Here is a 57,671-nt window from a genome sequence, read left to right as displayed (position 1 = left end):
GCGGGATTTCGGCAGGCCGGCGACGATGACCTTCTCGACGGCTTTGTTCTTGAACAGGTTGACCGCCAGTTGGCCGATGGCCTGGCGGGATGAGCGTTCGCCCATGCCGATCAACACCACGCCGTTGCCGATCGGCATCACGTCGCCGCCTTCGAGGGTGGAACTGCCGTGGTCCTTGTCCGGGTCGCCATACCAGATTTCGAATTCGGCGTTGGTGAACTGCGGATGGAATTTGTAGATGGCGGTGGTCAACAGGGTTTCCTGGCGACGCGCCGGCCAGTACATAGGGTTGAGGGTGACGCCACCGTAGATCCAGCAGGTGGTGTCGCGGGTGAACTGGGTGTTGGGCAGCGGCGGCAGGATGAAGCTGGAGTGGCCGAGGAATTCACGGAACATCTGGATGGTCTTGCCGCCGAAACTGTCCGGCAGGTCATCGGCAGAGACCCCGCCAATCAGGAACTCGGCGATCTTGCGCGGCTCCAGGCTGCGCAGCCATGAACTCGTTTCATTGATCAAGCCCAGGCCCACCGAATCGGCGGTGATCTTGCGTTGCAGAATCCAGTCCAGGGCTTCGGGGATGGCGACGATGTCGGTCAACAAGTTGTGCATTTCCAGCACATCGACATTGCGCTCACGCATCTTGGTGACGAAATCGAAATGGTCGCGCTTGGCCTGAGCCACCCACAGTACGTCGTCGAACAGCAGTTCGTCGCAGTTGTTCGGGGTCAAACGCTGGTGGGCAAGCCCGGGGGAGCAAACCATGACTTTGCGCAATTTGCCGGCTTCGGAATGGACGCCGTACTTAACTTTTTCCGTGGTCATTTCAGTGATCCTCCAGCTACAAATTACAGGGTCAGAAAGCCGTCATAGAGACCGTAGGCCGCTACCAGCGCGCCCACGACCACCGCGGCGAAAATCAGTTTCTCGACGTTGGTGAACACCGGTTTGTCGAGTTCCAGCTTGGCCTTGGCGAACAGGATGGCGCCGGGTGCGTAGAGCAGGGCCGAGAGCAGCAGGTACTTGATACCGCCGGCATAGAGCAGCCAGACCGCGTAAATCAACGCGATGGCGCCGATGATCAGATCCTTCTGCCGTTCACCCGCCGCGCCTTCATAGGTTTCGCCGCGTACCGCCAACAGCAGGGCATAGGCGGCCGACCACAGGTATGGCACCAGAATCATCGAGGTGGCGAGGTAGATCAGCGACAGGTAAGTGCTGGCCGAGAACAGTGTGATGATCAGGAACACCTGAACCATGGCGTTGGTCAGCCACAGCGCATTGACCGGCACTTGGTTGGCGTTTTCCTTGCGCAGGAAGGCCGGCATGGTGTGGTCCTTCGCGGCGGCGAACATGATCTCCGCACACAGCAGCACCCATGACAACAGCGCACCAAGCAGGGAAATGATCAGGCCGACACTGATCAGTACCGCCCCCCATTTACCCACCACATGCTCGAGCACGGCGGCCATCGACGGGTTCTGCAGCTTGGCCAGTTCCGGTTGAGTCAGGATGCCCAGCGACAGCACGTTCACCAGCACCAGAATGAGCAGCACGGAAATAAAGCCGATCACCGTGGCCTTACCCACATCACTGCGTTTTTCCGCACGCGCCGAGAAAATGCTCGCACCTTCAATGCCGATGAACACCCAGACGGTGACCAGCATCATGTTGCGCACCTGATCCATCACGCTGCCCAGGTCAGGGTTTTTCAGGCCCCAGATGTCGGCGGTGAAGATGTCCAGTTTGAACGCGAACACGGCAATCAGGATGAACAGCACCAGCGGCACAATCTTGGCTACGGTGGTGACCAGGTTGATGAAGGCGGCTTCCTTGATCCCGCGCAGCACCAGCAGATGGACGGCCCAGAGCAGGACAGAGGCGCCAATCACTGCAGCCACCGTGTTGCCCTCACCGAAGACCGGGAAGAAGTAACCCAGGGTGCTGAACAGCAGGACGAAATAGCCGACGTTGCCCAGCCAGGCGCTGATCCAGTAGCCCCAGGCGGAAGAAAAGCCCATGTAGTCGCCGAAGCCGGCCTTGGCATAGGCGTAGACACCACCGTCGAGGTCAGGCTTGCGGTTGGCCAGGGTCTGGAACACAAAAGCGAGCGTCAGCATACCCACGGCGGTGATGGCCCAGCCAATCAGAATGGCGCCGACGTCAGCACTGGCGGCCATGTTCTGTGGCAAAGAAAAAATCCCTCCACCTATCATTGAACCAACTACCAGGGCAACCAGTGCTCCCAGTCGAAGTTTTCCAGGGGTTTCAGACATTGCATGACTCCATTGCAAATGAAGAGGGTTAACAGCTTGGTTCTGTTTACAACTCAATCAGCTGACATGGATCAGTGCATGCTCACATTGTGGATAAAAGCTCACCAAATATTCGCAGGCACAAGTCAGCATTCTGAAAAGCCTGTCCTAGACGCGTCGTGTTTTAAGTATTTAACGGATCGTGTTGCTGCTTTATGACGCTAGTTCGTTTTTAGGCGGACGCAAACTTTGCGGAGGTAATTTCAGTAGCAAATAGTTTTATTGAGGGGCACGCTTAAAGCGAATCGCTATAAAAAAGGGTGAATCTATAAGCGCTCAGTAAGAGTCGTAAATTGGCGTTAACGAATAAAGGTTATTACGCTCTACCCAATTAGATAATAAGAAGATAACCCGGTATTTTCCGAGCCATTGGAGGCGCAACAATGTCGCAAACCCAGCAAAAGCTTCGCCTGAGCGCGCTGATCGCTCTGGTCGTGGGCTCGATGATTGGCGGTGGAATATTTTCCTTGCCGCAGAACATGGCCGCCAAAGCCGATGCCGGTGCGATATTGATTGGTTGGGCAATCACCGCCGTCGGCATGCTGACCCTGGCGTTTGTGTTCCAGACCCTGGCCAATCGCAAACCGGAGCTGGACTCGGGGGTGTACGCCTACGCCAAGGCCGGCTTTGGCGATTACATGGGGTTTTCCTCGGCATGGGGTTACTGGATCAGCGCCTGGCTGGGCAACGTCGGCTACTTCGTTTTGCTCTTCAGCACGCTGGGGTTTTTCTTTCCGGTTTTCGGCGAGGGCAATACGCCGATTGCCATTGCCTGTGCCTCGGTGCTGTTGTGGACGGTGCATTTTGTGGTGATGCGCGGAATCAAAGAGGCGGCGTTCATCAACCTGCTGACCACGGTGGCCAAGATCGTGCCGTTGATCCTGTTCATCGTGATTGCTGCGGTGGCGTTCAAGGCCGATGTGTTTACCCGTGACATCTGGGGGCGCAGCAACCCGAGTTTCGGGAGCGTGATGGACCAGGTGCGCAACATGATGCTGGTCACTGTCTTTGTGTTCATCGGTATCGAAGGCGCCAGTGTCTATTCGGCGCGGGCGGAGAAACGTTCGGATGTGGGGCGGGCCACGGTCATTGGTTTTCTCGGTGTGTTGGCGTTACTGGTGCTGGTCAACGTGTTGTCGCTGGGCATCATGAGCCAACCGGAGTTGGCCACCTTGCAGAACCCGTCGCTGGCGTCGGTGCTGGAGCATATCGTCGGCCCGTGGGGCGCGTTGCTGATCAGCGTGGGTCTGGCGATTTCACTGCTGGGCGCGTTGCTCTCGTGGGCGCTGCTGTGTGCCGAGATCCTGTTCGCCACGGCGAAAGACAAGACCATGCCGGCGTTCCTGACCAAGGAAAACGCCAATCATGTGCCGGTCAATGCGCTATGGCTGACCAACGTGATGATTCAGCTGTTCCTGCTGATCACGCTGTTTTCCGCCGGCACCTACACCAGCCTGATTTACCTGGCCTCGTCGATGATTCTGGTGCCGTATCTGTGGTCGGCGGCCTATGCGGTGTTGTTGAGCGGGCGCGGTGAAACCTATGAGCACGCTTCGGCAGAACGGACCAAGGATCTGTTGATCGGCGGCGTCGCCCTGAGTTACGCGGTGTGGTTGTTGTACGCCGGTGGTTTGAAGTATTTGCTGCTCTCGGCCTTGCTGTATGCGCCGGGCGTGATCCTGTTCGCCAAGGCCAGGCGTGAACAGGGTAAACCGCTGTTCACACCGGTCGAGAAGGGCATATTTACCTGCGTCATCTGCGGCGCCGGGTTGGCAGCCTATGGGCTGTACAGCGGGGTGTTGAGGTTGTGAGCACTCCTGCATGGAATGCATCAACCTGCGGGAGTGAGCCCGCTCGCATCGAAGGGCTTGCCAAACGAGAGGCCGAGCATAGATAGATGAAAACCCCATGCAGGAGCTGAGCTTGCTCGCGATGGCGGCGTGACAGTCAGCTATGCAGTGTCTGACCCTGCGCTATCGCGAGCAAGCTTTGCTCCTGCCGGGTGCGTTTTCAAACGCGGAACTGATCCATCAACTTCATTTGCTGGGTCGTCAGGCTGTTGAGTTGGCTGCTGATGTGCGCCGATTCGGTAGCCTGGCCGGTCAGGGTTTCGGTGACGGTGCGGATCGCCGAGACGTTGCGGTTGACCTCTTCGGCTACGGCGCTTTGCTGTTCCGCGGCGCTGGCGATTTGCAGGTTCATGTCGCTGATCACGGTGACTGCGTCGCTGATTTTGCTCAAGGCCTGCACCGCTTGCTGGATTTGCCCGGCGTTGCTGTGGGCCTGGGTCTGGCTTGAATGCATGGTGGCAACCACGCCGCGTGTGCCGCTCTGGATACGTTCGATCACCAGGCGAATTTCTTCCACCGAGTCCTGGGTGCGTTTGGCCAGGTTGCGCACTTCGTCAGCCACCACCGCAAAACCACGACCACTCTCGCCGGCACGCGCGGCTTCGATCGCCGCGTTGAGCGCCAGCAGGTTGGTTTGCTCGGCGATGCTGCGGATTACCTCCAGCACCGAACCGATCTGCTCGCTGTTGACCGCCAGTGCCTCGACCTCGGTCACGGCCTTGCTGACTTCATCGGCCAGTTGATTGATGTCGCGGGTGCTGCGCTCGATGATCTGCATGCCATCGCGGGCCGATTGATCGGCGCCTTTGGCGGCGCTTGCCGCATTCGACGCACTGTTGGCGACGTCGTGGGCGGTGGCGCTCATCTCATTGGAAGCGGTGGCGACCTGGTCGATTTCGCGGAACTGCACCTGCATGCCTTCGCTGGTTTGACGGGCGATTTCCGAAGACTGGTCAGCGGTGCCGCGTGCGTCGGTGATGCTTTGCTTGATCTGCGCGATGGTCGGTTGCAGTTTGTCGAGGAACCGGTTGAACCAACTGACCAGCTCGCCCAATTCATCCTTCTTGCTGTAGTGCAGGCGCTGGGTCAGGTCGCCGTCGCCACTGGCGATCGCCTTGAGCATGTCGGCCACGCTGTTGATCGGCCGGGTCACGCCCGAAGCGGTGAGCCACATCAGCAGCAAGCCGATCAGGCCGGCAATGATCGCCACCACAATGGCTTTGATCGTGCCAGTTTGCTGGGCGTCGTCGAGCACTGATTGCAGCTTCACCGAATCCGCCAGCAGCACTTGCCTGGGCAGGTCGATGACCACGCCCCAGGCTTTGGAATCGGCAATCGGGCTGACCGGGTACACCGCGCGGATCAGGTCACCCTGCTGGAGAATTTTCGCGGTGCCGGCGCCGAGCAGTTGCAAGACATCCTTGCCATCAGCGCCGAGGGTATCGCCGATGCTTTTGCCGACTTTGCTGGCGTCGACGCTGTAGGCGGCCATGACGCCCGTGCCGGAGACAATCAGCATGTGTCCGGCGCTGTTGAACAGTTCACGCTGGGAATCGACCGCCGCAGCTTGCAGGGCGTCGAGCGCGATGTCGATACCGACCACGCCGATGGATTTGCCCTCCACCAGCAGCGGAACGGAAATGGTGGTCATCAACACTTCCTTGCCACCGACCGTATCGGCGTACGGGTCGAGCAGGCAGGTGCGCTTGCTGTCCCGCGGGCAGGTGTACCAGATGTTGTAGGGCGTGCCGCTGAGGTTAAGCGTGGTCTTGGTCATGTCCTCTTCGACCATGATGGTATTGAGCGCTTCACCCCCGGCGCGGCTCCAGTACGTAGCGAAGCGACCCGCCTCGTTGGACTGACGGGCGGCATCATTGGCGAACTCGCTGTCCTTGTCGTCGAGGCCGTTGGGTTCGAACGCCAGCCAGATCCCCAGCACTTTGCTGTTGCGCTCGAATGCGGTCTTCAAGCTCTGGTTCAACTCTTCGCGCAGGGCACCGGGCTCGAGCGAGCGCTTGGCGGCGAGGTTGCGCATGTCGTTGATCTGATCCGCCAACGCGGTCACTACCGTCAGGGTTTCACCGAACGTCTTCTGCACCCGAACCGCTTGCTCGGCGGCCTTGGCCTGCAGCAAGTCCTGCACGCTGGCGGTGAGCATTCTGCTGCTGGAGTCGCTGACCAGTTCATCGTTCTGATTGGTCTGATAGAAGTTCATGCCCACGATCAACGCGACGACGCCGAGCAGGCAGAGGCCGGAGAGCAGGACAATTTTCAGGCGGATGGACAGTGAGTCGAACATGGGGCGAGCTCGCGAATGGATGAATAGTTGGCTGTGAGCCGGAGCGGCTCGATCCGCCAAATCCATTTAGCGCCATTCCATCCACATCGGCGCGAAGCCGAGATTGCATGAGCAGCATGCCGACGAACGGTCATGGTTGAACGTTTGCGCGGGAAAATGTGCCGAAAGCAGGCTCAAAAACAGGAAAAATCGCGGTGCATTCAGGTGCGTCGCGTCGGCGATTCAGGCCGCGACCAGATCCACAGATTGCCCAGCCCCATCCCGACGATCGCCAGATAAATCGGCCAGCCATGGTCGAGCATTACCAGCATGAGACCGGCACATAACAGCATGCTGACCGTGGCGCTGACTTTGGCCCGGCGCGCGATGATTCTGCCGTTGCGCCAATTGCTGAGGATGGGACCGAACAATCGATGACTTTCCAGCCAGGCACTCAGGCGTGGCGAACTTTTAGTGGCGGCCCAGGCGGCCAGCAGGATGAATTCGGTGGTCGGCAGGCCGGGAATGACGATGGCGATCAGGCCGATACCCAGGCTGACGTAGGCCAGCAGGCCGAAGAGAACGCGGGTTAGTTTTGAGGAGGCGGGCATGGGCTCAAGGCAGGTATCGAGGCTAGATCAGGATCTGGGGAAGTTGCTCGGTCCCTGTGGGAGCGGGCTCGCCCGCGATAGCATTTTCCAATTCAGCATCTCTAATGGATGTGAAGCCGCCATCGCGGGCAAGCCCGCTCCCACAGGATTTTTAAACCGTCAGGCGATTTCCGGGGTGGTGGAGTAAGCCTGTTCCAGCAACACCGTGAACCGATTGAACGCATCGATGGCGCCTTTATCCAGTTCGGCTTCTTCCTCTGCGCTGAGCGACAGTCCATCGAGGGTTTTGACGAAGCTCTTCCAGCCTTGCGCACGACCACCGGCCGGCTCGCCCAAGTGCCGTGCACCAAAGGTTTCGCTCAAACCCAGGCCCACGGCACGCTTGATCAGGAACGCCGCACCCAGCTTCGAGCCTTCGGAAACGAACAGCCAGCCCAGCGCTTGGGCCTTGCCTGGGTTGTTCACCGCACCGGCGACCGGTGCCGGAACGTCGGTGTCCAGGTCCGCCAGGTCGGCCTTGGCCGCTTCGGCGCGGCAGCGAGCGCAGAGGTCCGGGACGATGGCGATCAGTTGAGCATCGTTGTACAGCGACACCAGCTCCGACTGGAACAGGTACTGCGCCACCACGAAGCGGGCGAAGCTGGCCCGGGATTCAAAAGGCGCGTGGGCTTTGACCAGGGCATCGAGTCTGGTGTGGGGCTCGTGGGTGATCTGGTTCAGGCGTTGGGAACGCAGGCTCGGGGATTGAACGGTGTCCTGAGTGGTCATGACAAATCCTTTGGAAGAAAAAGAAACGCTTGTTAACGAGACGAATCAGCTCGGGCCAGGCAGTAAAAAAACCTCACTGCGCAGCCCTGTGAAGCCGCGCAGAGAGGTGAGGCCGGTCAGATATCCCAGATCAGGTTGATGGCGAAATTGCGACCCGGCTGGGTCAGGCGATCAAGGTTGGCCGGTTGGGTCACCGAGGCTTCGCCGACGCTGTCGTAGCCGCGCACGTCATCCCACAGCCAGTACTTCTTGTCGGTCAGGTTGTAGATGCCGCCGCTGAGGGTGACGTCGTTGGTCACCTTGTAGAACCCGGTCAGGTCGAGGATGCCGAAGCCCGGCGTCTTGAACTGGCTGCTGACGCCGTCCGGCGACTTGAAGTTGCTGTCGTCGACGCGGTCCTTCTTTTTCACCAGGGTCCAGCTGAGCAAGCTGCCGTAGTTGTCCTGGTCGTAACCCAGACCAAACACGCCGGTCAGCGGGTTGACGCTGTTGATCGGCTCGCCATTGTCGTTGTTGCGACCGTAGGCGTAGGCCACCGAGCCCTGGGTATAGAGACCTTGTGGTGCACCCAAGGTATCGAGGTTCAGGCGACCCTTGATTTCCGCGCCCTTGATGGTGGCGTGCTTGATGTTGGCGCTCTGGAAGGTCGGTTGGTCATAACCCGGAGTGACAGCGTCTTCGTTGATGAAGTCGCGGTACTTGTTGTAGAACACCGCCATTTCGAATGAGCCCTGCTCGAAGTTGCCCCGCAGGCCCGTCTCGTAGCTTTGGCTTTTTTCCGGTTCCAGGTCCGGGTTGGGTTCCACGCTGTAACCCGCCGCGGTGTTATCGAAACGCCCGTACAAAGCCTTCGCGGTCGGGGTGCGGAAGCCTTCGGCGTACTGGCCGTACCAGGTGTAGTTATCGGTCAGGGCGTAGGTCAGGCCGAACTTGGGCGAGACTTTGTGCCAGGTCTTGTTTTCGTCGCTGACGGTGCCGCGACCGTCAGCCGAAACGGTGTTGAGGAATTCGTCGGTGATATCCGGCTTGAGTTCGGTGTAGTCGTAGCGCAAGCCCGGCAGGAAGGTCCACTTGTTCCAGCTGATCTGATCCTGGGCGAACACGCTGTAGGTGTTGATGGTCGGGTCCGGGAAATCCGAGGATTTTTTCAGCACGTCCGCCGGGCTGCTGGCGCCAATGGCAGTGCAGCCGCGACCGACCGCCAGGCAGGTGCCGTTACCGCTGCGCGAGCCGGTGACTTTCTGTTGCTTGAGGGTGGTGCCGTAAGTCAGCAAGTGCTCGGTGTCGGCAATGCTGAAAGATTTATCCAGCTGCAAATCGAACACCCACTGCTTTTCTTCGTAGAGAGTGTCGCGGGTTCGCAGTACCTGGCGAGTGATCGGGAAATAGAACTCGTCGGTGCTCTGGTCAGTCTTGGCAATCTGATGGTTCAGGCTCCACTTGATATTGTCCGTCAGCAGGCTGTCCAGGGCGAAGCTGTGTTCCAGGCCAAAACGCTCGCGGGTGATCGTGTCGTTACCGGTGCGCCACTGGTACATGCCACCAGGCAAAATGCTCGCCGGGATGGTGGGGGCGCCCTCGAAGAACGGGCCGCCATAGGCACTTTTCTGGTCGCTATCGCGATCGTCCTTGTACTTCTCGTAGGTCAGGCCAAGGCGTGCGTCGTCCTGGTAATTCCAGCCGACCTTGGCCAGGACGTTGCTGGTGCGTACGTCCTCCGGGTTGGCCGCCGTGCGGCTCAGACCGGTACCGTTGTTGTTGCCATAGGATTCGGTTTCGTGACCGTCGCGCTGGCTGTAATGCAGCAGGCCGTCGAATTGATCGGCACGACCGGCCACGGTGGCGGATTTCAGCCAGCTCTCGTCAGCGGAGCTGTAGCCGGTCTTCAAGCGTGCGCCAACATCCTGGCCGGGCTTGATGATGTCGTCCGGATCGAGGGTGAAGTAGCTGACCGCGCCGCCGATGGCGTTGCTGCCGTAGAGCACCGAAGCGGGGCCGCGGAGGATCTCGACGCGTTTGACGATTTCCGGGTCGACGTAGTTGCGCTGGGTCTTGGCATAGGGGCCGTTGAAGAAACCGTTGGGGACTTCGACCCCGTCAATCTGGGTCAGAACCCGGTTACCGTCGATGCCGCGGATGTTGAAGCCGCTGATCCCGCCGCGGGTGCCGGCACCGCCCACCGAAACGCCCGGCTCGTAGCGCACCAGATCCTTGATGGTATTGACGTTGTTGCGGTCCAGTTCTTCGCGCGTGTGGACAGTGACCGTGCTGGGCACGCTGTCCACCGATTGCTCCTGGCGGGTGGCGCTGATGGTCGTCTGTTGCAGATTGAGCGCGCTGCCGGTGGTGCTACGCTCCAGCACGATGTTGTTGTCACCCAGTTTGCGATAACTCAGGTTGGTCCCCACCAACAGGCGATCCAAGGCTTTGTCCGCAGGCAACGACCCGCGCACACCCGGCGAAGCGACCCCTTGCGCGAGCTCGGCCGGCAAGCCTACCTGCCAGCCTGTCACGGCGGTAAAGGCATTGAGTGCCGAGACCAGTGATTGCGGCGCGATGGTGAATGCGTAGTCGCCCATTTTGCGGGTCTGCTGTTCGGTAGCAGTAGCCGCCATCAGCGGGGCGCTGCCGGCCATCAGGATGGCGGCGGTCAGCAGCGACAGCACACGGGAAGGTGAAGGGGATTGGCGGGTAAGGCGAGAGGACATCGATAGCGCTCCGTGTCGCACGAATCTTTATAGGTGCTGATTGGCAGGTTTAGATGCGAATCAATTGCATTGGCTATAACGAGACGTACGGGGAACGGCTATCGAGTAAAAATAATTCTCATTCAGTTCAAGATCACCAGCGCCGGGTATTCCTTCAGTTGCGCGGAAGTGATGTGGGCCAGCGAGCGAACCACGTCCAGCGGCTGATCGAGACGATAATTTCCCGTCACGGCAACCGCGGCCAACTGCTCGTTGTTGTTGATGATCCAGCCCGGATAGTAACGACGCAGCTCAGCGAGCACCTGGTTCAGCGGGCAGTTTTCAAACACCAGGCGTCCCTGGACCCACGCCAGGTCGGTGGCTGCATCCAGCTTGGCCGGGCGGTCGAAGCCGTTGGGGCCGATGCGGATGCTCTCTCCGGCGGTCAGGCGAACCCGTGCGTCGTCATGGGTGGCGCGCAAGTCGACATCACCGCGCTGCACGCGAACCTGGGTCACGCCGTCAAGGTAGCGCACGGCAAATGCCGTATCGCGCACGCTGGCGGTAACCAGGCCCGCGTTGATTTCCAGTGGCCGATCACGATGGGGCTGAACCTCGAAAAATGCCTCGCCTTGAAACAGACGTGCCTGGCGTTGCTGGTCGTTGATGGTGCTGGAAAACGCCGAGTTGGTGTTTAGCAGGACTTTCGAGCCGTCCTCCAGTTGCAGGCGCTGGCGCTCGCCAACTACGGTCAAATGATCGGCCTGCAGGCGCATGGGCAGATTGCTGAAGCTGAACAGACCGAGGATCAGCACGGCCGCCGTGGCCAAGGGTTTCCAGTGCGGGCGCAAGCGAGCCAAAAGCGTGACCTTGGTCGGGCGGGCAGCCAGGCTTTGTGCGCATTGCGTGACTTGCGGGCCGTTCCAGATCGCCTGGGCCTTGGCGAACGCGTCGGCATGCGCCGCGTCTGCCGCGAGCCATGCATGGAACTGGCGCGTCTGCTCTTCGCTCGGGCTGTCCAGCACGATCAGCCAGTCCAGGGCCTGGTCCATCGCGTCTGCAGTAGCCTGCGCCGGTGAGGGCGAAGGGGAGCGGTGGGTGTCCGTCACGGTGTTTCCTCGGCAGTGTCTGTGCACGGCTGTTTTTGTAGTGAAACTGAAAAGAGCGGCAAGGGTAGCCCTGATGACCAGACCCGTCGAGCCGCAGCCGGTTCAGTGGCCGCTTGACCGTTCGGCGACGCCGATACAGATCGTCATGATCAGTTTCAGCTCCTTCTGCACGGTGCTGAGCGAAACGCCGAGTTTTTCAGCAATCTCCAGATAACTGTGACCGTGCAGGCGGCTGAGGATGAAAATCTGTTGCTGACGGGGGCTGAGTTGACTGAGGCGTACGTTCAGACGCTCGAGCAATTGTTCGGCATGGGCGGCGTCTTCGGCGCTGCTGGCGGGGGCGGCAACACTTTGCACCACGTCCACGGGCACGTCCTCGACCATGGTCCGAGAATGGATGCGTCGCGCACGCAAATGGTCCAGTGCCAGATTGCGGGCAGTCTGGAAGACAAACGGTTCAAGATGATCGATGGCCCGCTCACTGAGAGCGCGGGTCACTCGCAGGTAGGTCTCCTGCAACAGGTCTTCGGCGGTGCTGTGATTGTTGACCATTCGCTCCAGCGTGCGTAGCAGGGAGACTCGCTGGGTAATGAAGACGTCGTTGAAGCGCGATTGACTCACGGGAAGACCTGATCCATTTTGAGTGAATGATAATGCTTATCATCCACGCGCATGGTCAAGTCTTGATTTTGTTGATGATTACGCGCGGCCCTGCAAATAGGTCGCGTAATCCGGAATCCGATGCGAGTGTTGTTGATCCATCATCGGGCTGCTGAGCAAATAATCGGCGCTGCATTCATTGCACGCTACCGGAATGTTCCAGACCGCCGCGACCCGCAGCAACGCCTTGATGTCCGGGTCGTGTGGTTGCGGTTCGAATGGGTCCCAGAAGAACACCAGCATGTCGACCCGTTGCTCGGCGATTCGCGCGCCAAGCTGCTGGTCGCCACCCAGTGGGCCGCTGATCATGCTTTCCACTGGCAGATCGAGGCGTTGTTGCAACAACAATCCCGTGGTGCCGGTGGCGACCAGTTCATGCTGGGCGAGACGGTCTTTCTGTCGTGCGGCCCAATCGAGCAGAAATACCTTGCAGTGGTCATGGGCCACCAGGGCGATACGCTTGCGCGCCGCCATGGTTTTTTGCGTGAAGCTGATACCGATCATGGGGTTTTCCACAGGGCGATTTGCGAGGGGGCTGAGGACGCCATCGCCTGCCTGTATGAGCGAGGCTTGCCCGCGAACCCGACACCGCGGTTATTCATTGGTACCGCGTTATCGTTCTTCGCCGGCAAGCCTGGCTCCTGCAGGATCGGATAAGGCGCAACAGGCGAAGGTTATTCGGCGTTGCACAGCGCCAGGCAGTTATCGAGCATGCGGTTGGAGAAGCCCCATTCGTTGTCGTACCAGGCCAGTACCTTGAGCAGCTTGCCGCTGGACTTGGTGTGGTTGGCGTCGAAAATCGACGACAGCGGGTTGTGGTTGAAGTCGCTGGAAACCAGCGGCAAGGTGTTGTAGCCGAGAATCTTCGAATGCTGGCTGGCGTGCTTGAGCAGGGCGTTGACTTCTTCCGCGCTGGCTTCTTTTTTCAGCTGCACGGTCAGGTCCACCAGCGATACGTTGATCACCGGTACACGCACCGCCATGCCGGTCAGTTTGCCCGCCAGTTCCGGCAGCACCAGGCCGACCGCTTCAGCGGCGCCAGTCTTGCTCGGGATCATGTTCTGGGTGGCCGAGCGCGCACGGTACGGGTCGCTGTGGTAAACGTCGGTCAGGTTCTGGTCGTTGGTGTAAGCGTGGATGGTGGTCATCAAACCGCTTTCGATGCCCAACTCGCGGTGCAGCACCTGGGCCACCGGGGCCAGGCAGTTGGTGGTGCACGAGGCGTTGGAAATGATCTGGTGCGATTGGCGCAGAATGTCGTGGTTGACCCCGTAGACCACGGTGGCGTCGGCGCCTTTGGCTGGCGCCGAGATGATCACTTTGCGTGCGCCGGCCGTAATATGCGCGGCAGCCTTGGCGCGGTCGGTGAACAGGCCGGTGCATTCGAACACCACATCAATTTTTTCCGCGGCCCAGGGCAGGTCGGCCGGGTTGCGAATGGCGCTAACGGCAATACGGTCGCCATTGACGGTCAGGCTTTCCTGATCGTGCTGGACATCCGCGTCGAATGTGCCGTGAACGGTGTCGTATTTGAGCAGGTGCGCATTGATAGCGCTGTCTCCGAGATCGTTGATGGCAACGATCTGCAGATCCTGACGGTAGCCCTGGGTATAGAGTGCGCGCAGGACGTTACGGCCAATCCGGCCAAAACCATTGATTGCAATTCGAAGAGTCATTAACAGCGCCACCGTCGTTTTGTTGTTGGAATTACAAGATTATTCGCAAAAAAATAGAAAACAAGCCTTTTTGATGGCAATATTTTGTTCAATCTACAACGAGTGACCTGAATCAACTGGTCCAACCGATCAAGAAAACCGTCTGTCATCCCATCGACACCGGCGTTTGATCAGCATAGACAATCAGGTCGCCACATCCGTTAGCCTGGAGTTCTACACATGCATCCCCGCGTCCTTGAGGTCACCGAACGGCTTATCGCCCGCAGTCGCGCCACGCGTGAGGCTTACCTTGCATTGATTCGCGGTGCGGCCAGCGACGGCCCGATGCGCGGCAAGCTGCAATGCGCCAACTTCGCCCACGGCGTGGCCGGTTGCGGCAGCGACGACAAGAAGAGCTTGCGGATGATGAATTCCGCGAACATTGCAATTGTTTCGTCATATAACGACATGCTCTCGGCGCACCAGCCGTACGAAGTCTTCCCTGAACTGATCAAGAAAGCCCTGCGCGAAATCGGCTCCGTCGGCCAGTTCGCCGGTGGTACACCGGCCATGTGCGATGGCGTGACCCAGGGCGAGCCGGGCATGGAGCTGAGCCTGCCGAGCCGTGAAGTGATCGCGCTGTCCACCGCCGTGGCGTTATCCCACAACATGTTCGACGGCGCGCTGATGCTCGGCATCTGCGACAAGATCGTCCCGGGCCTGATGATGGGCGCGTTGCGCTTCGGTCATCTGCCGATGATCTTCGTGCCGGGCGGGCCGATGGTCTCCGGTATTTCCAACAAGCAGAAAGCCGACGTGCGCCAGCGCTACGCCGAAGGCAAGGCCAGCCGCGAGGAACTGCTGGAGTCGGAAATGAATTCCTACCACAGCCCCGGCACCTGCACCTTCTACGGCACCGCCAACACCAACCAATTGCTGATGGAAGTCATGGGCCTGCACTTGCCGGGTGCGTCCTTCGTCAACCCGAACACGCCACTGCGTGACGCCCTGACCCGCGAAGCGGCGCATCAGGTGACGCGCATTACCAAACAGAACGGCGACTACCTGCCGATCGGTGAAATCGTCGACGAGCGTTCGCTGGTCAACTCCATCGTGGCGCTGCATGCCACCGGTGGCTCGACCAACCACACCCTGCACATGCCGGCCATTGCCATGGCGGCGGGCATTCAGTTGACCTGGCAGGACATGGCCGACCTCTCCGAGGTGGTGCCGACCCTGAGCCACGTCTACCCGAACGGCAAGGCCGACATCAACCACTTCCAGGCCGCGGGTGGCATGTCGTTCCTGATCCGCGAACTGCTGGAAGCCGGGCTGCTCCATGAAAACGTCAACACCGTGCTCGGCCATGGCCTGAGCCGCTACACCAAGGAGCCGTTCCTCGACAACGGTGAACTGGTATGGCGCGAAGGCGTGACCGAGAGCCTTGATGAAAGCATTCTGCGGCCGGTCGCTCGGGCATTCTCGCCAGAAGGCGGTTTGCGCGTGATGGAAGGCAACCTCGGTCGCGGCGTGATGAAGGTGTCCGCCGTGGCGCTGGAAAACCAGATTGTGGAAGCGCCGGCAATGGTGTTCCAGGATCAGCAGGACCTGGCGGATGCGTTCAAGGCCGGATTGCTGGAGAAGGATTTTGTCGCGGTGATGCGCTTCCAGGGGCCGCGCTCCAACGGCATGCCGGAACTGCACAAGATGACGCCGTTCCTCGGTGTGCTGCAGGATCGCGGCTTCAAGGTTGCGCTGGTGACCGACGGGCGCATGTCCGGCGCGTCGGGGAAAATCCCGGCAGCGATTCACGTCAGCCCCGAAGCTTATGTCGGCGGCGCTTTGGCGCGGGTGCAAGAGGGCGATATCATCCGCGTCGATGGCGTCAAAGGCACCCTGGAGCTTAAGGTGGACGCCGAAGAATTCGCAGCGCGCACGCCGGCCAAAGGCCTGTTGGGTAACAACATCGGCACCGGTCGCGAACTGTTTGGTTTCATGCGCATGGCCTTCAGCTCGGCGGAGCAGGGCGCCAGCGCCTTTACTTCTGCCCTGGAGACGCTTAATTGAAACTGGCTTTGGTCGGTGACATCGGTGGGACCAACGCACGTTTCGCGTTGTGGAAAAACCAGCAGCTGGAATCGGTCCAGGTGCTGGCGACAGCAGATTTCGCCAATCCGGAACAGGCAATCAGCCTTTACCTGAGCGGGCTCGGCCTGGCACCGGGGGCTATCGGTTCGGTGTGCCTGTCGGTGGCCGGCCCGGTGAGCGGCGATGAATTCAAGTTCACCAACAACCACTGGCGTTTGAGCCGCAAGGTCTTCTGCCAGACCTTGCAGGTGGATCAGCTGTTGCTGGTCAACGATTTTTCGGCCATGGCGCTGGGCATGACCCGTTTGCAGCCCGGCGAATTCCGCGTGGTCTGCGAAGGCACGCCGGAGCCGTTGCGGCCGGCGGTGGTGATCGGTCCCGGCACGGGGTTGGGCGTCGGCACTTTGCTCGATCTCGGCGAAGGCCGATTTGCCGCACTGCCGGGGGAGGGTGGCCACGTCGACTTGCCGCTGAGCAGCCCTCGCGAGACTCAACTGTGGCAGCACATCTTCAATGAAATCGGGCATGTCAGCGCTGAAACGGCATTGAGCGGCGGCGGCTTGCCACGGGTTTATCGGGCAATCTGTGCGGTGGACGGGCATGAGCCGGTGCTTGAGACACCGGAAGCGATCACCGCTGCCGGTCTGGCGGGAGACCCGATTGCGGTGGAAGTGCTTGAGCAGTTCTGCTGCTGGCTCGGTCGAGTAGCCGGCAACAACGTACTTACTACCGGTGCGCGCGGTGGCGTGTACATCGTGGGCGGGGTGATTCCACGCTTTGCCGATTTCTTCCTCGAAAGCGGTTTCGCAAGATGCTTCGCCGACAAGGGGTGCATGAGCGATTACTTCAAGGGGATTCCGGTGTGGCTGGTGACGGCACCGTATTCCGGGCTAGTAGGCGCCGGTGTGGCCCTCGAACAGGCACACCAGTGATCGTTCCCACGCTCCGCGTGGGAATGCAGCCCGTGACGCTCCGCGTCACTGGACGCGGAGCGTCCCTTGAGGCATTCCCACGCAGAGCGTGGGAACGATCCGTTCATCAGGCATAATCCGCCCCAATTCCAACAACAAGGATGCCTTCGAAGTGAGCTCAGTCAACAAGTCGATTTTGTTGGTCGATGACGATCAAGAGATACGCGAGTTGCTGGACACCTACCTGACCCGCGCCGGGTTTCAGGTACGTACCACGCCCGATGGCGCCGGTTTTCGCCAGGCCTTGAATGACGAACCCAGTGATCTGGTGATCCTCGATGTGATGTTGCCGGACGAAGACGGTTTCAGTTTGTGTCGCTGGATTCGTCAGCACCCGCGGCGGGCTCAGGTGCCGATCATCATGCTCACCGCCAGCTCCGACGAGGCTGACCGGGTGATCGGCCTGGAGCTGGGCGCGGACGATTACCTCGGCAAACCCTTCAGCCCTCGCGAATTGCAGGCGCGCATCAAGGCGTTGCTGCGTCGTGCGCAGTTCGGCCAGGAGCGCAGCGGTGGGGAAGTGCTGGCCTTCGATGACTGGCGGCTGGACATGGTCAGCCACCGGCTGTTTCACATCGACGGTGAAGAAGTGATTCTGTCCGGCGCCGATTTCGCCTTGCTGAAACTGTTCCTCGATCACCCCCAGGAAATCCTCGACCGCGACACCATCGGCAACGCCACCCGCGGTCGTGAACTGATGCCGCTCGACCGCATTGTCGACATGGCGGTGAGCCGATTGCGCCAGCGTCTGCGCGACACCGAGAAACCGCCCCGGCTGATTCGCACTGTGCGTGGCAGCGGTTATCAACTGGCAGCCAATGTGATTGCCAGCAATGGTCACTGAATCCCTGCGCAACCTCGCAGGGCGCGTGCCGGTGCCGCGCTCGCTGTTGGGGCGCATGTTGCTGCTGACCCTGCTGGCGGTGCTGTTCGCCCAGACGTTATCGAGCGTGATCTGGGTCTCGCAATTGCGTGCTACCCAGCTTGAAGGCCTGGTCACCAGCGCCCGCAGCCTTGCCCATTCGATGACCGCCAGCGTCAGTTACTTCCGTTCTTTGCCCGTGGCGTTTCGGCCGTTGGTGCTCGACCAGTTGCGTAGCATGGGCGGTACGCGGTTCGTGGTGACGCTCAATGACAAACCCCTGGGCATGGACGTGCTGCCAATCACCCCGCGCAAGGAAGCGGTGATCAACGCGGTGGACGAAGTGTTGCGCCAGTCCCTTGGCCATGACACCGATATTTCGGTGACCTTCGTCAGCCCCGAGGATCTGCGGATTTTCAACGCCGGCCTGAAGCTCGACGAGCTGCCACGCTCCTGGGCGCATTACGCGCTGACCCTGGAGCCGGTTAATCCGCCCGTGCTGGTCACGCAAATCCAGATGGCACCCGGCGAATGGTTGTACATCGCCTCGCTGCTGCCCGAGCCCTACACCAGCCTCGAAGAACAAGGCCTGCCGGCGCAGCAGGTGTGGTTCATCGTACTCACCAGCGGTTTCCTGCTGTTGTTCATCGGTCTGTTGGTGCACTGGCAGAGCCGTCCGCTCAAGCGCCTGGCGCGGGCCGCGCGGGATTTGTCGCTGGGCGCCGACGTCGAGCCGGTGGCCGAAGGTGGCGGCAGTGAAGTGGTCGAAGTCGGTCGCGCCTTCAACACCATGCGCGAGCGCATCAGCCGTTACCTGACTGAACGCAGCCAGTTGTTCAGCGCGATTTCCCACGATCTGCGCACACCGATCACCCGCTTGCGCCTGCGCGTCGAACTGCTCGAAGACGAAAAGCTGCAAGCCAAGTTCGGCCGTGATCTGGATGAGCTGGAGCTGCTGGTCAAAGGCGCGCTGCAATGCGTGAAAGACACCGACATCCACGAGAACATCGAGCCGGTGGATCTCAATCATGTGCTCGATTGTCTGGTGGAACCGTATCTGGCACCCAACGGCAATGGCCGCGTGACCCAGCAGGGGCGGGCGCTGGCGGCGTATCCGGGCAAGCCATTGGCGCTCAAGCGCTGCATCGGCAACCTGATCGACAATGCCCTCAAGTACGGGCAGAACGCGCATCTGCACATCGATGACGACGACAGTGCGTTTGTTTTGCACGTCGATGATGAAGGGCCGGGGGTCCCGGAGCAGCGGCTGGAGCAGGTGTTCGAGCCGCACTTTCGTTTGGCCGGGCAGCAGCAGGGGTATGGCCTGGGGCTGGGAATCGCCCGCAACATTGCCCATAGCCATGGTGGTGAAGTCAGCCTGCAGAATTTGCGTGAGGGCGGGTTGCGCGTAACCCTTCAATTGCCTCGAAGTCTAGACTGACGACCGCGTTATCGTTCATCGCGAGCAAGCTTTGTTCCTACAGGCACCACGCACTGTAGGAGCAAAGCTTGCTCGCGATGAATGCAAAGCAAATGTCACAGACTGGTGACAAAACCCGGCCCCTTCGTTACAAGCCCGCCATTGCCCGTTGTTTATGCTGGCCCTCAGTCATAACAACAAAAAAGGTCCTCCATGCACAGCTTCCAACCTGCCTTCAGCAGTTGGCTGAACGCATCTGCCCATCAGCAATGGCTCGCCACCGAAGGGTTGCGTCTGTTGGCGTTCGCCAAAGCTTCGAAGCTTCCCGAAGGCTTCGGTAACCTCGATGAAAAAGGTCACCTTGCGGCCAATGCGCAAGCGCAAACCATGATCACCGCACGCATGACCCACAGCTTCGCCATGGCCCACATTCAAGGCCTGCCGGGGTTTGCAGCGCTGGTCGATCATGGCGTCGAAGCTCTGCGCGGACCGTTGCGCGATGCCGTGCACGGTGGCTGGTTTGCGGTGGCCGAACACCGCGACGGCAACACCTGCAAGAATGCCTATCTGCATGCCTTTGTCGCGCTGGCCGCCAGTTCCGCGTTAGTCGCCCAGCGTCCCGGCGCACAAGCGTTGCTCGATGACGCCATCGACATTATCGACACCTACTTCTGGAGTGAGGAGGAGGGCGCCATGCGCGAGTCCTTCAATCGCGACTGGAGCGAAGAGGAGTCGTATCGCGGCGCGAACAGCAACATGCACGCCACCGAAGCCTTTCTCGCCCTGGCCGATGTCACTGACGACAACCGCTGGCTGTGCCGTGCGCAGCGTATCGTCGAGCGAGTGATCCACGGCCATGCCGCTGCCAACGACTACCTGGTGATCGAGCATTTCGACCGCGACTGGCAGCCGCTGCGCGAATACAACCACGACAACCCGGCCGATGGATTCCGTCCTTACGGCACCACGCCGGGCCATGGATTCGAATGGGCGCGGTTGCTCCTGCATCTCGAAGCGGCGCGAGTGCAGGCCGGCATGCTGACACCCGGATGGCTGGCCACCGACGCGCAAAAACTCTTCGAGCAAAATTGCCTGCACGGCTGGGATGTCGACGGCGCACCGGGCGTTGTCTACACCCTCGACTGGGACAACAAAGCAGTGGTCCGCCATCGCCTGCACTGGACTCATTGCGAAGCCAGTGCCGCCGCCAGCGCCCTGTTGCAGCGTACCGGTGATGAACAATTCGAGCGCTGGTACCGACTGTTCTGGGAATTCTGTGACAGTTTTTTCATCGACCGATGCGACGGCAGCTGGCATCACGAACTCGATCCGCTGAATCGCCCTAGTGCTGATATCTGGCCGGGCAAACCGGATCTGTATCACGCCTGGCAAGCCGTGCTGATCCCTCGACTACCGTTGTCGCCCAGTATGGCAACGGCTCTGGCGCAAATGTCCCAGGGCGGTTCTGTGTAACCATGCGGTGACATTCGCGCGTCCCTTCGTTACCTGCGAGGGGAGGCGTCCTGTTTAAACTCCTGTGCAGCGCAAGCACCAGACTTGCATGCATAACAACAAGAAAGGTACATCTCAGATGAATGCGATTTCTCGCCTCGCTACTGTCATTTCTGTCGCCTCCCTGTTCCCGCTCGCAATGCTGCCGCTCAGTGTTTCCGCTGCCGACTCCAAAGGTTCGGTCGAAGTCGTGCACTGGTGGACGTCCGGTGGTGAAAAAGCCGCCGTTGATGTGCTCAAGGCCCAAGTCGAAAAAGACGGTTTCACCTGGAAAGACGGCGCCGTGGCCGGCGGTGGCGGTGCGACGGCCATGACCGTGCTGAAAAGCCGCGCCGTTGCCGGCAACCCGCCAGGCGTTGCGCAGATCAAGGGGCCGGACATCCAGGAGTGGGCGTCGACCGGTCTGCTCGACACCGACGTGCTCGAAGACGTTGCCAAAGCAGAGAAGTGGGACAGCCTGCTCGACAAGAAAGTCTCCGATACCGTGAAGTACGAGGGTGATTACGTGGCCGTGCCGGTGAACATTCACCGGGTGAACTGGCTGTGGATCAACCCGGAAGTCTTCAAGAAAGCCGGTATCACCAAGAACCCGACCACCCTCGAAGAATTCTACGCCGCTGGCGACAAGCTCAAGGCTGCCGGCTTCATCCCGCTGGCCCACGGCGGTCAGCCATGGCAGGACAGCACCGTGTTCGAAGCTGTCGTGCTGTCGGTCATGGGCGTTGATGGCTACAAGAAAGCCCTGGTCGATCTGGACAACAAGGCGCTGACCGGTCCGGAAATGGTCAAGGCGCTGACCGAGCTGAAGAAAGTCGCGACCTACATGGATGCCGACGGCAAAGGCCAGGACTGGAACCTGGAAGCGGCCAAGGTCATCAACGGCAAGGCCGGCATGCAGATCATGGGTGACTGGGCCAAGAGCGAATGGACTGCCGCCGGGAAAGTCGCCGGCAAGGACTACGAGTGCGTAGCGTTCCCGGGCACCGACAAGGCGTTCACTTACAACATCGACTCGCTGGCGGTGTTCAAGCAGAAAGACAAAGGCACCGCTGCCGGTCAGCAGGACATCGCCAAAGTCGTGCTGGGTGAAAACTTCCAGAAAGTCTTCAGCATCAACAAAGGTTCGATCCCGGTGCGCAACGACATGCTGGCCGACATGGGCAAGTACGGTTTCGACTCGTGCGCCCAGACGGCAGCCAAGGACTTCCTGGCTGACGCCAAGTCCGGCGGCTTGCAGCCGAGCATGGCGCACAACATGGCGACCACGCTGGCGGTACAGGGTGCGTTCTTCGATGTCGTGACCAACTTCATCAACGACCCGAAAGCCGACCCGGCCGATGCGGCCAAGAAACTGGGCGCGGCGGTTCAGTCGGCCAAATAAGGTCGTCCTCACCCGCCCCCTGTAGCAGCCGTTTTTTGTGGGAGCTGGCTTGCCAGCGATGCAGGCACCTCGGTTCAACAGTTGCACCCGAGTGATGCGATCGCTGGCAAGCCAGCTCCCACAGAAGCCTCTCCTACCGGGATCGCCTGAAGATTTTATTCCTCGTACTGGATCTTCCCATGAGTTCTGTTGCTGTGTTCAGCAAGGCCTCGCCGTTCGATGCATTGCAGCGCTGGCTTCCAAAACTGGTGCTGGCGCCGAGCATGTTCATCGTTCTGGTGGGCTTCTATGGCTACATCCTGTGGACGTTCATTCTGTCGTTCACGACCTCAACATTCCTGCCCAATTACAAGTGGGCAGGGCTGGCGCAATACGCGCGGCTGTTCGACAACGACCGCTGGTGGGTGGCGAGCAAGAACCTGGCGCTGTTCGGCGGCATGTTCATCGGCATCACCCTGGTGATCGGCGTGCTGCTGGCGGTGTTCCTCGACCAGCGCATCCGGCGCGAAGGTTTCATCCGCACCATTTACCTGTACCCGATGGCGCTCTCGATGATCGTCACCGGTACCGCATGGAAGTGGCTGCTCAACCCCGGCATGGGCCTGGACAAATTGTTGCGTGACTGGGGCTGGGAAGGCTTCCGCCTGGACTGGCTGATCGACCCGGATCGCGTGGTCTATTGCCTGGTGATTGCCGCTGTCTGGCAAGCCTCGGGTTTCATCATGGCGATGTTCCTCGCCGGCCTGCGGGGCGTTGATCAATCGATCATCCGTGCCGCGCAGATCGATGGCGCGAGCATGCCGCGCATCTATTGGAAAGTGGTGCTGCCAAGCCTGCGTCCGGTGTTCTTCAGTGCCGTGATGATTCTGGCGCACATTGCGATCAAGAGTTTCGACCTGGTGGCGGCGATGACGGCCGGCGGCCCGGGTTACTCCTCGGACCTGCCAGCGATGTTCATGTATTCGTTCACCTTCAGTCGCGGCCAGATGGGCATGGGCTCGGCCAGTGCGATTCTGATGCTCGGTGCGATTCTCGCAATCATCGTGCCTTACCTGTACTCCGAGCTGAGGACCAAGCGTCATGACTAGTCTCGCTGCCAAACCTGCCATCAGCCTGAGTCGCATCGCGATCTACGCGGTGCTCATCCTGGCTGTGCTGCTTTACCTGATTCCGCTGGTGGTCATGCTGTTGACCAGCTTCAAGACCCCGGAAGACATCAGCACCGGCAATCTGCTGAGCTGGCCGACCGTGGTCAGCGGCATCGGCTGGGTCAAGGCCTGGGCCACGGTTGATGGTTACTTCTGGAACTCGATCAAGATCACCGTTCCGGCGGTGCTGATCTCCACGGCCATCGGTGCCTTGAACGGTTACGTGCTGTCGATGTGGCGTTTCCGTGGTTCGCAGCTGTTCTTCGGCCTGCTGCTGTTCGGTTGCTTCCTGCCGTTCCAGACCGTCCTGCTGCCGGCCTCGTTCACCCTCGGCAAGATGGGCCTGGCAAGTACCACCACGGGCCTGGTGTTCGTGCACGTGGTCTACGGCCTGGCGTTCACCACGCTGTTCTTCCGTAACTACTACATCAGCATTCCGGATGCGCTGGTGAAGGCTGCGCGCCTCGACGGTGCGGGTTTCTTCACCATCTTTCGCCGGATCATTCTGCCGATGTCGACGCCGATCATCATGGTCTGCCTGATCTGGCAATTCACCCAGATCTGGAACGACTTCCTGTTCGGCGTGGTGTTCTCCAGTGGTGATTCGCAACCGATCACGGTGGCGCTGAACAACCTGGTCAACACCAGCACCGGCGCCAAGGAATACAACGTTGATATGGCAGCGGCGATGATCGCCGGGCTGCCGACCCTGCTGGTCTATGTGGTCGCAGGCAAGTATTTCGTGCGCGGGCTCACGGCCGGCGCAGTCAAGGGGTAATCATGGCTACGCTCGAACTTCGCAATGTAAACAAGACCTACGGCGCCGGCTTGCCGGACACCCTGAAGAACATCGAACTGTCGATCAAGGACGGTGAGTTCCTGATCCTTGTCGGCCCGTCGGGCTGCGGCAAGTCGACCCTGATGAACTGCATCGCCGGCCTGGAAACCATCACCGGCGGCGCGATCATGATCGGCGACCAGGACGTCAGCGGCATGAGCCCCAAGGATCGCGACATCGCCATGGTGTTCCAGTCCTATGCGCTGTACCCGACCATGAGCGTGCGCGAGAACATCGAGTTCGGCCTGAAAATCCGCAAGATGAGCCAGTCGGCGATCGACGAAGAAGTCGCCCGCGTGGCCAAGCTGTTGCAGATCGAGCACCTGCTCAATCGCAAGCCGGGCCAGCTCTCCGGCGGTCAGCAACAGCGCGTGGCGATGGGCCGTGCCCTGGCGCGCCGACCGAAGATTTATCTGTTCGACGAACCGCTGTCCAACCTCGACGCCAAGTTGCGGGTCGAGATGCGCACCGAAATGAAACTGATGCACCAGCGCCTGAAAACCACCACGGTCTACGTGACCCACGACCAGATCGAAGCGATGACGCTGGGCGACAAGGTGGCGGTGATGAAGGACGGGATCATCCAGCAGTTCGGTACACCGAAAGAGATCTACAACGACCCGGCCAACCTGTTTGTGGCGAGCTTCATCGGTTCGCCGCCGATGAACTTCATCCCGCTGCGGTTGCAGCGCAAGGACGGTCGTCTGGTGGCGCTGCTCGACAGTGGCCAGGCTCGGTGCGAATTGCCGCTGGGCATGCAGGACGCCGGTCTCGAGGATCGCGAAGTGATTCTCGGCATGCGCCCGGAGCAGATCGTACTGGCCAACGGTGAAGCCAATGGTTTGCCGACCATTCGCGCCGAGGTCCAGGTTACCGAGCCAACCGGCCCGGACACTCTCGTTTTCGTCAATCTCAACGACACCAAGGTCTGCTGCCGCTTGGCCCCGGACGTGGCGCCGCAAGTCGGCGAGACCCTGACCCTGCAATTCGATCCGGCGAAAGTGCTGCTGTTCGATGCCAAGACCGGCGAGCGCTTGGGGGTTGCCGGTGTGCCGAAAACCGAGGCGCACGCTGCCAACGTCGCCCAGTTCAAAGGCCGCTGAAGATCATAGGTGGGAATGGATTTTTGTGGGACTGGCTTGCCAGCGATGCAGGCGACTGGTTTTGACGTCGAACCGAGGTGATGCCATCGCTGGCAAGCCAGCTCCCACATAAAAGCCCATCTCCACAGGGGGAATCCGTGGCGGATGGCCTGTCATCCGCCGCAACTGATGTAACCGCGTTGGAAAAAGAAAAGTTAATAACAATAAAACGAGGAAGTAGGGATGAAGAAGAACAACAGTGCTCAGCTTATCTGCCAGTTGTCAGCCGTTGCGGCAATGATGCTGGCCGGTAGCGTGCACGCGGCTGACGCGTTCAGCGCCGATTCGGAGTGGATGACCGGTGATTGGGGTGGCGAGCGTACCAAGCTGATCGAGCAGGGCATCGACATCAAGATGGACTACGTCGGTGAAGTCGGTGGCAACCTGCATGGCGGTTTCAACGACGACAAGACCGCGCGCTACAGTGACCAGTTTGGTCTGGGCGCGGCGCTGGACCTGGAAAAGCTGTTCGGCTGGGATAACACCCAGGCCAAGATCCAGCTGACCAACCGTAACGGCGAAAACATTTCCAACGACCGCGTCGGCGACCCGCGGGCCGGCACCCTGAGTTCGTCCCAGGAAGTCTACGGCCGAGGCCACATGGTGCGTCTGACCCAACTGTGGATCAAGCATCAGTTCTTCGACAACAAACTCGACGTCAAGGCCGGTTACTTCGGTGAGGGTGAAGATTTCAACACCTTCCCGTGCGAATTCCAGAACCTGGCATTCTGCGGTTCCCAAGTGGGTAACTGGGCCACCAACATCTGGTACAACTGGCCGGTCAGCCAGGCGGCGATACGCGTGAAGTACAACATCTCGCCTGAGTGGTATGCGCAGATCGGCGCGTACAACCAGAACCCGTCGCAACTGGAGCACGGCAACGGCTTCAAGCTCAGCGGCAGTGGTACCAAAGGCACCGTCCTGCCGGTTGAACTGGTGTGGCTGCCCAACCCTGGCAACCTGCCGGGCGAATACCGTGTCGGTTACTACAAAAGCACCGCCAGCGCCGATGACGTTCGTGAGGATGACAACGGCAATGATGCGGCCACCAGCGGCAATGCCTATCGCAGCCACAGCAGCAAGCACGGCTACTGGTTCGTGGCGCAACAGCAACTCACCAGCCACAACGGTGACGCCACTCGCGGTCTGAACATCGCCGCCAACGCGACGTTCCACGACAAGGACACCAACATCGTCGACAACTACCAGTCGCTGATGTTCGTGTACAAAGGCCCGTTCGATGCACGTCCGAAAGATGACCTCGGTATCGGTTTCGCCCGCATCCATGTCAACGATGACGTGAAGAAAAACGCCGAGCTGACCAACGCCGCCAATGGCGTCAGCGACTACAACGATCCACTGTTCTCGCCACTGCGTGAGACCGAGTACAACTACGAGCTTAACTACGGTTTCCACGTCACCAACTGGCTGACCGTGCGTCCTAACTTGCAATACATCACCCACCCGGGCGGTGTGGATGAAGTCGACAACGCGCTGGTGGCCGGTCTGAAAATTCAGTCGGTGTTCTAACGCGACTGCGATAAGCTCCTCTCTATGTGCGCATTTTGCGGACGGCCAAGGCTGTCCGCTTTTTTTTGGAGGGCCGCGCACCCCGCTGACAGATGATTTTCAGGACCGTGGCACATGCATGAGCATCCGCTACAACGCTTCTTCAAATCCTTGCGCGAACGACCGGTGTTTGCCTGGGAGCGCTATCAGAAGCGCGACGTGTTGGTCATTGATCACCCGCTGTGTCAGGCGGTGTTCAGTCGCCAGGGCGCGCAGTTGTTGCACTTTCAACCCAAGGGGCAGAAACCCTGGCTGTGGTGTGCGGCGAAGTGGCCGCAGGTGGGCGCGATCCGTGGTGGCGTGCCGGTGTGCTGGCCATGGTATGGCCGTCATCCGAGCGAAAATGCCTGGCCGTCCCATGGTTGGGCGCGGTTGCTCGACTGGAAGCTGATCGATAGCAGCAGTGACGAGGATGGCGTGCGTTTGCACTGGCAACTTGAACTCTGCGACTGGCAAGTGGACCTGCATGCACACCTGGGGGAACGCATGGAGTTGCGTTTGAGTACCGAGCATCAGGACGACATGCCATGCCAGTTGAGCCAGGCTTTGCACGCTTACTGGCGTATTGGCGATGTCGGTGAGGTAGCGCTGTCTGGGCTCGAAGGCGCGCAAGGTTACGACCAGTTGAACCGACAGATTTGCCAACAGGAAGGCGAGTTGCGGGTCGATGGCGGATGCCAGCGGGTGTTTCAGCATGACGGGGAGTTGCAGCTTAACGATCACGCCTGGGATCGGGCGTTGTGCATCGATACCGGCGATACGGCTGACACGGTGGTGTGGCATCCGGGATCACGACCGTTGCTTGGGGTGAGCTGGAACGAGATATCTGAATTCGTTTGCGTGGAAGCGGCCAGCGGCGGCACCGACAGCCTGTGCCTGAAACCGGGGGAGCGGGCGCATTTGAGTTTGCAGGCGCGGGTGGCGGCTTAATGGGGATCGTTCCCACGCTCTGCGTGGGAATGCCTCAAGGGACGCTCCGCGTCCAGTGACGCGGAGCGTGGGAACAATCAGCATTTCAGGTTCGGCGCGGACACTGTGGGAGCTGGCTTGCCAGCGATGAGGCCGGACCGGTCAGCGCAGATTTCGGATCAGTTGAATTCGTCACCCACCGGATACCGGCTGGCATTCAAACTCTCTTTGATCTTGCGCAAATGCGGCTGGAAATCCACTCCGCGTCGCAAGGTCATGCCTGTTGCGAGCACGTCGAGCACGGTCAGTTGAATGATCCGCGACGTCATCGGCATGTAGATGTCGGTGTCTTCCGGCAATGGAATGTTCAGGCTCAAGGTACTGGCTTTGGCCAATGGTGAGTTTTCCGCGGTCAAGCCGAGCACCGAAGCGCCGTTCTCCCGGGCAATGCGCGCCACTTCCACCAGTTCGCGGGTGCGGCCGGTGTAGGAAATGATCACGAACAACTCGCCGGTGTGCGCCACCGAGGCAATCATGCGTTGCATCAGCACGTCGGCGTGGGCAGTCACGGCCAGGTTGAAACGGAAGAACTTGTGCTGCGCGTCCAGTGCCACCGGGGCCGAGGCGCCGAGACCGAAAAAGTGGATCTGCCGCGCCTGGATCAACAGGTCGACGGCGCGGCTGATCAGGTTCGGGTCCAGTGCCTGACAAGCGCTGTCCAGGGACGCGATGGCGCTGCCGAAGATTTTCTGCGTGTAGGCCTCAGGGTTGTCATCGGCCTCCACTGCGCGGCTGACATACGCCGCGCCGCTGGCCAGGCTTTGCGCCAATTGCAGCTTGAGCTCGGGGTAGCCGCTGACGCCGAACGAACGGCAGAAACGGTTGACCGTCGGCTCGCTGACCGAAGCGGCCTGGGCGAGGGCGGCGATGCTGAAACGGGTGGCCTGCTGCGGGTTGAGCAGGATCACCTCGGCGACTTTGCGCTCGGCCTTGTTCAGCTCTTCAAGGCGATTCTGGATCTGTTCCAGTAAATTTCGCACGCGGTCCATATGAGTTTCCTTGATTCACCAGCGCCGATAAGCGCGCGGCTAATGCAAAAAGGGCCTTTGGTGTGGCCCATAACGGTGGCCTATCCTACTGATGGCTCCGACCGACCACCACTCGGAATCTGTATTTTGCGAAAATGTTGTGGTTATTACTACATTTTCCCTTGAGTGATGCCTTGAAAAAAGGTATTTGTAGCTTAACTTGATAAAAGAACAAACATCATGCTCTCGATTACGGTTGAACCGTGCACCTTTGCCTTGTTTGGCGCCCTTGGCGATCTGGCCTTGCGCAAGCTGTTTCCTGCGCTTTATCAACTCGACGGTGCAGGCCTCTTGCACGAGGACACGCGGATCATCGCGCTGGCCCGTGAGCCCGGCAGCGAGCAGGAGCATTTGGCGTTCATCGCCTCCGAGCTGCGCCGCTACGTGGGTGCCAAAGATCTGGACGAAGCCGTCGTCGAACGTTTTCTCGCACGCCTGAGCTATCTGCACGTCGATTTCCTCAGACCCGAAGACTATGTGGCCCTGGCCGAAGCGGCAGGCAGTGCCCAGCGGGTCATCGCCTATTTTGCTACGCCGGCAGCGGTGTACGGCGCGATCTGCGAGAACCTGGCGAAGGTCGGCCTGGCGGAAAACACCCGCGTGGTGCTGGAAAAACCCATCGGTTCGGACCTGGAATCCTCGCGCAAGGTCAACGATGCCGTGGCGCAGTTCTTCCCGGAAAACCGCACCTACCGCATCGACCATTACCTGGGCAAAGAGACTGTCCAGAATCTGATCGCCCTGCGTTTCGCCAATAGCCTGTTCGAAACCCAGTGGAACCAGAATTACATTTCCCATGTGGAAATCACCGTGGCCGAGAAAGTCGGGATCGAAGGCCGCTGGGGCTACTTCGACAAGGCCGGCCAGCTGCGGGACATGATCCAGAATCACCTGCTGCAATTGCTCTGCCTGATCGCCATGGACCCACCGGCCGACCTGTCCGCCGACAGCATCCGCGACGAGAAAGTCAAAGTGCTCAAGGCACTGGCGCCCATTAGCCCGGAAGGCCTGACCACCCAGGTGGTGCGCGGCCAATACATCGCCGGCTACAGCGAAGGCAAAGCCGTGCCGGGTTATCTGGAAGAACCCAATTCCAACACCCAGAGCGACACCGAAACCTTTGTCGCCCTGCGTGCCGATATCCGCAACTGGCGCTGGGCCGGCGTACCGTTCTATCTGCGCACCGGCAAGCGCATGCCGCAAAAACTGTCGCAGATCGTCATCCACTTCAAGGAACCGTCGCACTACATCTTCGCCCCCGAGCAGCGCCTGCAAATCAGCAACAAGCTGATTATCCGCCTGCAACCGGACGAAGGCATTTCCTTACGCGTGATGACCAAGGATCAAGGCCTGGACAAAGGCATGCAGCTGCGCAGCGGTCCGTTGCAGCTGAATTTTTCCGACACCTGGAGCAGCGCACGGATTCCCGATGCCTACGAGCGGTTGTTGCTGGAAGTGATGCGCGGCAATCAGAACCTGTTTGTCCGTAAAGATGAAATCGAAGCCGCGTGGAAGTGGTGTGACCAGTTGATCGCCGGGTGGAAAAAATCCGGTGATGCGCCCAAGCCGTATGCGGCAGGGTCCTGGGGGCCGATGAGCTCCATTGCACTGATTACGCGGGATGGGAGGTCGTGGTATGGCGATATCTGATTTGAAACTGCCTCAGGGTGTAAGCGCCCATGAGTTCAAGAGCCCGACGCTGTTGGCCGAAGGCCTGGCGCTGAGCGTGGCGAAACAACTGAGCGATGCGATCGACACCCAGGGCACTGCGACCCTGGTGGTGTCCGGTGGCCGCAGTCCGGTGGCGTTTTTCCAGCACCTGGCCAAGCAGAAACTGGACTGGTCCAACGTCGTGATCAGCCTGGCTGACGAGCGTTGGGTGCCGGTCGAGCATGCCGACAGCAATGCCGGCCTGATCAAGAAATACCTGTTGCAAGGCCCGGCGGCCAAGGCTCAGTTTCTGAGCCTGTATAGCGCCAGCGCCAACCTGGAACAGGCGGCAGAGCAGGCTGACCGTTTGCTCTCCGAGTTGCCGGTGATCGACGTGCTGGTACTGGGCATGGGCGATGACGGTCACACCGCCTCGCTGTTCCCCAACAGTCCGAAGCTTGCCGAGGCCTTGCAGGTAGACGGTAGCCGTCGTTGCTATCCAATGCTCGCACCGACCGTGCCGCATCAGCGCCTGACCATGAGCCGTGCGCTGCTGGCTTCGGCCAAGCACAAGGTTCTATCGATTTCCGGTCAGTCCAAGTTGACCACCCTGAGTACCGCACTGGCCGGTGACGATGTCGCCGCAATGCCGATTCGCGCGTTTCTGCAACCTACGTTAGAGATTTACTGGTGCCCATGAGCCAAGGAACAGCCGCTATGACAATCCCATCCCCGACCGTTTCCATGGCGGATAAAGTTGCCCTGATCGACAGCCTCTGCGCCAAGGCGCGGATCCTGCCGGTGATTACCATCGCCCGCGAGCAGGACGTGCTGCCGCTGGCCGATGCCCTCGCGGCGGGTGGCCTGACCGCGCTGGAAGTGACCCTGCGTTCGCAGTTCGGCCTCAAGGCCATCCAGATCCTGCGCGAACAGCGTCCGGAGTTGATGACCGGTGCCGGCACCGTGCTCGATCGCCACATGCTGGCCGCGGCAGAAGCGGCGGGCTCGCAGTTCATCGTTACGCCAGGCATCACCCGTGACCTTCTGGAAGCCAGCGTTGCCAGTCCGATCCCGTTGCTGCCAGGCATCAGCAATGCCTCGGGCATCATGGAAGGCTATGGTCTGGGTTATCGCCGCTTCAAGTTGTTCCCGGCGGAAGTCAGCGGTGGCGTTGCCGCCATCAAGGCCTTGGGCGGTCCGTTCGGCGAAGTGAAATTCTGCCCGACCGGCGGCGTGGGCCCGGCCAATATCAAGAGCTACATGGCGTTGAAGAACGTCATGTGCGTGGGCGGTAGCTGGATGCTTGATCCTGAGTGGATCAAGAACGGCGACTGGGCCCGCATTCAGGAATGCACCGCCGAGGCACTGGCGCTGCTGGACTGATCGCTTCACCCGACACTTCGTTGTGTGTTCTACGGCTTTACGGTGCGCTTGGTCGGTGCACCGTTTTTTTTTGCCTGATGAAAACCGGCGTCAAGACATCCTGCGATACATAGTTACCGCATCCGGAAAAGCGGCCAGTGCTAGCCTGCGTTGATCTTATGGAAGAGAGAACGTCATGGACGCCAACATTACCGATACACCCGTTTGCCTGCTGTCCCCGGAACAAATCGCCGGCCCTTATTTTCGCAATCCCAAACTGATTCGACGCAATATCAGCGAAGGCGCCGACGGCATCCCATTGGTATTGCGCCTGCAAATCATCGATGCCATGACTGGCCAACCGGTCACCGATGCGCTGGTGGATATCTGGCACTGCAATGCGCGGGGCGCCTATTCAGGCTGGAGCAAGATCAATCCGGACCTGGAAGTCGATGTCGGCGACATCGGCGCAATCCCGAGAACCGACGACGATACGTACCTGCGTGGTGCTCAGTTCACTGATAAAGCGGGGAACGTGCGCTTCACTACCATCTACCCGGGTTTCTATGCCGGCCGTACCCTGCACATTCATGTGGCCGTGCGAATCACCTCGGGCAACAACTATCTGGAAGAACGACACGTCGCCTGGGTGGGGCAGCTGTACTTTCCCGAAGTGGCTTCGCGTTCAGTGCTTGGCAGTCGGCAGTACAGCGGACGGGCTGTGCGACCGCTGGGCAATGAGCAAGATCACTTTTACACAACCATGGGCGGCGAGGCCTCGACCCTGAATGTACATACCCTCTCTCGAGACTCCAGGGACGACGGTTTTTTCGGGCACATGACCATCGGCATCGACACCTTTGCAGTGTCGACCCAGATCAAGCCGGAAGACTTCGATAAATACACCGTGTGACGTCAGGCCAGTTCCGCCAACGCCGAAGCCAGTCGGTTCATGTCCGCCGCAGTGCTGGTCAGCCCTGGCGTAATGCGAATGCATGGACCGCTGGCAGCGCCGTTGCGCACTACGGTAAACAGGTTGTAGTCGCTGAGCAGTTTTTCGGCCATCGCCTGTTGGTCGGCATGGGCGGTAAAGCGCATCGAGGTGATGCCACAGTACAACCGTGGATCATCCGGGGTCATGACTTCGATACCCGGGTGCCCACGTACCGCGCGCACCCACAGGTTGCGCAGGTAGTTGAGCCGTGCCCCCTTGGCCGCGGCACCACCCATGGCCCAATGCTCTTCGAGCACCAGCGGCAGGGTCAGCAGCGCGGGGATGTTCGGCGTGCTGTAAGACGTGCGAGCGCGAATGTCGGTGATCGGAAAATGCATTTCCTCCATGTCCGGGTCGATGTCAGCCAGGCGCTCGGGGGCGATGTAGAGAAAGCCCAGGGTCAGCGGTGCACCGATCCATTTGTGCAGGTTGTAGGCGGCGAAGGCGATGCCCAGCTCTTCGAGATCGAATTCCAGTTGCCCCAGTGCATGGGCGCCGTCGAGGATCACATCGATGCCATGCTCCCTGGCGGCGGCGGCAATCGCCTGCACCGGCATCACCAGGCCTGTGCGGTGAGTGACGTGGGTCAAGGCCATCAGCTTGAGTCGTGGGTAGCGTGCAAAGGTCTCGCGATAGGTGGCCAGTAAACTGTCGAAACTGGCAGGGTGCCCATGGTCGATCTCGATCACCTCGACACCCCGATGACGCGCCAGCCAGCGCATCGCGCCCTTGACCGTGTCGTACTCCAGGTCGCAGATCAGCACTTGATCGCCCGGTTGAAGGCGATTGTAGTTGCGGATCAACGATTGCAAACCATCCGTCGCGTTGCAGGTCAGGGCGACACTTTCGGCAGGTACACCGATCAGCCCGGCCAACTGCGCGCGGATCTTCACACTGTCGCCCTGCTCGAAGCGCTGGCGCGCATACACCGAGTTGCTGCGGTTGATCAGCTCGATATTGCGCTGATACTCCTCGACCACGGTGCGCGACATGCGTCCGAAGTAGCCGTTTTCCAGATTGATCGGTCCCGGTTGCCGATCGTAGCGATCGGCAAAGGTCCGCCAAAAGGCTTCATCACGGGCACGGCGGGTATTGTCGGGCATGGGCTTACTCAATCAGGGGCGGGGGGCGTGGATCAGTGGCGTGGAGCCGGTTTGCCATGCTTGGCGCGCAAGGGTTCCAGCAACTCCGACAAGCCGTTGTGATCAATCTCTTGCATCAGGGCCAGCAAGCCACCCAATTCGCCGTGGGGAAAACCTTCCCGGGCAAACCAGTTCAGGTATGGGCCGGGCAGGTCGGCAATGATCCGTCCCTTGTATTTGCCGAAGGGCATTTCCCGGGTAATCAGCAGTTCGAGCTTTTCAGGGTTCATCACGCAGTCGTCTTGATTCATTCAGTCTGGAAAATACAGGCATTCTGCATGCAGGCCAATTGACAGATCATGCAAAAAAAACGGATACAGATTTTCGCTGTAACGGTAACTAATTGAAAAATATAGGGAAATTTATGTCTGTTGAGCTGGCATGCGCCCTGCAATGAGTAAGTCATCTTTCATCAACCGCAAGGAATTGAAAAATGACCGACATGAATAAAGAAGCGATTTCTGTACTCAATGACCTGATTGAAACCTGCAAAGACGGTCAGGAAGGGTTCAAGACTTGCGCCGAAGACATCAAACACCCTGAACTCAAAACCTTGTTTGTGCAACGTGCTGCCGACTGTGGCACCGCCGCCGCTGAGCTGCAGGCTGCGGTGCGTTCAATGGGCGGCGATCCGGAAACGTCCACCAGCGTCAGTGGCGATCTGCATCGTCGCTGGGTCGATGTGAAGTCGATGTTCACCGGCAAGGATGAAGAAGCGGTGCTCAACGAAGCCGAACGTGGCGAGGACCATGCGCTGAAGGCGTATCGCGATGCCATGGAGAAAATCAACAAGCACAACCTGGTGGGCATTCGTGATCTCGTTGAGCGTCAGTACCACGGCGTGCAACGTAACCACGATCAGGTAAAAGCCCTGCGTAACCAGGCGCGCGCACGTTCGTAAGCGTTCGTTTGCTGTCAAAAACGCCAGCCAGTCTGGCGTTTTTTTGTGCTCGGGAATTAGCGCTGGACGGGGTATAGATAGCTAGCTAATAATTTGTTTTTCAAGTGACCGGCCTGAAGCCGACTATCGTTAAAACGACTTTTCAAGAGTGCTTTTCGTGCCCATTACTTTGCAGGCGTTGTTCGCGCCTGACCGCCGCGCCTTGCAGTTCGCGATCAAGACCTTGATCGGCGGAGGAGTGGCGCTGTGGCTGGCATTGCGCTGGGGCCTGGAGCAACCGGCCTGGGCGTTGATGACTGCGTTCATCGTCGCGCAGCCGCTGTCCGGCATGGTGATGCAAAAGGGCTTGGCGCGGCTGTTGGGGACGTTGGTCGGAACCATCATGTCGGTGGTGTTCATGGGCTTGTTCGCCCAGACACCGTGGCTGTTTTTGCTGGCGTTGGCATTGTGGCTTGGACTGTGTACGGCCAGTTCGACATTACTGCGCAGTGCCTGGTCCTATTCATTTGTACTGGCCGGGTACACCGTGGCGATCATCGCGCTGCCGGCCATCAATCATCCGTTGACCGTATTTGACCAAGCCGTGGCACGCTGCACCGAAATCAGCCTGGGCATTATCTGCGCCACCGCCAGCAGTGCTTTGCTCTGGCCATTGCGGGTCGAGCGACAGCTGTCGGACCAGGCCCGAGGAGCCTGGCAAAGTGGCATGAATGCCGCGCGGGCGACACTGGCCGGGGATGGACAGGCACGCAAAGGCTTGCTGGAAATTCTCGGTCGAATCGTTGCCGTGGACGCGCAACGCGAACACGCCTGGTTCGAAGGGCCTCTCGGTCGGCAACGGGCACGCGCCATCAGCGGTTTGAGCCAGAAATTGTTGATGCTGCTGCGCATCGCCCGTTCAGTGCGCCGGCAGTGGAAACAGTTGGAACCGCAAGAGTCGGCGCAGTTGTCACCGTGGATGAACGAAGTGCTGGAGGCGCTGAAAGTCGCCGATCCTGCGACGTTGCATGCCCTGCGCCCGCGTTTGCTCGACGCGTCCCACGACCCGCAGATCAGTTCGGCACAGAGTTACTGCCTGGTGCGTTTCACCTTGCTGATGGATACGGCCATGGCGGCGACGGCGGCGTTGAGCGCCGTTGAGGAGGGCGGTGATCCGGTCGCGCCGCCCAAGACGCTCACACCTCACCGCGATCTGTCGCTGGCCCTGGTGTTCGGCGCCCGCAGTGCCTTGGCGTTCCTGGTGGTTGCGAGTTTCTGGCTGGCGACCGCCTGGCCCGCGGCAGCGGGGGCGATGTTGTTGACGTGCGTCGTGTGCAGCCTGTTCGCCAGCCGGGAAAATGGTGCGCAAATCGGCATGAGTTTCATGCGCGGGATATTCCTGGCCATTCCGGCGGCGTTCATCGTCGGGCAAATTCTGCTGCCGCAATGGAGCAGTTTTGCCATGTTGTGCATGGGTATGGGCGTGCCGTTGTTTTTCGGGGCGCTGGGCATGGCCAAGCCGCAGATCGGCGCTACGGCCACGTCATTCTGCCTGCATTTCATTGTGCTGGTGGCTCCGCTCAACCAGATGAAGTTCGACGTCGCGACGTTCTTCAACAGCGCCCAGGCCATGGTCATCGGCGTCGGTGCGGCGGTGCTCGCATTCCATCTGTTGATCCTGCGTAACCCGGCGTGGCATGGCCGTCGATTGCTCGCGGCTACCCTTGACGATCTGGTGCGCCTGACCCGGCGCAATCTGGCCGGCGCCGAGAGCTGGTTCGGCGGGCGCATGGCCGACCGCTTGCTGCAATTGGCGCGGCATTATCCGGAGTTGCCCGAGCCGGCGCGAAGCCGCTGGGATGACGGGCTGCTCGGGTTGGATATCGGCGATGAATTGCTGCACCTGCGCCTGAGCCTGGCGGTTGCGCAGGTTCCGGTTTCTGCAGCGCAACAGCAATACCTCGAACAACTGGAAAGCGTCCTGAAAAAAGGTCCGGCGCCAGATCGCGGCGAAGCGCTGGCCGAAGCCAGCGAGGCTTTCGTGCAAAACCTTTACGCCTTGCCCTCGAGTGATGCAGTGAAACTGGCCCGGGGCGCGGTGCTGCAATTGCAGAACAGCTGGCGCGCCTGGTGCCGCCAACAGGAGGCAAACCATGGGCTTGCGTGAGTGGGCGGTGGGCGGGGTGTTGCTCAGCCCGTTTCTGATTTATGTGCTGCTGGCGCTGCTGGTGACCGGCGCCTTGCGCCTGTTGTTGCGGCTGACCCCGATTGGTCGTTGGGTCTGGCACGAAGCATTGTTTGATTGTGCCTTGTACGTCTGTGTATTGACCGTGATCACCGTCGTCCTCGGACCTTTATAAGGAGCTGAATATGCGTACCCCCGTACGTGTCGCGTTGACCCTGTGCCTGGTGGCGGTGGCGATATTTGCCGGCGTGCATTTGTGGCAGTACTACATGCTCACGCCCTGGACCCGCGATGCACGTATTCGCGCCGACGTGGTGGTGATCGCGCCGGATGTGTCGGGCTGGGTGCGTGAGCTCAAGGCCTACGATAACCAGCAGGTGAAGGCGGGGGACCTGTTGTTGAGTATCGACCGCGACCGTTTCGAAGCCGCCCTGGAAAAAGCCCAGGCGGTGGTGCAAACCCGCCAGCAACAACTGAACCTGCGTGAACGCGAAGCCAGCCGCCGCGCCAGCCTCGGGCCGCAAGCGATCAGCGCCGAACTGCGGGAAAACGCACAAATCAATGCCGGTATCGCCCGTGGTGAACTGCGTGAAGCACAGGCCGAGGCCAAGGTCGCAGAGATCAACCTGGCGCGCAGCCAGATCCATGCGCCGCGCAATGGTCACATCACCAACCTGCGTCTGGCTCAAGGCAATTATGTGAATGCCGGGCAACCGGTGATGGCGTTGATCGATGATTCAACCTTTTACGTGCAGGCTTATTTCGAAGAAACCAAGCTGCCACGGATCAAGGTCGGCGACCCGGTGAAAGTCTGGTTGATGAGCGCCGGGGAAGCGTTGCAGGGGCACGTTGAAAGCATCAGCCGCGGGATAACCGATCGCAATACCACACCGGACGGCCAGTTACTGGCAGAGGTGGAACCGACATTCAATTGGGTGCGACTGGCGCAACGGATTCCGGTGCGGATCAAGCTGGACAAAGTGCCCGAAGGGATCAACTTGAGTGCAGGAATGACTGCGAGCGTGCAGGTGCAGGAGGGTGAGCGCTAGTTCGTGTTCGTGCTGCTGTCCTGTGGCCAAGGCGCTTGCTCCCGCTCGGCTGCGCAGCCGTCGCAAATCCTGCCAACGCATTCGTTCAGGTGAACTGAGGTGTCTGAGTTGGGGGCGCTTCGCGCCCCAGCGGGAGCAAGCCCCCTCGCCACAGGTCAGCCGATGCTGATCGGTGGCAACTCGGTCAGCGTCACGCTCTGCTGTTTGCGCGGCGCGAGGATTTCCGCCTCGCCGTCGACCACCAGTTCATCGCGCTGGTTGAATACGCGGGTGGCGATGCGCACGCGGAACTTCGGCAGTTTTTCGAGGATTTCCAGGCGCACCGTCAGGGTGTCGCCGATCTTCACCGGCTTCTGGAAACTCATTTGCTGGCCGATGTAGATGGTGCCCGGCCCAGGCAGTTCGCAAGCCACCGCAGCGCTGATCAGTGCACCGCTGAACATGCCATGGGCAATGCGCTCCTTGAACATGGTGCTGGCAGCGTATTCGGCATCCAGGTGCACCGGGTTGTGGTCGCCCGACATCGCGGCGAACAATTGAATGTCGCGCTCTTCGACCGTCTTGCTGAAGCTGGCGGTCTGGCCGACTTCAAGGGCTTCGTAAGGGGTGTTGGTAACCTGGGTCATGTGTCTCAATTCCTGTGACGAATAAAAGAATTCACAAAAAACTATTCGGCTCGATGTGGCCTGGGGTTGCTCAGGGTCTGGTTGATCCAGCCCAGCACGTCGGCAATCACGTCATCGCGGTTGGTTTCGTTGAACAGTTCGTGCCGAGCCTGCGGATAAATCGTCAGTTGCAGGCTCTGGCTGCCGGCTTCGCGCAAGGCGTCGGCCAGATCTTTCAGACGCTTGCCTTCGCTCACCGGATCACATTCACCGCCAATCACCAGCATTGGCAGGCCTGGATCGATCTGCGCGAGATTGGACGCTTTGCTGATTTGCTGCAACCCGCCGAGCAAATCGATCCACATTTGATTGGTACACCTGAAGCCGCACAGCGGGTCATTGGCGTACAAATCGACCTCTGAAGGATCGCGACTGAGCCAGTCGAACCGGGTGCGCACCGGTTTGAATTTGTTATTGAACGAGCCAAACGACAACCATTCGATCAGCGCGCTGCGGCCCTTGGGGCCTTGGCGCAGGCGTTCGAGGCGGGCAATCTGCCGCGCCGCACGGTAAAGCGTCACGGGCTGGAAGTTCGAACCGCTGAGAATGGCCCCCTGCAGGCTGGCGCTGTGGTGCAACAGGTAACCTTGGGCGATGTAACTGCCCATGCTGTGGCCGAGCAGTACGATCGGCACACCGGGATGCTGCTGGCCGATGTGCTGATTCAGGCAGGCCAGGTCACCCACCACTTTGGCCCAGCCATCGTTGTCCGCGAAGTGGCCGAGCGTCCCGTTTTCGGCAGTTTTGCCATGTCCGCGCAAGTCCGGTGCATAGAGGCCGTAGCCCTGATCGCAGCATTTTTCGGCAAGGCGCGCATAGCGGCCACTGTGTTCGGCCATGCCGTGGGCCAGCAGGATCACCGCCTTTAGCTTGCCCGTGGGCAGCCACTGATTGACGAAGAGGCGGCTGCGGTCACTGGTGGTCAGCCAGAACGTGTCGTGGATCATGGCGATTCCTTTCCATGCAGGGGCGCGGGGTGGTTGCATTGTATAGCGCAAAATCCTGCCGGCATCAGCTCACGCCACGGCAGGAAGATTCACACGGTCAATGACGCGTTGACGCATATTTGCCTGATTGGCCATAACTGCTAGTGTCCGTGAAGCTCCGCTTTTCGCTTTCTGCTTTTTGAGGGATCACAGAGAAATGACAGAAAAGCGGCCCGGATAGGCTCAGGTAAAGAGGACAAGAACAATGCAACCTGATTTCTGGAATGACAAGCGCCCGGCCGGCGTACCCCTGGACATCGACGCGGGTGCCTACAAGTCGGTCATCGAGGTGTTTGAACGTTCCTGCAAGAAATTCGCTGATCGCCCGGCGTTCAGCAACATGGGCATCACCCTGACCTACGCCGAACTGGAACGCTACAGCGCAGCGTTCGCCGGTTACCTGCAAGCCCATACCGACCTGGTGCCGGGGGATCGCATCGCGGTGCAGATGCCCAACGTCCTGCATTATCCGATTGCCGTGTTCGGCGCGTTGCGTGCCGGGTTGATCGTGGTCAACACCAACCCGCTGTACACCGCGCGGGAGATGCGTCACCAGTTCAAGGACTCCGGCGCCCGGGCACTGGTGTACCTCAACATGTTCGGGCAAAAGGTCCAGGAAGTCCTGCCCGACACCGACATCCAGTACCTGATCGAAGCCAAAATGGGCGACTTCATGCCCGCCGCCAAAGGCTGGCTGGTCAACACGGTAGTGAGCAAGGTGAAGAAAATGGTCCCGGCCTATGCCTTGCCCCAGGCCATTTCCTTCAAGACTGCGTTACGCATGGGCCGCGGCCTGGGCATCAAGCCGCTGAAAGTCGGCCTCGACGATATCGCCGTGCTGCAATACACCGGTGGTACCACCGGGCTGGCCAAGGGCGCCATGCTGACCCACGGCAACCTGGTGGCGAACATGCAACAAGTGCGGGCCTGTCTGGAGCAGTTCGGCAACGACGGTCAGCCGCTGTTGCGCGAAGGGCAGGAAGTGATGATCGCGCCGCTGCCGCTGTACCACATCTATGCATTCACGGCCAATTGCATGTGCATGATGGTGTCCGGCAACCATAACGTGCTGATCACCAATCCGCGGGACATCGGCGGCTTCATCAAGGAACTGAAAAACTGGCGCTTCTCGGCGTTGCTCGGGCTCAACACGCTGTTCGTTGCGCTGATGGATCACGCGGATTTCAAGACCCTGGATTTCTCCAGCCTCAAGCTCACCAACTCCGGTGGCACCGCGCTGGTCAAGGCTACTGCCGAACGCTGGGAACAGCTCACCGGTTGCCGCATCACCGAGGGCTACGGCTTGACCGAAACCTCGCCAGTGGCCTGCACCAACCCGTACGGCGACCAATCGCGCATCGGCACGGTCGGGCTGCCAGTGCCGGGCACCACGTTGAAAGTGATCAATGATGAAGGGGTCGAACAGCCCTTGGGCGAGCGCGGCGAACTGTGCATCAAGGGCCCGCAGATCATGAAGGGCTACTGGCAGAAACCCGAGGCCACCGCCGAGGTGCTGGACGCCGAGGGCTGGTTCAAGTCCGGCGACATTGCTGTGATCGACCCGGACGGCTTTGTGCGCATTGTCGATCGCAAGAAAGACATGATCATTGTCTCGGGTTTCAACGTGTACCCGAACGAGATCGAAGACGTGGTCATGGCCCACCCGAAAGTCGCCAACTGTGCGGTCATCGGGGTACCGGACGAACGTTCCGGTGAGGCGGTCAAGCTGTTTGTGGTGGCGCGTGAGGCAGGGGTCAGCCTTGAAGAGCTGAAGGCGTACTGCAAGGAAAACTTCACGGCGTACAAAGTACCCAAGCACATCGTGTTGAGGGAGTCGTTGCCGATGACACCGGTCGGCAAGATCTTGCGACGCGAGTTGCGTGATATCGCCTGATCGTTGAATCGCCGCGCTTCACGCGGATCGCGGGCAAGCCTCGCTCCTACGGGTTCCGTGGTGTGCACAAAACGCATCGAACTTGTAGGAGCATGGCTTGCCCGCGATGCTTTTAAAGGAGAGAAAGCCCAGGATTCAGGGGCTTTCAAAGCTTTATAGAATTTTTGCTCTAAAATGACCGTTTGTCATTCTTGAGTCACATTTGTGACCGTAGAGGCCGCTTTTGGCTCTAGTCGACCCTTGGCAAAGCTGCTACTCTCGGCGCGCTTTGTGACTTCTCGGCCTTCTGTCAGCCAGATTCACCAATGACCAAACACCAATAATAATCGCATCAAATGCGGTGCTGAATTCGCGTTGCTGAGGAGTGGGCTTCCATGATCGAAGACTTTTGGAAGGATAAGTACCCAGCTGGGATTGCTGCCGACATCAATCCAGACGAGTATCCGAATATTCAGGCAGTGTTGAAGCAATCCTGCCAACGCTTCGCCAACAAGCCGGCATTCAGCAACCTGGGCAAGACAATCACCTACGGTGAACTGTACGAATTGTCCGGTGCCTTTGCCGCGTATCTGCAACAGCATACCGATTTGCAGCCGGGCGATCGAATCGCCGTGCAACTGCCCAACGTCCTGCAGTACCCCGTGGCCGTCTTCGGTGCCATCCGCGCCGGGCTGATCGTGGTCAACACCAACCCGTTGTACACCGCACGGGAAATGGAACACCAGTTCAACGACTCCGGTGCCAAGGCCCTGGTCTGCCTGGCCAACATGGCGCACCTGGCGCAAATCGTGGTGCCCAAGACTGGCGTCAAGCACGTCATCGTCACCGAAGTCGCCGACCTGTTGCCGCCGCTCAAGCGCCTGCTGATCAACAGCGTCATCAAGTACGTGAAGAAGATGGTGCCGGCCTATCACTTGCCAAAAGCCGTCAAGTTCAACGACGTGCTGAGCAAGGGCCAGGGCCAGCCAGTGGCGGAAGCGAACCCGGCCAACAGCGATGTCGCGGTGCTGCAATACACCGGTGGCACTACCGGCGTGGCCAAGGGCGCGATGCTGACCCACCGCAACCTGGTGGCGAACATGCTGCAGTGCAAGGCGCTGATGGGGTCCAACCTCAACGAAGGTTGCGAGATCCTGATCACGCCGCTGCCGCTGTACCACATTTATGCCTTCACCTTTCATTGCATGGCGATGATGCTGATCGGCAACCACAACATCCTGATCAGCAACCCGCGCGACTTGCCGGCGATGGTCAAGGAACTGTCGAAGTGGAAGTTCAGCGGCTTTGTTGGCCTCAACACTCTGTTCGTGGCCCTGTGCAATAACGAAGGTTTCCGCAAGCTGGACTTCTCCGCGCTGAAAGTCACCCTGTCCGGCGGCATGGCGCTGCAACTGGCAGCAGCCGAGCGCTGGAAAGCGGTCACCGGTTGCGCCATCTGCGAAGGCTACGGCATGACCGAAACCAGCCCGGTGGCCACGGTCAACCCGATCCAGAATATCCAGATCGGCACCATCGGCATTCCGGTACCGTCGACCCTGTGCAAAATCGTCGACGATGCCGGTGTCGAGCAGCCAATGGGCGAAATCGGCGAACTGTGCGTAAAAGGCCCACAGGTCATGAAAGGCTACTGGCAGCGCCAGGAAGCCACCGACGAAATCCTCGACAGCGAAGGCTGGTTGAAGACCGGTGACATCGCATTGATCCAGCCCGACGGCTACATGCGCATTGTCGATCGCAAGAAAGACATGATTTTGGTGTCCGGTTTCAATGTGTACCCGAACGAACTGGAAGACGTGCTGGCAACTTTGCCGGGCGTGCTGCAATGCGCGGCCATCGGCGTGCCGGACGAGAAGTCGGGTGAGGCGATCAAGATTTTCATCGTCGCCAAACCGGGCGTGACCCTGACCAAGGAACAGGTGATGGAGCACATGCGCGCCAACGTCACTGGCTACAAGGTTCCGCGTTCGGTGGAGTTCCGCGACGCGTTGCCGACCACCAACGTTGGCAAGATCCTGCGCCGGGAACTGCGCGATGAGGAGCTGAAAAAGCTCAAGGCGAAGAACGCCGCGTAAACCAAAAAGCCCCGCAAATGCGGTGATGCTGTTCACTGAAGAGAACGTTAGCATCCTGTGGCGAGGGAGCTTGCTCCCGCTGCGCTGCGCAGCAGTGCCTTTTCAGGGCCGCTTCGCGCCCCAGCGGGAGCAAGCTCCCTCGCCACAGGGTAATGTTCCTTGACTGAACAGCATTACTGCAAATGCGGGGCTTTTTGTTGGTGCTGGATTCTTCTTTGCAAAACTTTTCTGTCGCGGGAGTCCTTTACTCCGCAAGCGGCAGGAGTTATTGGCGGAACGGTGCGAAGTTGACGTTGGTACCTGCCGGACGCATGTCCTGCAGATACGAGTCCTTGTCGGCACTCAGTTCCAGGCTCAGGGCCGCTTTGCGCTTGCCCTGATTGCGCACCACCAGGCCTTCGAGCTTCTCGCGCAAAAACACCGTCGGCACTTTCAAATGCAGCAGTTCGTCGGTGTCCGGGGTGTGCATCAGCAGGTGAATCCACTCGTACTGACCCACGGCCAGGCGTGCCACCGGAATATCGAACCACCAGATGTTGCGGTTGCGGTTCAGTTCGGTGAAGTGGCAGTTGTTGACGCCAAGCACAGCACCACCAAGTTCCTGGTTTCTGCGGGCAATGGCCTGCTTTTTATCGAGTTTCATAACATTCCTGCGGTATTGGATCTTCAGCGCCACGCGCCGATACGTTGCGCATTCTCGGGGGTTGCCGGGCAAACATAAAGCCCAACCTGCATGGAACGATGAAATGTCGCGCGGAAAATAAATGAAACTCCGCGCGAATGCCCTCGGTCAACCTTGTGTAACCACTTTCCTCCCAATGAAACGCACGCAGGAGATACATCATGGGCAGCACAAGCGATAAAGTGAAAGGCATGGCCAACGAAGCCGCCGGCAACGTCAAGCAAGGCGTCGGCAAGGCCACCGGTAATGACAAGATGCGCGCCGAAGGCGTGGTGCAGGAAAAGAAAGGCGAAGCTCAACAAGCCGTCGGCAAGGCCAAGGATGCCGTGAAAAAAGGTGTCGACAAGGCTTGATCCGGCCTTTGAACAAGCCTCGAACGGCCATCCACAGATGGCCGTTTTTGTGTCAGCCTGAACTTGATTGAGGAAATTGTTTCAAAGTCGCCAGGTAGGCTACTTTGATCTAAGAAAACGGCCCCTGAGTCGCCATGACTACATCCCATCCTGATTGCGGCGAATGGAGACGCTAATGATTTTCCCGGACATGAAAGGTCTGCCCATCCACCGTGTGATGGTGCGCACGGTCACCGAGTTCGTCGACGATGAGATGTCGACCTATGCCTCGGCACTGGCCTATCAAATGCTGTTTTCGCTGTTCCCCTTCATTCTGTTCCTGATCGCCCTGATCGGTTTCCTGCACCTGCCGGATTTCTTTTCCTGGCTGCGCCTGCAATCGGAGCTGGTGCTGCCGCCCCAGGCCCTGGAACAGGTGAACCCGGTCATCGACCAGCTTCAGCAGTCCAAGGGCGGATTGCTGTCGGTGGGTATTGTGATTGCGCTGTGGACCGCCTCGGCCGGTGTGCGGCTGATGATGAGTGCGATGAACGCGGCGTACGATGTCGTTGAAGGTCGCCCGGCGTGGAAGCGTTTTCCCCTGTCGATCATCTACACCGTCGGCATCGCCGGCATGCTGCTGATCGCCGCCGCACTGATGGTACTCGGGCCGCAAGTGATGAGCTGGATCGCCTCGCAAGTGGGCCTCGAGTACTTCATCGTCACCCTTTGGACCATCGCGCGTTGGCCGGTGATCGTGATCCTGTTGATGGTCGCGGTGGCGCTGATCTATTACGTCATGCCTGACGTCAAACAGGAATTTCGCTTCATCACCCCCGGCTCGGTGCTGGCCGTGGTGGTGTGGATCATTGCGTCGCTGGGCTTCGGTTTGTACGTCAAGGAGTTCGCCAACTACAACGCCATGTATGGCAGTATCGGTGCGATCATCGTGCTGTTGCTGTACTTCTACATTTCCGCGGCGGTGTTGTTGCTCGGCGCGGAGATGAATGCGGTGATCGAGCACATGTCGCGCGAGGGTAAAGACCCTGGCGAGAAAGTTGCCGGCGAGAAGGGGCCTGTCCATGAAAAACAGCACGTATCGGGACTTGGCCGCGATCATTCACAACCCAAACCGACCATTGACGAAACCTGACCATGATTCGTGAAATCCTGAAAATGGGTGATGAGCGCCTGCTGCGCATTGCTCCGCCGGTGCCCGCTGAAATGTTCGACAGTCCCGAATTGTGGCAACTGATCGATGACATGTTCCAGACCATGGAGAGCGTGGGTGGCGTCGGCCTGGCTGCACCGCAAATTGGTGTTGACCTGCAACTGGTGATCTTCGGTTTCGAGCACAGCGAACGTTACCCGGACGCCGAGGCGGTGCCGCAAACGATACTGATCAACCCGTTGATCACGCCATTGAGCCCGCTGATGGAAGAGGGCTTCGAAGGTTGCCTGTCAGTGCCCGGCTTGCGTGGCGCGGTGGATCGCTACCAGCAGATCCGCTATGAAGGTTTCGACCCCAAGGGAGAGCCGATCGTGCGCATTGCATCCGGGTTCCACGCGCGGGTGGTGCAGCATGAGTGCGATCACCTGATCGGCCGGCTCTACCCGTCGCGCATCAGCGATTTCAGCAAGTTCGGCTTCACCGAAGTGATGTTCCCGGACCTTGATCCCAACGCCGACGATTGATCCGCCGTTTACGCGCAACGAGCCCTCACCACCGGTGCCAGGCCCATGGCAATCATCGGTTTGCTGCGCGCATAGCGGCTCAGTCGCTCGACCATCGCGTAGGGCATTGGCGGGTCAAAGGTAAAACCGCGGCGCTCATAAAAACCACGCAGGTCGGGATGACAGAACAGCCATACCGGCAGTTCGCACTCCTTTACCGCCGCGCTGATCAACGCTGCGGCGATGCCTTGCCCGCGACACGCCGGATCGACGAACAAACCGGTCAACCAATGCCCGCCGGAAATCGGACGCAAACACAACGCCCCGACGATTTCGTCGCGCCGGGCCACCCACAATTGCGCCTCGCGAACCGCTTTCATCGACGATTGATGGGCGCGGTAGAACTTGTTCATCAATGGCCAAAGCGGCTCATCGAGTCGGCTGAAACGGGTGTCGGGCATGGTCTCGGACTGTCGGTACGCGAAGCGGGCGATTATAAAAGAACGCACCTGCAAAGATAGGTGTATACCTGATCTCACATCCCCTGTGAGTGGAGTACGCATCATGTCCAAAGGTATGGATTCAAAGAAAGCGGACAAGAAAAAGCCGGCGAAAACCGCTATTGAAAAACGCGCCGACAAAAAAGCCAAAAAGGTCAATGTGTTCGGGCATTGAGCCTGCGCTGATCGTTCGCTCCCGCGCAATGCGGGAGCGATCAGTTTGAAAATAATCTGCAGGAAATCCAGGCGTCGTTGCACAGAAGAGGATTGGTCCCCGATCCGAGCAACGCCATGCCTCATTACTTCGATACTGCCCACCGAAAAGAAATCGAAACGCTACGCCAACGCCTGACCGCCCGCACCGAGTGGCCGACCTGGTTGCTGTTGATTGGCGTCTACAGCGCCTGGTTCGCCCTCGTGATGGCCAGTCACTCCCTGGGCTTGTGGTTGAGTACCGGGTTGCTGATTCCCGTGGTGGTGTTGTGGCTGTCGGTGCAGCACGAACTACTGCACGGTCATCCGACCCGCTGGCCGCTGTTGAATAAAATCCTTGGCTACGCGCCGTTCGCCGTCTGGTATCCCTACACCTTGTATCGCGACAGCCATTTGCTGCATCACCGCGACGAAAACCTGACCATTCCCGGTCGCGATCCGGAAAGCCGCTACTTGAGTGCCGAGCAGTGGCAAGGCAGCTCCTGGTTGAAAAAAAGCCTGCACTGGCTGAATAAAACCATGCTCGGCCGCTTTCTGCTCGGAGCGCCAGTTGCCCTGCTGGGTCTGGCCCGGGATGAACTGAAACGCTTGAAAAAGGGCGATCGCCAAGCCTGGTTGATGTGGCTCAGCCATGGCGCCGTGACCTTGTTGATGTTGCTGTTTATCGCCCACTTCAGCGTGCTGCCGATCTGGCATTACTTGTTGCTGGTCAGCGTGCCGGCGCTGTCGATTGCGATGATTCGCTCCTACTATGAACACCGCCCGCATGCGGCACCGGAGCAACGCACCGTACTCAACGAAGCGGCCTGGCCGTGGCGCTGGCTGTTCCTCAACCTCAATCTGCATTTGGTGCACCACGATTTGCCGGGACTGCCCTGGTATGACTTGCCCTGCGCCTACCGCATGCGTCGCGAGCAATGGCTGGCGCGCAGCGGCGGGTTTCTGGTGCAGGGCTATGGCCATTTTTGGCGTGAGCATGGGGTGAGGGCGATCGACAGTCCGCTGCATCCGTTTCACTGACGTAAGGCCACTTCTGTACCCTGTAGGAGCGAGCCTGCTCGCGATAGCGTTGGGCCAATCAACAGATGTGTTGAATGTGACATAGCCATCGCGAGCAGGCTCGTTTGGGATCTTCGTTGTATGGAGGATTTTGATGACTCAACAGATTGCTGAATTACTGATGTACGTTGCTCCTGAGCCTGTTCAACAAGCCAACGAACAGTGGCTGGCACGTATCGTCGAACACCTGGGCGTCACTCGCCGCAGCGCCGAAAGTCTGTCCTTGATGGACCTGTGGCTATCCCCGCAACTGCTGTTGACACAAACCTGCGGCTATCCGCTGATGACGGCTTTGCGTGGCAAGGTCAGGGTGCTGGGACGTCCGCGTTACGAGCTGCCGGACAGTAGCGGCGGCCACCATTGCAGCCTGTTGTTGAGCCGCGCCGACGATCGACGACGAACCTTGCCGGAATTTCTTGGCAGCCGTGGGGTGATCAATGGCGAAGACTCCAACAGCGGCATGAACCTGTTGCGTCATCGTCTGGCGCCGCTGCATCGGGACGGGCAGTTTTTTGCCTCGGTCGGTACCAGCGGCAGTCATCGCGAAAGCTTGCGCTGGTTACAGCAGAACCGTGCTGATCTGGCGGCCATCGACAGTGTGACCTTCGCTTTTCTCGCCCGTCACGCCGAGGCGCAAGTGGCTGGCTTGCGGGTCGTAGCTCGCAGCGCTTTCAGCCCGACCTTGCCCTACATCACCGCAGCAAGCCTTTGCGCCGGGCAAGCGGAAAAGATTCGACACGTGATGAATCAGGCCCTCGGCGAGTTGCCGCAGGTAGCTGAAGTCCTTGCTTTGCGAGAAGTGTTGCCGGCCAGTGAAGGTGACTATCAAGTGATACTCGATTATCAACGCGAAGCTGAAACATTGGGATACGGGCAACTGCGTTAATATTCTTTTCAGCAATATAAAAATGCATTTTTAGTATTGTTAATGAATAAGGCCCATTGCTAGGATCACCTCACCGGATGACCGGACATCCAGTGACCCCCTAGACCTTGGAGCCTCTATGTCCGGCATCGACCGTTCCCATCATTACGTAATAAGCAGACTGTTCCGCACGCATTACTCTTGGCTTTGTGCACGGTTGCGCCAGCACGTGGGTTGCGGTTGCGAAGACATCGCCGCCGAAGCCTTTGTGCAATTGCTCGAAGCCCCAAAGCCGCTTGCCATCCGCGAGCCGCGCGCTTTACTGACCACCATTGCGCGACGCCTGGTTTATCAACTCTGGCGCCGGCGCGACCTTGAGCGCCAGCACCTCGATCAACTATTGCAGGTCGATCAACCGTCATCGCCTTCACCTGAAGAACTGGTGCAACTGACCCAGGCGCTGCAAGGCCTCGACCACACGCTGGCGCGTCTGCCCGACAACGTTCGGGCGACCTTTCTGTTGTCGCGGGTCGACGGTCTGACCTACCCGCAAATCGCTGCCAAGCTGGGCATTTCCCTGCGTTCGGTCAGCGTCTACATGACTCGCTCCGAGGCTCTGTGCATCCGCCACAGCGCCAATCAATCCCTGAACCGCCCCCTGCCAAACAAGAGGTCCGCATGAGATCGATCAAAACCCTGCTCGGCAGTTCGCTGCTGGCCCTGAGCCTGTTTGCCACCCAGGCCCCTGCGACGGAAAAACCGGCAGCTATCCATTTTGGCGACATCACCTGGGAAAGCGGCAGCCTGATCACCGAGATCCTGCGGCTGATCGTCGAGAAAGGTTATGGCTACCCGACAGACACGCTGCCGGGCAGCACCGTCAGCCTTGAAGCCGCGTTGGCGAAGAATGACATCCAGGTGATCGGCGAAGAATGGGCCGGACGCAGCCCTGCGTGGGTCAAGGCTGCCGCGGAAGGTAAAGTGTTCGGCCTGGGCGACACCGTCAAGGGAGCCACCGAAGGCTGGTGGGTGCCGGAGTATGTGATCAAGGGCGACCCGGAACGCGGTATCAAACCCCTGGCGCCGGAGCTGAAGTCGGTGGCCGACCTGGCCAAGTACAAAGATGTGTTCCGCGATCCGGAAGACCCAAGGCGTGGCCGCTTCCTCAACAGCCCTACGGGCTGGACCTCGGAGATCGTCAATAGCCAGAAACTCAAGGCGTACGGCTTGAGCGAAAGTTTCGTCAATTTCCGCACCGGTTCCGGCGCGGCGCTGGATGCCGAAGTGGCGTCGTCGATTCGTCGAGGCAAACCGGTGTTGTTCTATTACTGGTCGCCAACGCCGCTGTTAGGTCGCTTCAAACTGGTGAAACTCGAAGAACCGCCGTTCGATGCCCAAGCCTGGAAAACCCTGGCCGACGCCAGTAACCCAAACCCCATAGGTACTAGCTCAATGCCGGCCAGCCTGGCCATTGGCGTATCGGCACCGTTCAAGGCGCAGTATCCCGACCTGGTGGCGTTTTTCGAAAAAGTCGACTTGCCGATTGATCTGCTCAACCAGACGCTGGGGCAGATGAGTGAAAAACGCCAGAAACCCCGTGAGGTCGCCGAAGCGTTTTTGCGTGAACAGCCGCAGGTTTGGAAGGGTTGGGTGCCGGGTGAGGTGGCTACGAAAGTGAGTGCCAGTTTGTAGTTTCGGGGTGACGTGTAGATAGCCATCGCGAGCAGGCTCGCTCCTACAGTGTTTCCCGGTGTTCACAAAAATGTTGATCACCGCAGATCTCCTTCAGGAGCGAGCCTGCTCGCAATCAATCCCAAGACTCACGCCCATTCGCCCCCGCTGATCAAGCCTTGCCTGTCATCGCTCCCTCCCAGGTCATCGCCTGACGCTGAACCGATTTTGTACCCAATGCTGGCCGACTAGTGGCCTTGCAAGCCTCACTCGTCTGTCTATGCTCTCGTGTAACTAACCATGTCGACCGCAACGACGCGGTGACTCCCAGAGTGCGCAATCCAAGGCACCGATGCATTCAATGGAGCTGTTGTGGAAAGGGAATTTCGTTATGAGCACGTTAGGGTTGACCCGCCTGCGGGTTATCAAGAGAAGGATGTCTTGATGAGAGTGTCGCGCCAGGGACCCTCCGATTGAACATCATTAATCACCTGACTGGTCCTTCCTCTTTTGGAGGGGCGCGTGTGCCTGTTCTGTGGAACGTAGTGGTGGATTTGAAAGACCAGCAACTTTCAATAATTCAAAAGACCGCGCAAGCAATAGGGTGATAAGACCATGTTCAACCTACATCACAAGGCTGACCTGCTGGAGATCGAGCGTTTCAGTTGCGCACTGACCGAGGCCAATGCCAAGTTGGCAGCCGTCAGTCGTTCGATGGCGATGATTGAATTCACCCCGGAGGGTATCGTCCTCGACGCCAATGAAAACTTTTGCGGCGTCATGGGTTACAGCGCAGAAGAAGTTCGCGGCAAGCACCATCGGGTGTTTTGCGAAGAGGCGTTTTACCGTAGCGAGGAGTACGCCAAGTTGTGGCGTGACCTGGCCCGTGGCGAGCCGGTCAGCGGCACCTTTTTGCGCCTGAACAAGAACGGCAAGGAAATCTGGCTCGAAGCCAGTTACATGCCGGTGTTTGGTCCCGATCGGCAAGTCAAAAGCGTGATCAAGGTTGCCACCGACATTACGGCCAGAGTCAACAAGGAACACGAAAACGAGAGCATGCTGGCAGCTATCAGTCGCTCCATGGCGGTGATCGAGTTCACCCCCGACGGGCGAGTGATCACCGCCAATGAAAACTTCCTGAAAACCATGCAGTACTCGCTCAACGAAGTGATCGGGCAGCATCACAGTCTGTTCTGTCACCGGGCCGAAGCCGAATCGGCAAGTTACAAGGCGTTCTGGGCTTCGCTGAATCGCGGCGAATATCACTCGCACCGATTCGAGCGCAAGAACAAGCAGGGTCAGACGATTTATCTCGAAGCGTCCTACAACCCGTTGTTCGACACCAAAGGGCGGTTGTACAAGGTGGTGAAGTTCGCCAGCGACATCACCCACCAGATGACCACGCTGCAAACCGCTGCTGAATCGGCCCATAGCACTTCCGTGCAAAACGACGCCTGCGCACGCAAAGGTTCCGAGGTGGTGCAGCAAACGGTGCAGATCATTCAGGACATTTCCCGGGATCTGAATCAGGCCGCGCTGAGTATCGACGCGGTGAGCAAACAGTCGGACATCATCGGCACCATCGTGCAGACCATCCGTGGCATTGCCGATCAGACTAATTTGCTGGCGCTCAATGCCGCCATCGAAGCCGCCCGCGCCGGCGAGCATGGGCGGGGTTTTGCGGTCGTGGCCGATGAAGTGCGCAGCCTTGCCGCCCGCACCAGTCAGGCGACGCTGGAGATTGTCGACGTGGTGCGCAAGAACCACGATTTGTCATTGAGTGCCGTGTCGAGCATGCAGTCGAGCTTGAGTCGAACGGGGCTCGGTGTGGAATTGGCGAACGAGGCGGGGGAGGTGATCCTGGAAATTCAGCAAGGGTCGCGACACGTGGTGGATGCGATCAGTCAATTCAACTCGACCTTGCAGTTGAATTAAGAGCAGCAAATAAAGAAGAGTCCCGGTAGAGGGACCCTTCTTTATCTCGTGCAATGCCTTAAAGCGCAGCGATGAGTTTGTCCACGGCCTCGGCGCCCGGCCTGTCGTGGTTACGTTCGTTGGCTTCCTCGGCCTGGGCCATCTTCCTCTTGTCTTCCATGCGCTGGGCGATCTCTTCACCGATCGCTTGCTGTTTCTCCGGGGGCATGGCGTCTACCTCCTCTTGAGTCAGCCCCATCTCCTGAAGGATCGCATCACGCAGGCGCTGCTCTGGCGTTTTGCTCATGTAGTCCTTGAACTCATCCGTAGCCGAACCGCCCTTGAAACGGTCCTTGATGTCATCCGGCAGTGGCGCGTAGACCGCTTGCAGATTCACCCGGGTCTTGGCGAACGCCTCATCGACGTTGTCGCTCACTTTGGCGGCCTCGCTGACCTGTTGCGTCGCGATCTGGGTCGCTGATTCCTGAACCTGCGTGTCGGTTTGCGCGGTTTGTGCCTGCACGTTGTTTTGCAGGGCTTGAGTCATGACGCTTTGCAGACCGGCGGCGGCTTCAGCGGTTGGATCTTCACCAGGACGTTTGGGGAGTGGTGTGACCAGGTTTGACTTTGCACTGACCAACATAAGGAGAGACCTTGTAGGTGTTTGTGGTGAGGTGCGCTGAGCAAAGTCTGTGCCTGAACATTTAAAGCTAAATAAATCAGTGCGTTATTTATTTTTCTTGCAGCGGGTAAACGTGTTTGCGGTAAGGCCTTGCCGCTGGGCGGCAGAGCCCTACCGCCCAGATCGCGTGCTCAAGGCAAGCCGTTGCAGCAATGCTTGAGGAAGCCGGGGCGTTGCGCCAGACGTTTGAAATACTCATCGATGGCCGGGTAATCGGGGCGTTCCATCGGCGTCATCAGCCAACGGTTGATCGACAGGCCGATGACAATATCGGCCAGGGTAAACCGCGCGCCAGCGACATAGGCTTTGGTGGTCACGAGTTGATGTTCGAGGATGGCCATTTTCTGGTTCCAGCCACGCACGCCGACTTCGATGCGATGGGCGTCCTGGTATTCCGGGTCCTTGCGCACCAGCGCCATGAACGCGTAGCTCCAGGATGAATTGAGATCAGTGGCCTGCCAGTCCATCCACTGCTCCACCCGGGCGCGGGCGGCCGGTTCGCCGGGCAGTAATTCATGGTGGTGTTGGTGCTTGCCGGCCAGGTAGCGGCAAATGGTATTGGACTCCCACAACACCCCGGCTTCATCGATGATCACCGGAACCTGGGCGTTCGGGTTGAACCTGAGGAACTCGGGGCTGTGGGTCGAGGCAAAACCGCTGCCCCAATCCTCGCGCTCAAAGGACAGCCCCAGTTCCTCGCAGGTCCACAGCACCTTGCGGACGTTGATCGACGAGGCTTTACCGAGAATTTTCAGTGTGTGATCCATTGCGCTGCTCCGTTAGCGAGTTGGTGCGCTACGGGAATCTAACAGTGTGCTCGCCAGAGGGCGACATACGTTGCTCTAAAAGGTTAGTTGAAATCGACTCGCATGGGCGCCCTGATCGTTCCCATGCTCCGCGCGGTAATGCCCCAACGGAAGTTCCGCGTTTGGCTCTTGATTGGACTTCAGGTGCTTCGCAACCTTGGCTTGGTCCACGGATAACCTCGATCCGCAGGATTGATCGCCGAACCTGTGGCGAGGGAGCTTGCTCGCGCTGGAGTGCGAAGCGCTCCCAATATCAGCGGATGCGTTCTATCTACATTGCAACGGCTTCGCCGCCGAACTGAGCAAGCTCCCTCGCCACAAATCTCACTTTACTGCGGTTGAGTCGTGCTTATGTACTCTCACGCACCTTCAGCTCAAAGCCCATGTCCTGCACCGGCCTGGCCACGGTGTTGCCGGCCATCAGCGTCAGCATCTGCTCCGCCGCGCGGCGGCCGATGGCTTCGCGCGGGGTGCTGATGCTGCTCAGGCGCGGGACCATGTGCGCGGATGCGGGCAGGTCGTTGAAGCCGAGGATCGCCACTTGTTCGGGGATCTTGATCCCGTGACGCATGGCTTCGAGCAGCGCGCCCTGGGCCAGGTCGTCGTTGCCGAAGAAGATCGCATCGATATCCGGGTGGCTGGCAATCATCTGCAAGAACAGTTCGCCACCCAGGCCCACGGAAGACGGACGCGGGGTCAGCACTTCCAGGGCGGGATCGTACAAACCGGCCTTTTGCAGGGCGCGACGGAAACCCTCGCCGCGCAGCAAGGTGCGTTGATCCAGTTGCGCGCCGATGTACGCCAGGCGCTTGCGACCGCGGGACAGCAAGTGCTCGGCGGCCGTTTCACCGGCGGCCAGTTGCGAAAAGCCGACGCAGTTAAGCCCGGCGGCGCTGTCCAGCTCCATCATGTACACGCAGGGAATGTTGCTGGCTTCGATCATCCGTCGCGAGCTTTCGGTGCGGTCGAACCCGGTCAACAATAAACCGCGTGGCTGATAGGCCATGTAATTGCGCAGCAGGTTTTCTTCTTCGTCGCGGGAATAGTGGAAGTTGCCGATCAGCACTTCGAAGCCCTTGGGGCGCAAAACCTGATGAATGGCTTCCAGGGTGTCGATGAACAGCAGGTTGGACAATGACGGCACCAGCACCACCACCGAATGGCTCTGCGCCGACGCCAGGGCACGGGCGGCAGGGTTGACTACATAGTTGAGCTCAAGTGCCGCTTTCTGGACTTTTTCCACCAGTTCGGTAGCCACGGTGCTGACGCCGCGCAGGGCACGCGAAGCAGTGATCGGGCTGACACCGGCCAGGCGGGCAACTTCATTCAGGGTAGGGCGGCCAGTGGTGCGGGTATTTTTATCGTTTTTAGTTGGATTCATCGACGGCTTGCCAAACAAAATTCAAGGCACTAAGGTAGCGCTGTCTCGATGCAGCTGCAAATGCGTGAGCGGGGGTTCGCCTGATCCTCGCTTTTTGGCATTGGGAACGAACATGCTGCAACCCATAAAATGACAAGAAAGGCGTCGGCAACTTCTGCTTTTGTTCGAGTGTCATAGCTTGCAAAGGTAGCGCTGTCTGCGCGCTGAGGTGTTACATGAATCATCCCATCACCGCCCTGGTCATCATGGGCGTTGCCGGTTGCGGCAAGACGTGCGTCAGCGAAGCTCTGTGCCAACTGAGCGGCGCCACTGCCATTGAAGGCGACTCTTTCCACCCAGCCGCCAATATCGAAAAGATGAGCGCGGGTATCCCCCTGGACGATCAAGACCGTGCCGGCTGGCTCGACAGCCTGTGCGATGAATTGCGCCGCATTGACGCCAAGGGCCAGCGCCCGGTGTTGACCTGTTCGGCGCTCAAGCACATCTATCGCGAACGCTTGCGCAGCGCCTTGCCGGGCCTGGGCTTCGTGTTCCTTGAACTGACCCCCGAAGTCGCCGCCGACCGCGTTTCCCACCGGCCGGGCCATTTCATGCCGTCGACCTTGATCGACAGCCAGTTCGCCACCCTCGAATCCCCCGTCGGCGAGCCATTGACCCTGGCCCTCGATGCGTCGAATCACAGCGTCGATGAACTGGCTGTCCAGGCACACCAATGGTGGCTTGAACATGGCTTGAAGCGCGCCGGTTAATTTTTTGCTTGCAGAGATAGCGCTGTCCTTATGGCTTTTGAATTACCCGCTTTAATAACAACAACAACCAGGAGACACCCCTAATGTTTGGCATGTCCCACGAGACGTTCCTGCTGCTCGATGCAGTGGTCACGGTGATCGGGCTTATCGTCCTGATCACCAAGTTCAAGTTGCACCCCTTTCTTGCCCTGATCATTGCCGCCGCCTTCCTCGGGCTGACCTCCGGCATGCCGATCGGCACCATCATCAAGGCGTTCCAGGACGGCTTCGGTGGTGTGCTCGGTTTCGTCGGTATTATCCTGGCGCTGGGCACCATGCTCGGCAAAATGATGGCCGAGTCGGGCGGGGCAGACCAGATTGCCCAGACCCTGATCCGCGCGTTCGGCAAGGACAAAGTGCAGTGGGCAATGATGTTCGCCGCGTTCCTGGTGGGCATCCCGCTGTTCTTCGAAATCGGCTTCGTGTTGCTGATTCCGTTGGTGTTCATCGTTGCCCGTCGCACCGGCGTGTCGATCATCAAGATCGGTATCCCGCTGCTGGCCGGCCTCTCGGCGGTCCACGGCCTGGTGCCGCCGCACCCGGGCCCGCTGCTGGCTATCGGCGTGTTCGGTGCCGACATCGGTAAAACCATTCTTTATGGTCTGATCGTGGCGCTGCCAACGGCGATCATTGCCGGCCCGATCTTCGGTACGTTCATTGCCAAGCACATTCCCGGTCATCCGAACCAGGAACTGGTGGATCAACTGGCCCGCGAAACAGACACAACTGAATTGCCGAGCTTCAGCATCACATTGGTGACCGTGCTGCTGCCGGTGTTCCTGATGCTGCTCAAGACCTTCGCCGACGTCGTGCTGCCGGATGGCAACATCTTCCGCGCCTTCATGGACCTGATCGGTCACCCGATTTCGGCATTGCTGCTGGCGTTGCTGCTGTCGCTGTATACCTTTGGCTACAAGCAGGGCATCGGTTCCAGCCAAATGATGAAATGGCTGGATGCGAGCCTCGCACCGACCGCCGCGATCATCCTGATCATCGGTGCCGGTGGTGGCTTCAAGCAGATGCTGGTGACCAGTGGTGTGGGCGACGTGATCGGCCACATGGCGGTGAACGCACAAATTTCGCCGATCCTGCTGGCCTGGCTGGTGGCAGCGGTGATCCGTATCGCAACCGGTTCGGCGACAGTGGCGACCATCACGGGCGCGGGCATCGTGGTACCGGTGGTAGGAATGATCCCGGGCGTGAACCGCGAGTTGTTGGTGCTGGCCACCGGTGCCGGTTCGTTGATCCTGTCCCACGTGAACGACGCCGGCTTCTGGCTGGTCAAGCAGTACTTCAACATGACCGTGGCCGAAACCTTCAAGACCTGGACCGCGATGGAAACCATCCTGTCGGTGGTGGGCCTGGGC

52 protein-coding genes (1 of these 52 running past the window's edge) are annotated in these 57,671 nt (G+C 59.5%); 32 read left to right on the top strand and 20 right to left on the bottom strand.

Going from position 1 to position 57,671, the window contains the following annotated elements; genetic code table 11:
• Together arcA and arcD (D8U73_RS23195) are read right to left on the bottom strand one after the other, a co-directional pair.
• A protein-coding gene (arcA, locus tag D8U73_RS23200) for an arginine deiminase (RefSeq protein WP_056852643.1) crosses the window boundary here: on the bottom strand, positions 1–822 show its 5' portion. It extends 435 nt beyond the left edge of the window; the window shows 822 of its 1,257 coding nt (coding positions 1–822); its start codon is at positions 820–822; the stop codon falls past the left edge of the window.
• Positions 823–845: 23 nt separating this feature from the next.
• On the bottom strand, positions 846–2,273 hold the full coding sequence (gene arcD, locus D8U73_RS23195; RefSeq protein ID WP_056852642.1) for an arginine-ornithine antiporter: 1,428 nt from the start codon (positions 2,271–2,273) through the stop codon (positions 846–848).
• 422 nt (positions 2,274–2,695) lie between these two features.
• Here arcD (D8U73_RS23195) and arcD (D8U73_RS23190) point away from each other — a divergent pair, with 422 nt between their 5' ends.
• On the top strand, positions 2,696–4,123 hold the full coding sequence (gene arcD, locus D8U73_RS23190; protein ID WP_056852641.1) for an arginine-ornithine antiporter: 1,428 nt from the start codon (positions 2,696–2,698) through the stop codon (positions 4,121–4,123).
• Positions 4,124–4,322: 199 nt separating this feature from the next.
• Here the strand turns inward: arcD (D8U73_RS23190) and D8U73_RS23185 are convergent, their stop codons facing one another.
• From D8U73_RS23185 to gap, 8 genes are all read right to left on the bottom strand, one after another.
• Complete coding sequence (locus D8U73_RS23185) at positions 4,323–6,461, bottom strand: methyl-accepting chemotaxis protein (RefSeq protein ID WP_130905892.1); 2,139 nt, start codon at positions 6,459–6,461, stop codon at positions 4,323–4,325.
• Between the two features lie 200 nt (positions 6,462–6,661).
• A complete protein-coding gene (locus D8U73_RS23180; protein ID WP_056852640.1) occupies positions 6,662–7,051 on the bottom strand; it encodes a YbaN family protein in 390 nt (129 codons plus the stop codon).
• 159 nt (positions 7,052–7,210) lie between these two features.
• Positions 7,211–7,819, bottom strand: coding sequence for a biliverdin-producing heme oxygenase (locus tag D8U73_RS23175; RefSeq protein WP_130905891.1), 609 nt, complete (start codon positions 7,817–7,819; stop codon positions 7,211–7,213).
• A 116-nt stretch (positions 7,820–7,935) separates the two neighbouring features.
• Positions 7,936–10,527 (bottom strand): TonB-dependent receptor, encoded by a 2,592-nt coding sequence (locus D8U73_RS23170; protein ID WP_130905890.1) that lies wholly within the window; start codon positions 10,525–10,527, stop codon positions 7,936–7,938.
• A gap of 122 nt (positions 10,528–10,649) precedes the next feature.
• A complete protein-coding gene (locus tag D8U73_RS23165; RefSeq protein WP_130905889.1) occupies positions 10,650–11,615 on the bottom strand; it encodes a FecR domain-containing protein in 966 nt (321 codons plus the stop codon).
• 102 nt (positions 11,616–11,717) lie between these two features.
• Positions 11,718–12,236: a sigma-70 family RNA polymerase sigma factor gene (locus tag D8U73_RS23160; protein WP_130905888.1), complete on the bottom strand. Its 519-nt coding sequence runs from the start codon at positions 12,234–12,236 to the stop codon at positions 11,718–11,720.
• 78 nt (positions 12,237–12,314) lie between these two features.
• The gene (locus D8U73_RS23155) at positions 12,315–12,779 is read right to left on the bottom strand and encodes a methylglyoxal synthase (protein WP_056852634.1); all 465 of its coding nucleotides are present in this window, start codon (positions 12,777–12,779) and stop codon (positions 12,315–12,317) included.
• 170 nt (positions 12,780–12,949) lie between these two features.
• Positions 12,950–13,951 (bottom strand): type I glyceraldehyde-3-phosphate dehydrogenase, encoded by a 1,002-nt coding sequence (gap, locus tag D8U73_RS23150; protein WP_056852633.1) that lies wholly within the window; start codon positions 13,949–13,951, stop codon positions 12,950–12,952.
• A 219-nt stretch (positions 13,952–14,170) separates the two neighbouring features.
• Here gap and edd point away from each other — a divergent pair, with 219 nt between their 5' ends.
• The 11 genes from edd (at position 14,171) to D8U73_RS23095 (ending at position 27,791) form a co-directional block, all read left to right on the top strand.
• Positions 14,171–15,997 (top strand): phosphogluconate dehydratase, encoded by a 1,827-nt coding sequence (gene edd, locus D8U73_RS23145; protein WP_056852632.1) that lies wholly within the window; start codon positions 14,171–14,173, stop codon positions 15,995–15,997.
• Entirely contained in the window at positions 15,994–16,950 is a 957-nt protein-coding gene (locus D8U73_RS23140) for a glucokinase (protein ID WP_056852631.1), read from the top strand. Before edd ends, D8U73_RS23140 begins: the two co-directional genes overlap by 4 nt.
• 151 nt (positions 16,951–17,101) lie before the next feature.
• Positions 17,102–17,833 carry a response regulator transcription factor gene (locus D8U73_RS23135; protein WP_056852630.1) on the top strand — a complete coding sequence of 244 codons (732 nt, stop codon included), beginning with the start codon at positions 17,102–17,104 and terminating at the stop codon, positions 17,831–17,833.
• Positions 17,823–19,292 (top strand): ATP-binding protein, encoded by a 1,470-nt coding sequence (locus tag D8U73_RS23130; protein ID WP_130905887.1) that lies wholly within the window; start codon positions 17,823–17,825, stop codon positions 19,290–19,292. The genes D8U73_RS23135 and D8U73_RS23130 overlap by 11 nt, the downstream gene beginning before the upstream one ends.
• A gap of 192 nt (positions 19,293–19,484) precedes the next feature.
• Positions 19,485–20,744 (top strand): AGE family epimerase/isomerase, encoded by a 1,260-nt coding sequence (locus tag D8U73_RS23125; protein ID WP_130905886.1) that lies wholly within the window; start codon positions 19,485–19,487, stop codon positions 20,742–20,744.
• A gap of 118 nt (positions 20,745–20,862) precedes the next feature.
• Positions 20,863–22,164: an ABC transporter substrate-binding protein gene (locus tag D8U73_RS23120; protein WP_056852627.1), complete on the top strand. Its 1,302-nt coding sequence runs from the start codon at positions 20,863–20,865 to the stop codon at positions 22,162–22,164.
• A gap of 179 nt (positions 22,165–22,343) precedes the next feature.
• Positions 22,344–23,252, top strand: coding sequence for a sugar ABC transporter permease (locus D8U73_RS23115; protein ID WP_056852626.1), 909 nt, complete (start codon positions 22,344–22,346; stop codon positions 23,250–23,252).
• The gene (locus tag D8U73_RS23110; RefSeq protein WP_056852625.1) at positions 23,245–24,090 is read left to right on the top strand and encodes a carbohydrate ABC transporter permease; all 846 of its coding nucleotides are present in this window, start codon (positions 23,245–23,247) and stop codon (positions 24,088–24,090) included. The genes D8U73_RS23115 and D8U73_RS23110 overlap by 8 nt, the downstream gene beginning before the upstream one ends.
• Before the next feature lie 2 nt (positions 24,091–24,092).
• The gene (gene ugpC, locus D8U73_RS23105; protein ID WP_130905885.1) at positions 24,093–25,253 is read left to right on the top strand and encodes a sn-glycerol-3-phosphate ABC transporter ATP-binding protein UgpC; all 1,161 of its coding nucleotides are present in this window, start codon (positions 24,093–24,095) and stop codon (positions 25,251–25,253) included.
• A gap of 222 nt (positions 25,254–25,475) precedes the next feature.
• On the top strand, positions 25,476–26,822 hold the full coding sequence (locus D8U73_RS23100; protein WP_056852623.1) for a carbohydrate porin: 1,347 nt from the start codon (positions 25,476–25,478) through the stop codon (positions 26,820–26,822).
• A gap of 114 nt (positions 26,823–26,936) precedes the next feature.
• Complete coding sequence (locus D8U73_RS23095) at positions 26,937–27,791, top strand: D-hexose-6-phosphate mutarotase (protein ID WP_056852622.1); 855 nt, start codon at positions 26,937–26,939, stop codon at positions 27,789–27,791.
• A 158-nt stretch (positions 27,792–27,949) separates the two neighbouring features.
• Here the strand turns inward: D8U73_RS23095 and D8U73_RS23090 are convergent, their stop codons facing one another.
• The gene (locus D8U73_RS23090) at positions 27,950–28,810 is read right to left on the bottom strand and encodes a MurR/RpiR family transcriptional regulator (protein WP_170948639.1); all 861 of its coding nucleotides are present in this window, start codon (positions 28,808–28,810) and stop codon (positions 27,950–27,952) included.
• A gap of 228 nt (positions 28,811–29,038) precedes the next feature.
• On the opposite strand from D8U73_RS23090, the gene zwf reads away from it, so the two are divergent.
• From zwf to D8U73_RS23070, 4 genes are all read left to right on the top strand, one after another.
• Positions 29,039–30,508 (top strand): glucose-6-phosphate dehydrogenase, encoded by a 1,470-nt coding sequence (gene zwf, locus D8U73_RS23085; protein WP_056852621.1) that lies wholly within the window; start codon positions 29,039–29,041, stop codon positions 30,506–30,508.
• Positions 30,495–31,208, top strand: coding sequence for a 6-phosphogluconolactonase (gene pgl, locus D8U73_RS23080; protein ID WP_130905884.1), 714 nt, complete (start codon positions 30,495–30,497; stop codon positions 31,206–31,208). The genes zwf and pgl overlap by 14 nt, the downstream gene beginning before the upstream one ends.
• Before the next feature lie 17 nt (positions 31,209–31,225).
• Complete coding sequence (locus tag D8U73_RS23075; RefSeq protein ID WP_056852619.1) at positions 31,226–31,891, top strand: bifunctional 4-hydroxy-2-oxoglutarate aldolase/2-dehydro-3-deoxy-phosphogluconate aldolase; 666 nt, start codon at positions 31,226–31,228, stop codon at positions 31,889–31,891.
• 175 nt (positions 31,892–32,066) lie between these two features.
• Complete coding sequence (locus tag D8U73_RS23070) at positions 32,067–32,783, top strand: intradiol ring-cleavage dioxygenase (RefSeq protein WP_056852618.1); 717 nt, start codon at positions 32,067–32,069, stop codon at positions 32,781–32,783.
• Positions 32,784–32,785: 2 nt separating this feature from the next.
• Here D8U73_RS23070 and D8U73_RS23065 read toward each other — a convergent pair whose 3' ends face one another.
• Entirely contained in the window at positions 32,786–33,967 is a 1,182-nt protein-coding gene (locus D8U73_RS23065; protein ID WP_056852617.1) for an aminotransferase class V-fold PLP-dependent enzyme, read from the bottom strand.
• A 32-nt stretch (positions 33,968–33,999) separates the two neighbouring features.
• The gene (locus tag D8U73_RS23060) at positions 34,000–34,236 is read right to left on the bottom strand and encodes a DUF3820 family protein (RefSeq protein WP_003213031.1); all 237 of its coding nucleotides are present in this window, start codon (positions 34,234–34,236) and stop codon (positions 34,000–34,002) included.
• Between the two features lie 203 nt (positions 34,237–34,439).
• Here D8U73_RS23060 and D8U73_RS23055 point away from each other — a divergent pair, with 203 nt between their 5' ends.
• From D8U73_RS23055 to D8U73_RS23040, 4 genes are all read left to right on the top strand, one after another.
• Positions 34,440–34,907, top strand: a complete 468-nt coding sequence (locus D8U73_RS23055; RefSeq protein ID WP_056852616.1) for a PA2169 family four-helix-bundle protein — start codon at positions 34,440–34,442, stop codon at positions 34,905–34,907.
• Between the two features lie 157 nt (positions 34,908–35,064).
• On the top strand, positions 35,065–37,053 hold the full coding sequence (locus tag D8U73_RS23050; protein ID WP_130905883.1) for an FUSC family protein: 1,989 nt from the start codon (positions 35,065–35,067) through the stop codon (positions 37,051–37,053).
• Entirely contained in the window at positions 37,040–37,246 is a 207-nt protein-coding gene (locus tag D8U73_RS23045) for a DUF1656 domain-containing protein (protein ID WP_056852614.1), read from the top strand. The genes D8U73_RS23050 and D8U73_RS23045 overlap by 14 nt, the downstream gene beginning before the upstream one ends.
• 10 nt (positions 37,247–37,256) lie before the next feature.
• The gene (locus tag D8U73_RS23040; RefSeq protein WP_056852613.1) at positions 37,257–38,120 is read left to right on the top strand and encodes an HlyD family secretion protein; all 864 of its coding nucleotides are present in this window, start codon (positions 37,257–37,259) and stop codon (positions 38,118–38,120) included.
• 155 nt (positions 38,121–38,275) lie between these two features.
• On the opposite strand, the gene D8U73_RS23035 is transcribed toward D8U73_RS23040, so the two are convergent.
• Both D8U73_RS23035 and D8U73_RS23030 read right to left on the bottom strand, forming a co-directional pair.
• A complete protein-coding gene (locus D8U73_RS23035) occupies positions 38,276–38,746 on the bottom strand; it encodes a MaoC family dehydratase (protein WP_056852612.1) in 471 nt (156 codons plus the stop codon).
• A gap of 41 nt (positions 38,747–38,787) precedes the next feature.
• A complete protein-coding gene (locus tag D8U73_RS23030; protein WP_130905882.1) occupies positions 38,788–39,732 on the bottom strand; it encodes an alpha/beta hydrolase in 945 nt (314 codons plus the stop codon).
• Positions 39,733–39,976: 244 nt separating this feature from the next.
• On the opposite strand from D8U73_RS23030, the gene fadD2 reads away from it, so the two are divergent.
• Positions 39,977–41,665 (top strand): long-chain-fatty-acid--CoA ligase FadD2, encoded by a 1,689-nt coding sequence (gene fadD2 / locus D8U73_RS23025; RefSeq protein ID WP_130905881.1) that lies wholly within the window; start codon positions 39,977–39,979, stop codon positions 41,663–41,665.
• Positions 41,666–42,039: 374 nt separating this feature from the next.
• Positions 42,040–43,737, top strand: a complete 1,698-nt coding sequence (fadD1, locus tag D8U73_RS23020) for a long-chain-fatty-acid--CoA ligase FadD1 (RefSeq protein ID WP_056852609.1) — start codon at positions 42,040–42,042, stop codon at positions 43,735–43,737.
• Positions 43,738–44,002: 265 nt separating this feature from the next.
• Here fadD1 and D8U73_RS23010 read toward each other — a convergent pair whose 3' ends face one another.
• Entirely contained in the window at positions 44,003–44,380 is a 378-nt protein-coding gene (locus D8U73_RS23010) for a hypothetical protein (protein ID WP_007990351.1), read from the bottom strand.
• 200 nt (positions 44,381–44,580) lie between these two features.
• On the opposite strand from D8U73_RS23010, the gene D8U73_RS23005 reads away from it, so the two are divergent.
• The 3 genes from D8U73_RS23005 to def all read left to right on the top strand — a co-directional run bounded on the left by D8U73_RS23005 (position 44,581) and on the right by def (position 46,446).
• Complete coding sequence (locus D8U73_RS23005) at positions 44,581–44,772, top strand: CsbD family protein (protein ID WP_056852608.1); 192 nt, start codon at positions 44,581–44,583, stop codon at positions 44,770–44,772.
• 175 nt (positions 44,773–44,947) lie between these two features.
• Positions 44,948–45,904: a YihY/virulence factor BrkB family protein gene (locus D8U73_RS23000; protein ID WP_056852607.1), complete on the top strand. Its 957-nt coding sequence runs from the start codon at positions 44,948–44,950 to the stop codon at positions 45,902–45,904.
• Between the two features lie 2 nt (positions 45,905–45,906).
• The gene (gene def, locus D8U73_RS22995) at positions 45,907–46,446 is read left to right on the top strand and encodes a peptide deformylase (protein WP_056852606.1); all 540 of its coding nucleotides are present in this window, start codon (positions 45,907–45,909) and stop codon (positions 46,444–46,446) included.
• An 8-nt stretch (positions 46,447–46,454) separates the two neighbouring features.
• Here def and D8U73_RS22990 read toward each other — a convergent pair whose 3' ends face one another.
• Complete coding sequence (locus tag D8U73_RS22990) at positions 46,455–46,886, bottom strand: GNAT family N-acetyltransferase (protein ID WP_130905880.1); 432 nt, start codon at positions 46,884–46,886, stop codon at positions 46,455–46,457.
• Positions 46,887–47,216: 330 nt separating this feature from the next.
• Between D8U73_RS22990 and D8U73_RS22985 the strand changes: the two genes are divergently transcribed.
• The 5 genes from D8U73_RS22985 (at position 47,217) to D8U73_RS22965 (ending at position 52,668) form a co-directional block, all read left to right on the top strand.
• The gene (locus D8U73_RS22985; protein ID WP_130905879.1) at positions 47,217–48,158 is read left to right on the top strand and encodes a fatty acid desaturase; all 942 of its coding nucleotides are present in this window, start codon (positions 47,217–47,219) and stop codon (positions 48,156–48,158) included.
• A 133-nt stretch (positions 48,159–48,291) separates the two neighbouring features.
• Entirely contained in the window at positions 48,292–49,083 is a 792-nt protein-coding gene (locus tag D8U73_RS22980; RefSeq protein WP_130905878.1) for a PhnD/SsuA/transferrin family substrate-binding protein, read from the top strand.
• A 118-nt stretch (positions 49,084–49,201) separates the two neighbouring features.
• Positions 49,202–49,744: a sigma-70 family RNA polymerase sigma factor gene (locus D8U73_RS22975; protein WP_130905877.1), complete on the top strand. Its 543-nt coding sequence runs from the start codon at positions 49,202–49,204 to the stop codon at positions 49,742–49,744.
• Positions 49,741–50,754: an ABC transporter substrate-binding protein gene (locus tag D8U73_RS22970; RefSeq protein ID WP_130905876.1), complete on the top strand. Its 1,014-nt coding sequence runs from the start codon at positions 49,741–49,743 to the stop codon at positions 50,752–50,754. Before D8U73_RS22975 ends, D8U73_RS22970 begins: the two co-directional genes overlap by 4 nt.
• Before the next feature lie 594 nt (positions 50,755–51,348).
• Entirely contained in the window at positions 51,349–52,668 is a 1,320-nt protein-coding gene (locus D8U73_RS22965) for a PAS domain-containing methyl-accepting chemotaxis protein (RefSeq protein ID WP_130905875.1), read from the top strand.
• Positions 52,669–52,726: 58 nt separating this feature from the next.
• Here D8U73_RS22965 and D8U73_RS22960 read toward each other — a convergent pair whose 3' ends face one another.
• The 3 genes from D8U73_RS22960 to D8U73_RS22950 form a co-directional block, all read right to left on the bottom strand.
• The gene (locus D8U73_RS22960) at positions 52,727–53,290 is read right to left on the bottom strand and encodes a hypothetical protein (protein WP_056852599.1); all 564 of its coding nucleotides are present in this window, start codon (positions 53,288–53,290) and stop codon (positions 52,727–52,729) included.
• 170 nt (positions 53,291–53,460) lie between these two features.
• Positions 53,461–54,096 (bottom strand): glutathione S-transferase, encoded by a 636-nt coding sequence (locus D8U73_RS22955; protein ID WP_130905874.1) that lies wholly within the window; start codon positions 54,094–54,096, stop codon positions 53,461–53,463.
• Positions 54,097–54,484: 388 nt separating this feature from the next.
• A complete protein-coding gene (locus D8U73_RS22950; RefSeq protein WP_130905873.1) occupies positions 54,485–55,516 on the bottom strand; it encodes a LacI family DNA-binding transcriptional regulator in 1,032 nt (343 codons plus the stop codon).
• A 215-nt stretch (positions 55,517–55,731) separates the two neighbouring features.
• Between D8U73_RS22950 and D8U73_RS22945 the strand changes: the two genes are divergently transcribed.
• Together D8U73_RS22945 and D8U73_RS22940 are read left to right on the top strand one after the other, a co-directional pair.
• Positions 55,732–56,265 (top strand): gluconokinase, encoded by a 534-nt coding sequence (locus D8U73_RS22945; RefSeq protein WP_130905872.1) that lies wholly within the window; start codon positions 55,732–55,734, stop codon positions 56,263–56,265.
• Between the two features lie 83 nt (positions 56,266–56,348).
• A partial coding sequence (locus D8U73_RS22940) for a GntP family permease (protein WP_130905871.1) occupies positions 56,349–57,671 on the top strand: 1,323 nt, incomplete at its 3' end.

This window comes from Pseudomonas sp. Sample_22 (assembly GCF_004307635.1).
Lineage (GTDB): Bacteria > Pseudomonadota > Gammaproteobacteria > Pseudomonadales > Pseudomonadaceae > Aquipseudomonas.
The sequence above is the reverse complement of the archived record's forward strand: the minus strand, read 5'-3'. Positions and strand labels throughout refer to the sequence as shown.

Excerpts from the sequence above, each read along its gene's own strand:
- D8U73_RS22950 (WP_130905873.1), bottom strand. The coding sequence starts at position 55,516 with ATGAATCCAACTAAAAACGATAAAAATACCCGCACCACTGGCCGCCCT.
- D8U73_RS23100 (WP_056852623.1), top strand. The coding sequence starts at position 25,476 with ATGAAGAAGAACAACAGTGCTCAGCTTATCTGCCAGTTGTCAGCCGTT.
- D8U73_RS23055 (WP_056852616.1), top strand. The coding sequence starts at position 34,440 with ATGACCGACATGAATAAAGAAGCGATTTCTGTACTCAATGACCTGATT.
- D8U73_RS23110 (WP_056852625.1), top strand. The coding sequence starts at position 23,245 with ATGACTAGTCTCGCTGCCAAACCTGCCATCAGCCTGAGTCGCATCGCG.
- ugpC (WP_130905885.1), top strand. The coding sequence starts at position 24,093 with ATGGCTACGCTCGAACTTCGCAATGTAAACAAGACCTACGGCGCCGGC.
- gap (WP_056852633.1), bottom strand. The coding sequence starts at position 13,951 with ATGACTCTTCGAATTGCAATCAATGGTTTTGGCCGGATTGGCCGTAAC.
- D8U73_RS23000 (WP_056852607.1), top strand. The coding sequence starts at position 44,948 with ATGATTTTCCCGGACATGAAAGGTCTGCCCATCCACCGTGTGATGGTG.
- D8U73_RS23065 (WP_056852617.1), bottom strand. The coding sequence starts at position 33,967 with ATGCCCGACAATACCCGCCGTGCCCGTGATGAAGCCTTTTGGCGGACC.
- D8U73_RS23175 (WP_130905891.1), bottom strand. The coding sequence starts at position 7,819 with ATGACCACTCAGGACACCGTTCAATCCCCGAGCCTGCGTTCCCAACGC.
- D8U73_RS23060 (WP_003213031.1), bottom strand. The coding sequence starts at position 34,236 with ATGAACCCTGAAAAGCTCGAACTGCTGATTACCCGGGAAATGCCCTTC.
- def (WP_056852606.1), top strand. The coding sequence starts at position 45,907 with ATGATTCGTGAAATCCTGAAAATGGGTGATGAGCGCCTGCTGCGCATT.
- D8U73_RS23070 (WP_056852618.1), top strand. The coding sequence starts at position 32,067 with ATGGACGCCAACATTACCGATACACCCGTTTGCCTGCTGTCCCCGGAA.
- D8U73_RS23125 (WP_130905886.1), top strand. The coding sequence starts at position 19,485 with ATGCACAGCTTCCAACCTGCCTTCAGCAGTTGGCTGAACGCATCTGCC.
- pgl (WP_130905884.1), top strand. The coding sequence starts at position 30,495 with ATGGCGATATCTGATTTGAAACTGCCTCAGGGTGTAAGCGCCCATGAG.
- D8U73_RS22945 (WP_130905872.1), top strand. The coding sequence starts at position 55,732 with ATGAATCATCCCATCACCGCCCTGGTCATCATGGGCGTTGCCGGTTGC.
- D8U73_RS23010 (WP_007990351.1), bottom strand. The coding sequence starts at position 44,380 with ATGAAACTCGATAAAAAGCAGGCCATTGCCCGCAGAAACCAGGAACTT.
- D8U73_RS22965 (WP_130905875.1), top strand. The coding sequence starts at position 51,349 with ATGTTCAACCTACATCACAAGGCTGACCTGCTGGAGATCGAGCGTTTC.
- D8U73_RS22975 (WP_130905877.1), top strand. The coding sequence starts at position 49,202 with ATGTCCGGCATCGACCGTTCCCATCATTACGTAATAAGCAGACTGTTC.
- D8U73_RS22970 (WP_130905876.1), top strand. The coding sequence starts at position 49,741 with ATGAGATCGATCAAAACCCTGCTCGGCAGTTCGCTGCTGGCCCTGAGC.
- D8U73_RS23030 (WP_130905882.1), bottom strand. The coding sequence starts at position 39,732 with ATGATCCACGACACGTTCTGGCTGACCACCAGTGACCGCAGCCGCCTC.
- D8U73_RS22960 (WP_056852599.1), bottom strand. The coding sequence starts at position 53,290 with ATGTTGGTCAGTGCAAAGTCAAACCTGGTCACACCACTCCCCAAACGT.
- D8U73_RS23115 (WP_056852626.1), top strand. The coding sequence starts at position 22,344 with ATGAGTTCTGTTGCTGTGTTCAGCAAGGCCTCGCCGTTCGATGCATTG.
- zwf (WP_056852621.1), top strand. The coding sequence starts at position 29,039 with ATGCTCTCGATTACGGTTGAACCGTGCACCTTTGCCTTGTTTGGCGCC.
- D8U73_RS22955 (WP_130905874.1), bottom strand. The coding sequence starts at position 54,096 with ATGGATCACACACTGAAAATTCTCGGTAAAGCCTCGTCGATCAACGTC.
- fadD1 (WP_056852609.1), top strand. The coding sequence starts at position 42,040 with ATGATCGAAGACTTTTGGAAGGATAAGTACCCAGCTGGGATTGCTGCC.
- D8U73_RS23130 (WP_130905887.1), top strand. The coding sequence starts at position 17,823 with ATGGTCACTGAATCCCTGCGCAACCTCGCAGGGCGCGTGCCGGTGCCG.
- D8U73_RS23075 (WP_056852619.1), top strand. The coding sequence starts at position 31,226 with ATGACAATCCCATCCCCGACCGTTTCCATGGCGGATAAAGTTGCCCTG.
- arcD (WP_056852641.1), top strand. The coding sequence starts at position 2,696 with ATGTCGCAAACCCAGCAAAAGCTTCGCCTGAGCGCGCTGATCGCTCTG.
- D8U73_RS23155 (WP_056852634.1), bottom strand. The coding sequence starts at position 12,779 with ATGATCGGTATCAGCTTCACGCAAAAAACCATGGCGGCGCGCAAGCGT.
- D8U73_RS23180 (WP_056852640.1), bottom strand. The coding sequence starts at position 7,051 with ATGCCCGCCTCCTCAAAACTAACCCGCGTTCTCTTCGGCCTGCTGGCC.
- D8U73_RS23185 (WP_130905892.1), bottom strand. The coding sequence starts at position 6,461 with ATGTTCGACTCACTGTCCATCCGCCTGAAAATTGTCCTGCTCTCCGGC.
- fadD2 (WP_130905881.1), top strand. The coding sequence starts at position 39,977 with ATGCAACCTGATTTCTGGAATGACAAGCGCCCGGCCGGCGTACCCCTG.
- D8U73_RS23095 (WP_056852622.1), top strand. The coding sequence starts at position 26,937 with ATGCATGAGCATCCGCTACAACGCTTCTTCAAATCCTTGCGCGAACGA.
- D8U73_RS23045 (WP_056852614.1), top strand. The coding sequence starts at position 37,040 with ATGGGCTTGCGTGAGTGGGCGGTGGGCGGGGTGTTGCTCAGCCCGTTT.
- D8U73_RS23170 (WP_130905890.1), bottom strand. The coding sequence starts at position 10,527 with ATGTCCTCTCGCCTTACCCGCCAATCCCCTTCACCTTCCCGTGTGCTG.
- D8U73_RS23040 (WP_056852613.1), top strand. The coding sequence starts at position 37,257 with ATGCGTACCCCCGTACGTGTCGCGTTGACCCTGTGCCTGGTGGCGGTG.
- D8U73_RS23035 (WP_056852612.1), bottom strand. The coding sequence starts at position 38,746 with ATGACCCAGGTTACCAACACCCCTTACGAAGCCCTTGAAGTCGGCCAG.
- D8U73_RS23005 (WP_056852608.1), top strand. The coding sequence starts at position 44,581 with ATGGGCAGCACAAGCGATAAAGTGAAAGGCATGGCCAACGAAGCCGCC.
- D8U73_RS23120 (WP_056852627.1), top strand. The coding sequence starts at position 20,863 with ATGAATGCGATTTCTCGCCTCGCTACTGTCATTTCTGTCGCCTCCCTG.
- edd (WP_056852632.1), top strand. The coding sequence starts at position 14,171 with ATGCATCCCCGCGTCCTTGAGGTCACCGAACGGCTTATCGCCCGCAGT.
- D8U73_RS22990 (WP_130905880.1), bottom strand. The coding sequence starts at position 46,886 with ATGCCCGACACCCGTTTCAGCCGACTCGATGAGCCGCTTTGGCCATTG.
- arcD (WP_056852642.1), bottom strand. The coding sequence starts at position 2,273 with ATGTCTGAAACCCCTGGAAAACTTCGACTGGGAGCACTGGTTGCCCTG.
- D8U73_RS22985 (WP_130905879.1), top strand. The coding sequence starts at position 47,217 with ATGCCTCATTACTTCGATACTGCCCACCGAAAAGAAATCGAAACGCTA.
- D8U73_RS22980 (WP_130905878.1), top strand. The coding sequence starts at position 48,292 with ATGACTCAACAGATTGCTGAATTACTGATGTACGTTGCTCCTGAGCCT.